At 45.2% G+C, this 57,671-nt stretch carries 55 protein-coding genes and 1 riboswitch (2 of these 56 cut by a window edge); of the genes, 9 read left to right on the top strand and 46 right to left on the bottom strand.

What is annotated here, in order from left to right:
* The 6 genes from ppsA to ACFVRY_RS04375 all read right to left on the bottom strand — a co-directional run.
* Window positions 1-2,449, bottom strand: partial view of a phosphoenolpyruvate synthase gene (gene ppsA / locus ACFVRY_RS04400; protein WP_387497659.1) — the 5' portion only. It extends 152 nt beyond the left edge of the window; 2,449 of the gene's 2,601 nt are visible here — the first part of the coding sequence; the start codon lies at window positions 2,447-2,449; its stop codon lies off the left edge, out of view.
* Window positions 2,450-2,663: 214 nt separating this feature from the next.
* Window positions 2,664-3,758, bottom strand: coding sequence for a phosphotransferase enzyme family protein (locus ACFVRY_RS04395; RefSeq protein ID WP_387497657.1), 1,095 nt, complete (start codon window positions 3,756-3,758; stop codon window positions 2,664-2,666).
* A gap of 310 nt (window positions 3,759-4,068) precedes the next feature.
* Window positions 4,069-4,857: an energy-coupling factor transporter transmembrane component T family protein gene (locus ACFVRY_RS04390; protein WP_387497655.1), complete on the bottom strand. Its 789-nt coding sequence runs from the start codon at window positions 4,855-4,857 to the stop codon at window positions 4,069-4,071.
* Window positions 4,847-5,674 (bottom strand): ATP-binding cassette domain-containing protein, encoded by an 828-nt coding sequence (locus ACFVRY_RS04385; RefSeq protein ID WP_387497653.1) that lies wholly within the window; start codon window positions 5,672-5,674, stop codon window positions 4,847-4,849. The genes ACFVRY_RS04390 and ACFVRY_RS04385 overlap by 11 nt, the downstream gene beginning before the upstream one ends.
* Window positions 5,675-5,691: 17 nt before the next feature.
* Complete coding sequence (locus ACFVRY_RS04380; protein ID WP_387497651.1) at window positions 5,692-6,576, bottom strand: energy-coupling factor transporter ATPase; 885 nt, start codon at window positions 6,574-6,576, stop codon at window positions 5,692-5,694.
* A gap of 38 nt (window positions 6,577-6,614) precedes the next feature.
* Window positions 6,615-7,166, bottom strand: coding sequence for a biotin transporter BioY (locus ACFVRY_RS04375; RefSeq protein WP_387497649.1), 552 nt, complete (start codon window positions 7,164-7,166; stop codon window positions 6,615-6,617).
* Window positions 7,167-7,403: 237 nt separating this feature from the next.
* Here ACFVRY_RS04375 and ACFVRY_RS04370 point away from each other — a divergent pair, with 237 nt between their 5' ends.
* Window positions 7,404-8,387: a biotin--[acetyl-CoA-carboxylase] ligase gene (locus ACFVRY_RS04370; protein WP_387497647.1), complete on the top strand. Its 984-nt coding sequence runs from the start codon at window positions 7,404-7,406 to the stop codon at window positions 8,385-8,387.
* A gap of 95 nt (window positions 8,388-8,482) precedes the next feature.
* Here the strand turns inward: ACFVRY_RS04370 and ACFVRY_RS04365 are convergent, their stop codons facing one another.
* From ACFVRY_RS04365 to ACFVRY_RS04290, 16 genes are all read right to left on the bottom strand, one after another.
* Entirely contained in the window at window positions 8,483-8,749 is a 267-nt protein-coding gene (locus ACFVRY_RS04365) for a GNAT family N-acetyltransferase (protein ID WP_387497771.1), read from the bottom strand.
* A 522-nt stretch (window positions 8,750-9,271) separates the two neighbouring features.
* Window positions 9,272-9,409, bottom strand: coding sequence for a hypothetical protein (locus ACFVRY_RS04360; protein WP_387497645.1), 138 nt, complete (start codon window positions 9,407-9,409; stop codon window positions 9,272-9,274).
* 175 nt (window positions 9,410-9,584) lie between these two features.
* Window positions 9,585-10,508, bottom strand: coding sequence for an aminoglycoside phosphotransferase family protein (locus ACFVRY_RS04355; protein ID WP_387497643.1), 924 nt, complete (start codon window positions 10,506-10,508; stop codon window positions 9,585-9,587).
* A gap of 342 nt (window positions 10,509-10,850) precedes the next feature.
* Window positions 10,851-12,575 carry a bifunctional metallophosphatase/5'-nucleotidase gene (locus ACFVRY_RS04350; protein ID WP_387497641.1) on the bottom strand — a complete coding sequence of 575 codons (1,725 nt, stop codon included), beginning with the start codon at window positions 12,573-12,575 and terminating at the stop codon, window positions 10,851-10,853.
* Window positions 12,576-12,603: 28 nt separating this feature from the next.
* The gene (locus ACFVRY_RS04345; RefSeq protein WP_387497639.1) at window positions 12,604-13,434 is read right to left on the bottom strand and encodes a carbohydrate ABC transporter permease; all 831 of its coding nucleotides are present in this window, start codon (window positions 13,432-13,434) and stop codon (window positions 12,604-12,606) included.
* 10 nt (window positions 13,435-13,444) lie between these two features.
* On the bottom strand, window positions 13,445-14,329 hold the full coding sequence (locus tag ACFVRY_RS04340) for a carbohydrate ABC transporter permease (protein ID WP_387497637.1): 885 nt from the start codon (window positions 14,327-14,329) through the stop codon (window positions 13,445-13,447).
* Window positions 14,330-14,450: 121 nt separating this feature from the next.
* A complete protein-coding gene (locus ACFVRY_RS04335) occupies window positions 14,451-15,752 on the bottom strand; it encodes an ABC transporter substrate-binding protein (protein WP_387497635.1) in 1,302 nt (433 codons plus the stop codon).
* Window positions 15,753-16,053: 301 nt separating this feature from the next.
* The gene (locus ACFVRY_RS04330; protein WP_387497633.1) at window positions 16,054-16,866 is read right to left on the bottom strand and encodes a response regulator; all 813 of its coding nucleotides are present in this window, start codon (window positions 16,864-16,866) and stop codon (window positions 16,054-16,056) included.
* A gap of 9 nt (window positions 16,867-16,875) precedes the next feature.
* Window positions 16,876-18,684: a cache domain-containing sensor histidine kinase gene (locus ACFVRY_RS04325; protein ID WP_387497631.1), complete on the bottom strand. Its 1,809-nt coding sequence runs from the start codon at window positions 18,682-18,684 to the stop codon at window positions 16,876-16,878.
* Window positions 18,685-18,815: 131 nt separating this feature from the next.
* Window positions 18,816-20,162, bottom strand: coding sequence for a metal-dependent hydrolase family protein (locus ACFVRY_RS04320; protein ID WP_387497629.1), 1,347 nt, complete (start codon window positions 20,160-20,162; stop codon window positions 18,816-18,818).
* Between the two features lie 137 nt (window positions 20,163-20,299).
* On the bottom strand, window positions 20,300-20,908 hold the full coding sequence (locus ACFVRY_RS04315) for a TetR/AcrR family transcriptional regulator (protein ID WP_387497627.1): 609 nt from the start codon (window positions 20,906-20,908) through the stop codon (window positions 20,300-20,302).
* Between the two features lie 262 nt (window positions 20,909-21,170).
* On the bottom strand, window positions 21,171-21,623 hold the full coding sequence (locus tag ACFVRY_RS04310) for an SRPBCC family protein (RefSeq protein ID WP_387497625.1): 453 nt from the start codon (window positions 21,621-21,623) through the stop codon (window positions 21,171-21,173).
* A gap of 14 nt (window positions 21,624-21,637) precedes the next feature.
* On the bottom strand, window positions 21,638-21,976 hold the full coding sequence (locus tag ACFVRY_RS04305) for an ArsR/SmtB family transcription factor (RefSeq protein ID WP_066366735.1): 339 nt from the start codon (window positions 21,974-21,976) through the stop codon (window positions 21,638-21,640).
* A gap of 148 nt (window positions 21,977-22,124) precedes the next feature.
* Complete coding sequence (locus ACFVRY_RS04300) at window positions 22,125-22,763, bottom strand: FMN-dependent NADH-azoreductase (protein WP_387497623.1); 639 nt, start codon at window positions 22,761-22,763, stop codon at window positions 22,125-22,127.
* A gap of 239 nt (window positions 22,764-23,002) precedes the next feature.
* Window positions 23,003-23,374, bottom strand: a complete 372-nt coding sequence (locus ACFVRY_RS04295; RefSeq protein ID WP_387497621.1) for an iron chaperone — start codon at window positions 23,372-23,374, stop codon at window positions 23,003-23,005.
* A 429-nt stretch (window positions 23,375-23,803) separates the two neighbouring features.
* On the bottom strand, window positions 23,804-24,598 hold the full coding sequence (locus ACFVRY_RS04290) for a hypothetical protein (protein ID WP_387497619.1): 795 nt from the start codon (window positions 24,596-24,598) through the stop codon (window positions 23,804-23,806).
* A 236-nt stretch (window positions 24,599-24,834) separates the two neighbouring features.
* Here ACFVRY_RS04290 and ACFVRY_RS04285 point away from each other — a divergent pair, with 236 nt between their 5' ends.
* Window positions 24,835-25,506: a stalk domain-containing protein gene (locus tag ACFVRY_RS04285; RefSeq protein WP_387497617.1), complete on the top strand. Its 672-nt coding sequence runs from the start codon at window positions 24,835-24,837 to the stop codon at window positions 25,504-25,506.
* A 152-nt stretch (window positions 25,507-25,658) separates the two neighbouring features.
* Here the strand turns inward: ACFVRY_RS04285 and ACFVRY_RS04280 are convergent, their stop codons facing one another.
* From ACFVRY_RS04280 to ACFVRY_RS04265, 4 genes are all read right to left on the bottom strand, one after another.
* Window positions 25,659-26,195, bottom strand: a complete 537-nt coding sequence (locus ACFVRY_RS04280; RefSeq protein WP_387497769.1) for a GNAT family N-acetyltransferase — start codon at window positions 26,193-26,195, stop codon at window positions 25,659-25,661.
* A 27-nt stretch (window positions 26,196-26,222) separates the two neighbouring features.
* Complete coding sequence (locus ACFVRY_RS04275; RefSeq protein WP_387497615.1) at window positions 26,223-26,666, bottom strand: hypothetical protein; 444 nt, start codon at window positions 26,664-26,666, stop codon at window positions 26,223-26,225.
* A gap of 16 nt (window positions 26,667-26,682) precedes the next feature.
* Complete coding sequence (locus ACFVRY_RS04270; protein WP_387497613.1) at window positions 26,683-26,991, bottom strand: hypothetical protein; 309 nt, start codon at window positions 26,989-26,991, stop codon at window positions 26,683-26,685.
* A gap of 590 nt (window positions 26,992-27,581) precedes the next feature.
* Window positions 27,582-28,349: an S-layer homology domain-containing protein gene (locus ACFVRY_RS04265; protein ID WP_175371027.1), complete on the bottom strand. Its 768-nt coding sequence runs from the start codon at window positions 28,347-28,349 to the stop codon at window positions 27,582-27,584.
* Window positions 28,350-28,762: 413 nt separating this feature from the next.
* Here ACFVRY_RS04265 and ACFVRY_RS04260 point away from each other — a divergent pair, with 413 nt between their 5' ends.
* A complete protein-coding gene (locus tag ACFVRY_RS04260) occupies window positions 28,763-29,344 on the top strand; it encodes a TetR/AcrR family transcriptional regulator (protein WP_387497611.1) in 582 nt (193 codons plus the stop codon).
* A gap of 24 nt (window positions 29,345-29,368) precedes the next feature.
* Window positions 29,369-29,995 (top strand): HXXEE domain-containing protein, encoded by a 627-nt coding sequence (locus tag ACFVRY_RS04255; protein ID WP_387497609.1) that lies wholly within the window; start codon window positions 29,369-29,371, stop codon window positions 29,993-29,995.
* 86 nt (window positions 29,996-30,081) lie between these two features.
* On the opposite strand, the gene ACFVRY_RS04250 is transcribed toward ACFVRY_RS04255, so the two are convergent.
* The 8 genes from ACFVRY_RS04250 to ACFVRY_RS04215 form a co-directional block, all read right to left on the bottom strand.
* Complete coding sequence (locus ACFVRY_RS04250) at window positions 30,082-31,014, bottom strand: sugar phosphate isomerase/epimerase family protein (RefSeq protein WP_387497607.1); 933 nt, start codon at window positions 31,012-31,014, stop codon at window positions 30,082-30,084.
* A 27-nt stretch (window positions 31,015-31,041) separates the two neighbouring features.
* Entirely contained in the window at window positions 31,042-32,412 is a 1,371-nt protein-coding gene (locus ACFVRY_RS04245; protein ID WP_387497605.1) for a family 4 glycosyl hydrolase, read from the bottom strand.
* 56 nt (window positions 32,413-32,468) lie between these two features.
* A complete protein-coding gene (locus ACFVRY_RS04240) occupies window positions 32,469-33,398 on the bottom strand; it encodes a carbohydrate kinase family protein (protein WP_387497603.1) in 930 nt (309 codons plus the stop codon).
* A gap of 134 nt (window positions 33,399-33,532) precedes the next feature.
* Entirely contained in the window at window positions 33,533-34,531 is a 999-nt protein-coding gene (locus ACFVRY_RS04235) for a LacI family DNA-binding transcriptional regulator (RefSeq protein ID WP_387497767.1), read from the bottom strand.
* Between the two features lie 313 nt (window positions 34,532-34,844).
* Window positions 34,845-36,578, bottom strand: a complete 1,734-nt coding sequence (locus tag ACFVRY_RS04230) for an allophanate hydrolase (RefSeq protein ID WP_387497601.1) — start codon at window positions 36,576-36,578, stop codon at window positions 34,845-34,847.
* A complete protein-coding gene (gene uca / locus ACFVRY_RS04225) occupies window positions 36,575-40,195 on the bottom strand; it encodes an urea carboxylase (protein WP_387497599.1) in 3,621 nt (1,206 codons plus the stop codon). The genes ACFVRY_RS04230 and uca overlap by 4 nt, the downstream gene beginning before the upstream one ends.
* The gene (locus tag ACFVRY_RS04220) at window positions 40,188-40,862 is read right to left on the bottom strand and encodes an urea amidolyase associated protein UAAP2 (RefSeq protein WP_387497597.1); all 675 of its coding nucleotides are present in this window, start codon (window positions 40,860-40,862) and stop codon (window positions 40,188-40,190) included. The genes uca and ACFVRY_RS04220 overlap by 8 nt, the downstream gene beginning before the upstream one ends.
* Window position 40,863: 1 nt before the next feature.
* On the bottom strand, window positions 40,864-41,577 hold the full coding sequence (locus ACFVRY_RS04215) for an urea amidolyase associated protein UAAP1 (protein ID WP_387497595.1): 714 nt from the start codon (window positions 41,575-41,577) through the stop codon (window positions 40,864-40,866).
* A 69-nt stretch (window positions 41,578-41,646) separates the two neighbouring features.
* Window positions 41,647-41,756, bottom strand: a riboswitch (guanidine-I (ykkC/yxkD leader).
* A 234-nt stretch (window positions 41,757-41,990) separates the two neighbouring features.
* Between ACFVRY_RS04215 and ACFVRY_RS04210 the strand changes: the two genes are divergently transcribed.
* Window positions 41,991-43,316: an APC family permease gene (locus ACFVRY_RS04210; RefSeq protein WP_387497593.1), complete on the top strand. Its 1,326-nt coding sequence runs from the start codon at window positions 41,991-41,993 to the stop codon at window positions 43,314-43,316.
* 91 nt (window positions 43,317-43,407) lie between these two features.
* Here ACFVRY_RS04210 and ACFVRY_RS04205 read toward each other — a convergent pair whose 3' ends face one another.
* From ACFVRY_RS04205 to ACFVRY_RS04195, 3 genes are all read right to left on the bottom strand, one after another.
* Window positions 43,408-43,650 carry a hypothetical protein gene (locus ACFVRY_RS04205; protein ID WP_387497591.1) on the bottom strand — a complete coding sequence of 81 codons (243 nt, stop codon included), beginning with the start codon at window positions 43,648-43,650 and terminating at the stop codon, window positions 43,408-43,410.
* 70 nt (window positions 43,651-43,720) lie between these two features.
* A complete protein-coding gene (locus tag ACFVRY_RS04200) occupies window positions 43,721-44,395 on the bottom strand; it encodes an MBL fold metallo-hydrolase (protein ID WP_387497589.1) in 675 nt (224 codons plus the stop codon).
* A gap of 2 nt (window positions 44,396-44,397) precedes the next feature.
* Complete coding sequence (locus ACFVRY_RS04195) at window positions 44,398-44,940, bottom strand: DUF5071 domain-containing protein (protein ID WP_387497587.1); 543 nt, start codon at window positions 44,938-44,940, stop codon at window positions 44,398-44,400.
* A 568-nt stretch (window positions 44,941-45,508) separates the two neighbouring features.
* Here ACFVRY_RS04195 and ACFVRY_RS04190 point away from each other — a divergent pair.
* Window positions 45,509-45,718, top strand: coding sequence for a helix-turn-helix transcriptional regulator (locus tag ACFVRY_RS04190; protein WP_387497585.1), 210 nt, complete (start codon window positions 45,509-45,511; stop codon window positions 45,716-45,718).
* A 148-nt stretch (window positions 45,719-45,866) separates the two neighbouring features.
* Here the strand turns inward: ACFVRY_RS04190 and ACFVRY_RS04185 are convergent, their stop codons facing one another.
* Entirely contained in the window at window positions 45,867-46,709 is an 843-nt protein-coding gene (locus ACFVRY_RS04185) for an alpha/beta fold hydrolase (RefSeq protein ID WP_387497583.1), read from the bottom strand.
* A gap of 141 nt (window positions 46,710-46,850) precedes the next feature.
* On the bottom strand, window positions 46,851-48,383 hold the full coding sequence (locus tag ACFVRY_RS04180; protein ID WP_387497581.1) for an FAD-dependent oxidoreductase: 1,533 nt from the start codon (window positions 48,381-48,383) through the stop codon (window positions 46,851-46,853).
* Window positions 48,384-48,519: 136 nt separating this feature from the next.
* On the opposite strand from ACFVRY_RS04180, the gene ACFVRY_RS04175 reads away from it, so the two are divergent.
* The gene (locus ACFVRY_RS04175) at window positions 48,520-49,131 is read left to right on the top strand and encodes a TetR/AcrR family transcriptional regulator (RefSeq protein WP_387497579.1); all 612 of its coding nucleotides are present in this window, start codon (window positions 48,520-48,522) and stop codon (window positions 49,129-49,131) included.
* Between the two features lie 229 nt (window positions 49,132-49,360).
* Here ACFVRY_RS04175 and ACFVRY_RS04170 read toward each other — a convergent pair whose 3' ends face one another.
* Both ACFVRY_RS04170 and yfmT read right to left on the bottom strand, forming a co-directional pair.
* Window positions 49,361-50,227, bottom strand: a complete 867-nt coding sequence (locus tag ACFVRY_RS04170; RefSeq protein WP_387497577.1) for a methyl-accepting chemotaxis protein — start codon at window positions 50,225-50,227, stop codon at window positions 49,361-49,363.
* A gap of 17 nt (window positions 50,228-50,244) precedes the next feature.
* A complete protein-coding gene (gene yfmT / locus ACFVRY_RS04165; protein ID WP_387497765.1) occupies window positions 50,245-51,759 on the bottom strand; it encodes a benzaldehyde dehydrogenase in 1,515 nt (504 codons plus the stop codon).
* Between the two features lie 164 nt (window positions 51,760-51,923).
* Between yfmT and ACFVRY_RS04160 the strand changes: the two genes are divergently transcribed.
* A complete protein-coding gene (locus ACFVRY_RS04160; protein ID WP_387497575.1) occupies window positions 51,924-52,355 on the top strand; it encodes an alpha/beta hydrolase in 432 nt (143 codons plus the stop codon).
* 228 nt (window positions 52,356-52,583) lie between these two features.
* Here the strand turns inward: ACFVRY_RS04160 and ACFVRY_RS04155 are convergent, their stop codons facing one another.
* Window positions 52,584-53,486, bottom strand: coding sequence for an NAD(P)/FAD-dependent oxidoreductase (locus ACFVRY_RS04155; RefSeq protein ID WP_387497573.1), 903 nt, complete (start codon window positions 53,484-53,486; stop codon window positions 52,584-52,586).
* A 299-nt stretch (window positions 53,487-53,785) separates the two neighbouring features.
* On the opposite strand from ACFVRY_RS04155, the gene ACFVRY_RS04150 reads away from it, so the two are divergent.
* Complete coding sequence (locus ACFVRY_RS04150) at window positions 53,786-54,214, top strand: MarR family winged helix-turn-helix transcriptional regulator (RefSeq protein ID WP_387497571.1); 429 nt, start codon at window positions 53,786-53,788, stop codon at window positions 54,212-54,214.
* Here ACFVRY_RS04150 and ACFVRY_RS04145 read toward each other — a convergent pair.
* The 4 genes in view from ACFVRY_RS04145 to ACFVRY_RS04130 are tightly spaced (at most 30 nt apart) and all read right to left on the bottom strand, a layout consistent with a single transcriptional unit that may run on beyond the window.
* Window positions 54,209-54,442, bottom strand: a complete 234-nt coding sequence (locus tag ACFVRY_RS04145) for a GNAT family N-acetyltransferase (RefSeq protein ID WP_387497569.1) — start codon at window positions 54,440-54,442, stop codon at window positions 54,209-54,211. The two genes, ACFVRY_RS04150 and ACFVRY_RS04145, sit on opposite strands and share 6 nt — an antisense overlap.
* Window positions 54,443-54,471: 29 nt before the next feature.
* A complete protein-coding gene (locus ACFVRY_RS04140) occupies window positions 54,472-55,641 on the bottom strand; it encodes a Ger(x)C family spore germination protein (protein ID WP_387497567.1) in 1,170 nt (389 codons plus the stop codon).
* Window positions 55,638-57,179 (bottom strand): spore germination protein, encoded by a 1,542-nt coding sequence (locus ACFVRY_RS04135; protein WP_387497565.1) that lies wholly within the window; start codon window positions 57,177-57,179, stop codon window positions 55,638-55,640. The genes ACFVRY_RS04140 and ACFVRY_RS04135 overlap by 4 nt, the downstream gene beginning before the upstream one ends.
* Window positions 57,180-57,209: 30 nt before the next feature.
* On the bottom strand, window positions 57,210-57,671 hold the 3' end of the coding sequence (locus tag ACFVRY_RS04130) for a GerAB/ArcD/ProY family transporter (protein ID WP_387497563.1). It continues 744 nt past the right edge of the window; the window shows 462 of its 1,206 coding nt (coding positions 745-1,206); the start codon falls outside the window, past its right edge; the stop codon is at window positions 57,210-57,212.

The raw sequence follows: 57,671 nt of genomic DNA, 5'->3' as shown, positions 1-57,671 counted from the left end.
TGACCAAACCTTTGATGGATACGAACAATGGAGTCCAGCTAGGGTCAGTAAAAGCAGTAACTAAGATATCTCCAGCTTCTAGATCAGCATCATCCATGTTTAAAATAACACGTGCTCGTCCCTCAATCACCCCGGAAGAAACAGGTAAACCTACAATCGCTTCGGCAGGGAGATTCTCGCGTTTGTACACCCCCGTAATGATTTCTCCATCAGACGTGAGTACACGCGGCGGAGTTAGTTTTTCATATCGTTTGTACTCGTCTTTACGTGTGTCTATGATCTGGCAATCTAATTTTTGTGTACGTACGACCTCGTGAAGTTCATCAAAAGTAAGATAGTAGATATCTTCTTTGTTATGAATAATCCCTGTCTGGACGAGTGCCTCAGCTTCCTGTAATATAGCTTGCTTATAAACGAAGTAGCGATTAACCATGTCGTATTTGGGATACTCCCGATAGCCGCTGAAGTTTCGGATCAAGTCAATCCGGTGTTTGGTTTCGGTTGCTTTCTGCTCTCCGTCTGGCAATGCCTTTAGGCGTTCTAATAGATCTTGCTCTTTACTCAGGGCTTCGAATCGCCCTTGTTCAAATTTCCGCTGACTGGCCTTTGGCTCAAAGTTTTTGATATTACCAAGTAGGATCGGGACAAGGGCTGCAGGTTTTTCGCTCCAGCGGGTTCTCGTGATATCAATTTCGCCGGCACACCGCATTCCGTATTTGTCCAGAAAAGCAGAGATCGCCTCATACGCTTCCTGTCCTCCACGAACTTTAAGCAGTTCATCCCCCAAGATATCTTCTTTTAGTTGCTGTAAATAATCAATGGCTTCCGGGTAAGGACGAATGACATCCGCGATATCCAGGAGCGCCAGCCCCATCTCTGAAGTAATATTATTCTGTACAGATTGGGACAGGATGTCAGCTGCACTTTTTTCACCTAACCATTCTTGCATTTTTTCATTAATCCATGCGGACGCATTCATGCCAGCCATAATGACTTTCGTACTTTGCGGGTCAAAGAGAAGCTTCTTTAATTCCTGTAAATCTTCCAGGATAAAATCAAATAAGTCTGCGCCTGATTTTCCTTTGATATTTTGTTTTAATGCCGCTAATGATGTTTCACTATTCTTAATCAATTCCAAAACAATGGAGTGATCGGTTTCGATTGGTGCTGGCATACCTGCGTAATTTTTGGCTTTGTTCGGTGCTACGGTATCATTAGGTAATAATTTTATAAAATCCTCTCGCGCTAAAATGGTCTTGAGTGCATCTTTGACGAGCGGTTCGGACTGCCCCATCATATTTAATATGATATCTCTGCTAGCAGGTGAAGCCAGCTGAGGTGTGACATCAACAAAGAGCCTTCCGCCAGCAGTACGCATAGGTGCGCGAGTTACTAGCAGATAGAACGATAATCCCAGTGGCTTCATGGCATCCGTCATCATTTGCTGGTGGCCTACGGAGATATAGACACGATTCTGTTGATCGTTCGCTTCAGGGATCGGATATAACGTTGTGATCGGCCGGCTCTGAACAATATAAAAGACATCGTCTGCTAAACACCATTCAATATCTTGCGGACTACCAAAATAAGCTTCAATCTGCCTTCCGATGCTTGCTAAATGTAAAATTTGTTGATCAGTCAGTGTCTGAGACTTTTGCCGATCATGATCGATCTGCCGAGTCTCTGTTCCACCTTCTTGACGACCATAGATAGCCAACTTCTTGGTTGCTATTCTCTTCTCGACGATTGTATCTTCCCGTACTTTATAACCATCGGCAGAAACCAAACCAGAGACCAGTGCTTCTCCAAGTCCATAACTGGCATTGATCGATAGCAGCTTCCGGTTTGAAGTCATCGGATCAGCGGTAAATAAAATCCCGGAGGCCTGCGGGAACACCATCCTTTGCACGATAACGGATAAATAAACTTGACTGTGATCAAATCCATTTTGCATACGGTAGATGACCGCGCGATCTGTAAATAGGGATGCCCAACATTTGCTGATATGCTGCAAAATTGCTTCTTGGCCAATGATATTCAAATAAGTGTCTTGTTGGCCGGCAAAAGAGGCATGAGGCAAATCTTCAGCCGTCGCACTAGAACGCACAGCATAAGCATGTTCATCTCCAAACTTGGAGAGATAATGGGTGACTGCTTGTACAACCTTGGATGGAATTTCCGCCTCCAAAATGATCTGTCGAAGCGTCCCGCTGACTTTAGCAATTTGATCCCGATCTTCCACAGTTAGCATGGTTAGTTGATCCAACAGAGCATGATACGCTGCGTTTTGTTCGATAGCTTTTTGATATCCTTCAGTTGTAACACAAAACCCCTCTGGTACTTGTATTCCTTCAATTTTGGATAATTCCCCTAAGTTTAAACCTTTTCCGCCGACGAGCATAAGCTGTGTGTTGTCCATTTCCTGAAAACCGAGAACCAAAGAACGCATTCCGCATCTCTCCTAACCATTCATTTGAGAAAAAACATTTGACAATAATTTCGCCGCCATGATAAGATAGAAATATAAGATGCATTATCTATGTAATTGAATAATTAATGAGTCGCGATATGATTATATCATCGTGTCTGTTCATATGCAATAAGAAAGAACCTGAATGCAATATTCAGGTTCTTTCTTTGTTTTCCCGCTATCTATAGTGTATTTAAGAATCATGGACCTCGCCCGTAGCTCTTTCCGAAGCACACTCGAAGGGCTCTTCACACGAATAAATTTCGTGAAAAAAACCCATATACGGAATATCATCCTCCATGCATTTTATGAGATACGACAGTTCCTCATCACACTCTGGCTCTTCACCGGCGTGCCGCATACACTCGAATGCATCTACTATACTTTCCAACAGATCTATTTGGATGAATAAAGGTAGTTGATCCAGCATTGCATCTCCGATATTGGTCTCGGATCGGTATCCCTCGAGGCAGACTCTGAAATAATCCTCCATAAACTTCTTACGTTTATTGGCGTCTGGTTCAAATTGTATCCAGCCCACCCCGTTTCTCCAGATCGACGCCAGGTCACACATATACCAACAGAAACACGAATTATCAAAGTCATATACAGTGATTTGCCCGGTAGCAAAATCAATATGATAATTCCCGTCCCCGTAATCAAAATGAATCATACCATAGGACTCATTGCCTCGGTCCAAACCATCCAATGTCGTAAGAAGCGCTATTAGCTTTTCCTTCAACTGAGATAAGGAATCGGGGATTAATTCATTAATAAATTGGGCATTGTATTTATCAAAAAAGCTATACCGGCGCTGGACAGGCGTATATCCTTTCGACAACTGGTGCAGCTTACCCAGGGTTTTACCGCAGTTATAATAATATTCGGTAATCGGAACGCCTTCCAGGTACTGATAATTATTTTCCACCAGCTGTTTACCTTTGGCCTTTTCAAATAAGCAGATAAAAAAAGTGTGATTATGATGAGAGATCTCTTCCAGCAGGTTCCCCTTCCGGGAACTGACTACATTCGATACGCTGCCGCCATGCTCGAATAGATATCTGATGTACTGGACTTCGGCCAGAAAATCTTCCCGGCTCCTGTCATTCAAAAAGGCGATTCGGAGTATTTTGGCATCAGCGCCGTCTTTTTCATAGTTATAAGCGATATTCCGCCCTCCGTCGTGTGCGTTAATCCGGCTGACCTCATAGCCCTCCAAGCCATATAGCTCTGATACTAATGGGAGTAAAGAGGCATCCCCGATTTGAACAACTTCGTCATAAGTCATAACATTTCCCCTTTAACTAATTATTTGTTTAAAACCCAATCATTTTGAACTATATGTATACTTTACTAATAACTTCCGGTAAATGGGATAGTAGAAAACAATTAAAATTGATTGATCCTGTTTAGTGTGTATAAGCAGTCTACTTTTACTGAGTTCTCCCCGCAGCGAATGTCCCAGAACTGGGCTCCGTTCTAGTGTACACACTGACACCAAATAATGAGCCGTTACTAATCTGTATACAAAAAAGTCACATCAGATATTATTCTAATGTGACTCTATAATACGCTTAGCTTAATTGTTCTTTTGCAACTCACAGGCAAAGGATTAGCACTACAAAAGCAAACGTTAATCCGCCTGCGGCATAATCCGCCTGCGCGAAATTCAGCTCCTTATAGGAAGTTCGGCCCCTTCCATCTCCGTAGGCTCTCGCATCGATTGCTAAAGACAGTTGCTCCGCTCGCTGAATCGTTGTAACGAATAGCGGAATCAGTATTGAAGTATAAGCAACGATCTTCTTATAGCCTTTGGTAGACGTAGTGTCATACCCTCTAGCCTTTCGAGCCAGCATAATGCGATCAAGCTCTTGGATGATCGTTGGTATAAACCGGATGGCGAGTACGATCATCAGTGCAAAAGCTTCGACCGGAACGCCTAAGCGAGACAGCGGTTTAAGCAGCTTTTCAAGACCCTTCGCCAGATCCAGCGGTTTGGTTGTTAACGTGAGCACCGAAGCAAGTAAGATCAGCAATATCATTCTCCAAACAATAAAGCTGCCGTTCTTTATCCCTTCTAGTGTTACTTTTAGAAAGAAGCCTGGCCAGAGCGGCGTTCCATCGGTCAGCACGACATGATACAAAAAGGTGAAGGACAGAATGAAGAGAATAGGCTTTAATCCTCTGAAGACCATTACAACCGGCAATTTAGCGGTCAGGATTAACCCTGCCACCAGGACAGTTGTCGCTACATATCCGGCAAATGTTTTAAGCAGAAGAAAACTAATCATGATGACAAGAATGCTCAATAGTTTGGTTCGGGGATCCAGCCGGTGAATGACTGAGCCAGTATCCGCATATTGACCCAGTATGATTTTATCCATCATGTTGAATACCCCTTGCCTGCCAGACTGATCTAACCTGCTGCATAATGTCCGCTTCTCTGCAACTGACTGGTTCTATAATACGGCCGGACAATTCCTCGATCAGCTTAAGGAGTTGTACAGGCTCCGGTAAAGGCAGCCCTGCTTGCTCCATGAACTCTGTATGTTGTAAAAAAAGCTCATTCGTATTCATCTGTACCAATAAACGTCCACTATTAAAGATCATAACCTCATCCGAATATTCAGCAACATCTTCCATCTGATGAGAAATGAAGATTACCGTTCGATTCTTTGTCTGCTGCCATGCTTTGATCTGGTCAAGGAGCGCGATCCTGCTTAAGGGATCAAGTCCAACAGTGGGTTCATCCAGAATTAGCAACTCGGGATCTGCAATAAGCACCGAAGCAATGGCGACACGCCGCTTTTGTCCCCCGCTGAGCTGGTATGGAGACGCGTCCAGAAGGTCTGACGAGAGCCCCATTTGCTGCATAATAGATTCTATTGCCGCCTGCGTATCCCCAGTGGGGCCATTTCTTATTTTCTGAGCAAAGGCGAGTTCTTTATAAACAGTTGTTTCAAAAATTTGCTGCTCCGGATTCTGAAACACATAGCCTATCTGTGGAACGACCTTCATATTCCCTTTACTGTCCCGCGGAAGCGGCTGTTGGTTAAAAGTATATTCCCCCCTGAATGAAGGGATCAGACCTTTTATAAGTTTGGCAAAAGTGGACTTACCGGCCCCGTTGTGACCTATGACAGAGATCCACTTCCCTTCCTGAAGCGTACAACTCAAAGATTGCAGGACCTCTCTGCCGTTCATACTTACATTTACATCCTTTAACGCATAGACCATAAGGTGGTGATCGTCTCCTTCCAATCCGAACCCAAGGGGACATTTAACCTGAGCTCACGATGCAGCCTAACAGCAAAGGGAGGAGCCAACTGGTCGGCCAGAGATTCGGTCTTGAACAAGTCTGACGGCGTACCGTCGAAACAGATGCTTCCGTTACTCAGAAGGAGAACCCGATCTGCCGAAAGGATCTCATCCATATGGTGAGTGATATGGATGATCGTCAACCCTGAACGATGAAGGGTGCGCATCACCTCAAGGATGTCCTTTCTCTCCTGCGGATCAAGCATGGAGGTTGCCTCATCGAACACCAGGAAAGAAGGACGCATGGCCAGAATAGCCGCAATCGCAACCCGTTGTTTCTGGCCTCCTGACAGCTGATGCGGCATCGCGTCCATGTATTCTTCCATACGGACTGCTTGTAATGCCTCTTGTACCCGTGGCATCATTTCTTCTCTTGCGATGCGAAGATTTTCCAATCCGAATACGACTTCATCTAAAACGGTTGTCGTAATAAATTGATCTTCAGGATTCTGAAAGACCAGTCCGATCTGCTCACGAATCTTTTTCAAATCCACATTCTGAAGGGTATTCAAATGATTAAATCTTACTTGTCCTTTCCTGGGCAGTAGCAATCCGTTCATCAACTTGGCAAGTGTGGATTTCCCGCTTCCGTTCCCTCCGACGATGGCGACAAATTCTCCTTCTTGAACTTCGAAGCTCACATCTTGAATGATAGGATGCTCTCGGCGGTAATGATAATTAACTTGATCAAAAACAAGCATTTGTGTTACTCCCTTCGTTACTTCGAAGCCGAGAAAAAGCCCTCCAGCTCGGTAGTAACCAGTCTGGAAGGCTTTGGCTTTCGCCAAAGTGTAATCATTCGCTCAGGTCTATTGAAGCAATGGTTCTAAGCCTGTACTTTTTCTTCAATAGGGCTAATCGCTTTAAGCTGCATCGTAATGATGGCTGCAATGACGGCTTTAATAATATCACCTGGAACAAAGGCTATCGAACCTATTAAGGCAGCCCAAATGGACGTATTTGTAATCAGAGCCATGACAGGGGCACCAATGAGATACACCACTATTACACCAAAAATCAGATTCACGACAACCAGCTTCCACGTTTTGACCTGCAACCAGATTTTCTCGGAAGCCCATCCGATGAGAAAGGCCGAAATCGGCCAGCTGAATATGTAACCTGCAGACGGTCCAACCAACGCCACCAGACCACCGTGTCCGCCTGTCAGCACAGGTAATCCAATGGCCACGAGAATGATGAAAAGAACAAGACTTAGGCCGCCGGTTTTTCTGCCCAGAAAACATCCAGCTAACATGACACCCAATGTCTGAGCAGTGATTGGAACGGGAATGAATCCGAGTGGTATAGGTGGGATCAGACCCAGCACCGCGATTAGAGCGGCGAATAATGCCGCATAGACAAGTTCTTTTGTTTTCAAGAAATAGACCTCCATTGGGAATGTAAAATGTATTTGATTAAGCTAACGAGCTGTTCCATACGCTGAATTATAATAGAGTGAATTTCAATTGTAAACCCAAAATTATTGTAGGTTCACAATCAAACACTTAAATAGATCATTCATGTACTTAACTTTTATAGCTGGTTATTGACTAGATAAGCATGTTAAAATATAGGGATAAGGTTGTTAGGCATCTATTAGTGGGGGTTTATTGCCATGACGGTAAAAGAACGTATTCTAGCTTTACTCGACGGCAACAGGGGCGAATATATCTCCGGCGAGGAGATAGCTGGAAAGCTATCCGTTACCCGCAGCGCTGTTTGGAAGTCGATCAAATCGCTGCAGAACGAAGGCTACTCCATAACCGCTGTAACAAATAAAGGATATTCACTATCACCTAATACGGATATTCTATCTGCTGTTGCAATTTCGAATTACTTAAATATCGAGTCTAAGAATCTGCAAATTGAAGTTCTCAAGACAGTACCATCAACAAATGAAGCCGTTAAAAAACTCGCCTTGAACGGAGCAACTGAGGGCATAGTGGTCCTTTCGGAAGAACAGACAGCAGGACGCGGTAGAAAAAGCCGGCAGTTCTTTTCTCCCTCGGGAACGGGGATCTATATGAGTATCCTTCTACGTCCGAAGATCTCAGCGCAAGATTCTTTTCTTCTCACGACATCCGCTGCTGTCGCTGTTTCGATGGCCATCGAGAGTATAGCCCATAAGGACACGCAGATAAAATGGGTTAACGACGTATTCATGGACGGTAAAAAGGTCTGCGGAATCCTTACTGAAGCCGCCCTTTCACTGGAAAGTGGTTGGCTTGATTATGCTGTTCTCGGCATTGGTATTAATGTATCACTACCCTCTCATGGATTTCCTGAAGAGATTACAGATATCGCTACATCTGTATTTTCAGATGATAAGAACAGCGGAGATCTTCGTAACCGACTAGCGGCTGAGATCCTCAATAATTTCATGGTTTTCTATGCACGTTTGACGGACAGGTTATTTCTGCCTGAGTATAAAAAGCGTATATTTTTCCTTGGCAAAGTCGTAACTGTGCTGAAGGAGAACAAACAATGCCAGGCAACGGCTATTGATATTGATGACAATTGTCGCCTGAAAGTCAGGTATGAGAATGGCGATGAGGAGTATCTTTCAAGCGGAGAAGTTAGTATTAAAGTTAATGGATAGCTGTGATTCATTGCTGATGGCATGAGTGCGCTCTATCCCTATCCCGCAGCATAAACCAAACCCCAGCCGATTGGCTGGGGTTTGGTTTAGAGCTCTCAAAGATAACGAACTTCTTCCGATACTCCATTGAAGCCAGCGGAGTGATATAAAGATAGTGCGGAACTATTGGCTGTTTCGACTTGAAGTTCTGCGGATGTACAACCGTGGTCTTTGAGATATGTTAATGCCTGAGATAGCAAATACTTTGCAATCCCATGTTTTCGATAAGGATTTCTCACAAATAGATCTTCAATAATTCCATCCCCATCTTCATCAATCCAAGCCATGACACTCCCTACAAAGGTTTCCTCTTCCCTGACAATAACAATAGTTTACGAAGAATTCTTCTGTTTATCAATCAACTGCTTATGTCCAATCGGGGCATCCGGCCAAATTTCCAAATCAACTGCTAAGTATTCCTCCATACGTTCCTCTGAGTCCAATGTCTCTTCTAAACATCGATAGGGGGCAGTGAGAACGGTCTCTTCAATCACCTCGGATAAGTCTCGCCGCATTGTATATAGGCTCTTCGCATAAATATAACCCTTTGAGATGAAATAGTTATTGTTATACTCTTCAGCGGATTGATTCCCAATTCCAACAATAGTCCGATTCGAACTAGGAAGTGTTTCCTTCAACTCGTACGCCCTATTTAACAAACATTCAAGTGGATAATCGTCTTCTCTGAGTGAAAGTACCTTCAAATTGAAATAAATATAGTGCGACCGCTCCTCCGGGCTGCCCGGTGGAACCGTGGAAATAACACTAACTTAAATCGCTTCTAAAACACGGCGAAGTATATGGTCGGGATAATATAAAACATATCCAGCTGACCAGCTGATTCTCTAACAATTGAGTAATTCTGCTACAATCACACCGCTGCCACCTGATATTATTTTTGATAGCTTAGTCTCTTCCTCACTGACCCCTAATTTGTTAAAACATTTGGCGATAACCTGTTCATCATGTGGTTGAGTTCTCATACGGAACAACCCTTCTATTATATGATAAACTTAAGATTCTAACGTAAGGCTCGGTCGTCACTATCTAGCGGTTGAAATCTGGAGATAGCCTGCGCTCCTACAGTTCCAAACTCCCCCCCCTACGTTCCTCCTCGCTTTTTGTTACTTTCTTTTGTTCATCTTGAATGTTGCTCTATCATTTCGACAAAGACAACAGGCTGTCTCGCAGTTCAATATATGCATGATCCCAGCCCATTTTTGCAAAGAATCGTAATCCGTCCAAGCCTTTAAAATATCGAGCACCGATCAATCGGTTAGTAAAATCAGGAATCGATACTCCCATTTCCTCATAATAACTCCCAAAATCAACGGCTAAATCCCTGTTAGGAACGATATGCTCAATTGTAGCAATATCAATCAGAAAATCTCCATACATAAAGTTGCCGTCAATAATCCCCGTGATCTTGCAGCCATCGGAAAGGATATTCCATTCATGACAATCGCCGTGTACGAAGTAGCGATGAGGAGCGTTATATTTGCTGTAATCAAGTAGTCGGGCATAGCATTCGGTAAAAACATCACGTTCAAGGCAAGTGGTATCAAATAACGCATGCCAATTTTCCCAAAAGGTTCCTGGTTGATCCTCTGCATAAACTGCTCTAATAACATCCTCCCAGTTCTCATGGCTTCCAGATCCATCTGGTCTCAGATCCCCGAATCCTTGTTTACTTGTCAAAGACACCTGGTTCATCCTTGTAATTTGATGAATTAGATCCGGGAGTAGCTGGGTTCTCTGATTTACGTCATACTCAGCTAGTGGCTTGCCTTTTATCTTCTCTGAAATACAAAATTTCAATGTGCCCACTTTCCCTGATCCTAATGTCTGTGGAAATAGCACATGATTAGAAGCAAGTAAATTCGCTACATAATCTTCTGTTACAAAGGCTTCTTGGTCGACGTTAAAGCGAATAACGTATTCACTTTGCTCAATCGCAAATGAGAAAACGCTGCTAAAATTGCCACCTTCGATTGTCTGTATGCTCTCAGCAGATTTCCCAAAGTGAGCTTTAACCAACTTCTGCACTTCTTCCATCGAGACTTCCGGTTTACTGTGACCCATTTTTAACCTCTCCTTTTGAGATCCTTTTGAGAAAACACAAAAAGCCGCAGAATGAACTAACGTTCATCCCACGGCTTTTTAATCATACGAATGCCAAATAGAACATACCTGTCCATAGCATTGAGTACGAAAGCGATGATAATGATGAGAATTCATAACAGAGTGTATGAACAAAGACATCGGAAAACGAACCCTTCATAATAATAAAGAGTGCTTCAGTCTTGCTCATACGTTATTAGGTTGAAATCACCCTTTTACTTCTGTCAGGAACACCGTCATCATCACTGTATTTATCCCACCGATCATATATTTTATTCCATTATAAACCATTTTCTATAAAAATCAAGAAAGCCATCCCGCTTCCAGCAACTCATTAACATTAAGTGACTTATCGTACGGAGAATCAAGCTTGCCTTCGTTGACGAGTCTAATGACTTCGTCCCGGTAGGGGCTGCTTAAATCGATCCCTACAATTGACCAATTATTGTCGACTTCGGGAGATAGCGTTTGATGTTCCCGTACATAGTCCACAAGGCAATCACGGATGCTGCAAGATGACTCCCAATGCTTCTTAGCACTCACTAATTTAGATGCTTTCAGTAGACTACTGTACCGATAATTGTTGACCGCGAGCTGTAGCTCATCCGTATCCGCAAGTGGACGGCCTTGGAACATGACATTAACGATGCGCTCTCCAGCGGGCTTCGACAGGTCGATACCGTAATTGATACCGGCAAATAGGTCATAGAGGTAGCTTGGCACTTCCGGGTCGAAGCTGATCGAAAGATCTCCTTCTTTCCATTGATTATAATGTGCCGCAGAGATTTCCATGTAAGCCTTCAATTCTTTGCCGGTCACAGTAACGATGTAGAGTAGATTATCGAAGGGATAGACGCTAAATAGATTCGCGTAGCTAATGTTTCCTTGCTTTAAATCTGCCTTATCCGAAAAAAGAGTCGTCGAGATTACGTCAGCACCGCTGCACTGAAGCATCGCCTTCTGGATCAGCTTGATGACAGCCGTATCTCTTAGCTTCCATTCCGGAACTCCCCTAATCTCTTCTTGCGGCTGGAAGTTAGCTGTTGCTTGACCCAGAATGCCTCCGCTCGGCAAGGAAGATGAAGCGCCTCCTCCATTTTCAATGAAACGAATCGTCTCTTCATGTGCCTCCCGGAAGAGTTCCCGGAAATCGGGGTCTGGCGGGTAAGCTCCCATATCTACAATTGAGACTTCGCGTGTGACGATTCTCGGCTGTTCGCCGTCCAGCTCTATGGTAAGATCGAAGCGGACGACTTCACGGCCTAGGTTACGCGGACCTCCGATGATCGTATCGCCGATTCTATCCTTGACAGGAATGTGCATATGCCCGACCACCAGCACATCCGTATTCGGGACGAGCGTGGCAATACGTTCAGCGGAATCGGAGCCTCCTTCTACATCGAACTCCGCGACCATTCCAGCATGGGCGCTAACAATGATGATGTCTGCTAATCCCTCAGCTTTGAGCGATGCCACCAGATCGAGCGCTGTTTCGGCCATAGGGCCAAAACACAGATCACTTACCTTCTCTCCGTCCCATCTCGGGATATTCGGATTCGTCAGCCCGATGATCGCCACCTTAATACCGTGTATCTCCACGATGGTATAAGGTTCCGCGAACGGTTCTCCATTGTTGTACCATGCGTTGGCTGCCAGGACGGGGAAATTCAGCTCCTTGATGCTTTTCCGAACTAAACCAAGTCCGAAGTTGAAGTCGTGATTACCTAAAGTCATAGCAGCATATCCCATCGCATTGAGCGCTTCTGACACCGGATGCTTTACATCCGGCCGCTTGTTGTACACATCGTCGGTCAGGATATTCCCCTGGTACAAATCGCCATTATCGATCAAAATGACCTCTGCACCGCTCCCCCTCACCTCCCGAACATAAGTTGCAACTCTCGTCATCCCATCATTGGATGTCTCCGCACCGTCTTCGTAGCGATATCCCCAAATATTGCCGTGGAGATCGGAGGTGGCAAGAATAGCGATGTTGACGGTGTTTCCTTTTCCACTTGACTTAGCCATAACGTTCTCGTTCTCCATTCCTCTACATTTACTTTAGAATTGAACCTGCTGTAAAACTCTTCTCCATCTGTTCACTGAATAACACGTAGGCCAGGATGATCGGGATCGTGGAAATAACCATGGCAGCCGCCAGTGGACCCCAACTGATGCTGTACTGTCCGCTGAAATTCATCAGACCCAGCGGCAGCGTCCGCAGCGTATCCTTTTGAATAAAGGTAGCCGCCATCAGCAGCTCGTTCCATACGGCCAGAAATACGAAGATGGCGACCGAAGCGAGCGGCGGCTTCAGAAGCGGCAGCACTACTTTGAAGAATGATTTCAAGACACCGCAACCATCCATAAAAGCGGCTTCCTCAAGCTCCTTGGGCATACTCCGTAAAAAAGCTGACAGGATATATACGCCGATTGGCAGATTGACTGCGATGTACGGCATAATGATAGACAATCTCGAGCTGAGAATGCCCAGATTTTTCAGAATCATAAAGAGCGGGATCAGGGTCGCGTGAATTGGCACCATAACGCCCATCAACAGGATAAACAGAATCAGGTTATTCCATCTGAATCTCATGCGAGTCACCGCATATGCCATCATAGATGACAACAATAACACGCAACAAAGCGTAACGATCGTAACGAGTACACTGTTGAAAAAGTATTGATTGACTTTGGCGCTTATCCACGCCTCGACGAAATTGTCAAAACGCCATACCTTGGGCAGCGCCCACACGGCTTCGCCGATAATCTCTGAATTGTCTTTAAACGCACTTACAATAAGCCAGTAGAGCGGGAACAACTGGAGGACAGCTATGATGGACATTACGAAATAGAGACTGACTTTTTGAGTGGTCTTGAGCATCATCGGTCCTCCTTTAGTATTCGATTTTTTCTCGGGTCATGACCTTGTTGAGCACCCAGGCAATGACGAGGCATTCCAGTACCATAAAGACAGCCAGCGCGCTTCCGTATCCGAAATTTTGCTTCAGGAATGCTTCCTGAAACATCTTCAGTGCAATCATTGTCGTGGAATGAAGCGGCCCTCCATTCGTCATCACATACACACTTTCGAACGTTTTGAGTGCATAGATCACATTCAGGACGACGCATATCCGAATAACATCAGCAATTAGCGGCAGTGTAATGTGACGTACGGCGATCCAGCCTGTAGCGCCATCCAGCTTAGCTGCTTCGTAATACTGCTCCGGTATTCCCTGAATACCAGCGAACAGCATTAGCATATTGTAGCCAACATAATGCCAAGTGGTTACGATGAGGACAGACAGCAGTGCGGTACTGGTATCTCCAAGCCACGCCTGAGCCAGGCTCCCCAGCCCGATAGCTTCTAATAAATCGTTCAGCATGCCGACGTTTGGATCGTAAATTTTGACCCATAGCAAACTAACCATTGTCGTTGACATCACCACAGGGAAGAAATAAATGTTGCGGAACCATTTGCTCCCTTTTACTTTCCGGGATACCAGGAGGGCAAGGGCAAAGGAGATGGGCAACTGAATGAACACACCAACAGCAATAAAGGCGAGACTGTTCCAGACCGCTTTCCAGAAGCTCGTGTCTTTCGTGAACATTTGTACGAAGTTATCCAGTCCAATGAATGTCATCTCGTTGATGCCATCCCATTTTTGCAGACTGTAATAAGCCGTAATCAAAATAGGTACAAAATAAAAGGTCAAGAATATAATAAGGCCGGGCAATATAAACAAAGCGAGCATCTTTTTGCTTGATAGCGCCTTTTCCATGAGTGATCCACCTATCAGGTTATATAAAAAGCGATGCGGCCTGAAGCGACTGCACCGCTTTTTCCAGAATTTTTAACTCTTTGTAATGCAGAAGTGTCTTAGAGCTTGTCCAATACCGAACCTACTCCGTCTTGCGTAGTGTAGTTTCTAATTGAGTCGTAAATTGCTCTGCAGTCAACGCGGAACCATACAATTGTTGCGTCAAATCGCGATATTCCTGGCCGACAGCCGCTGGAACAAGACCGAACCAGATCGCTTGCGTTTTCTTGGTTTTACCGATATCCGTTGTATAAGCGGAGAGCTGTTCGTTCTGAGTCTCCGATTTCACATCACTTTTTGCATAGCCGGGCAGCCCTTTTCTAACAAACTCGTCATTAAGCTTCAGGGACATACGAACCGCAAATTCCTTGGCTTCTTCCACATTCTTCGAACTGTTGTTAGCAAACAGGGAATAAGGTGCTTTTTCATTCTGGAAACCGATTGTTGCACTGTATGGATCTTCCGCACCCGTCTTAGGGAATACGATGTACCCGAGGTCATCCCCCATCGCACTCGACAGAGACGAGAAGTTAAAGCTGCCATCCACCCACATTACAGCTTTATTGGTCTTGAACAATTCTTGCGCATCCAGATAAGCCGAGCCGAGGAATCCCTTCTGGAAGGCATTCGTGTCCACCAGCGTGCGAATCTTGTTGGCTGCTTCAACGAACGGTGCATCAGTAAACTTCGCTTGGCCGCCCATGGCATGATCAAATGCGTCTGCATTCTCACGCAAGACTAACATGTTGTACAAAAGATCACCCTGCCATCTTTCCTTGCCACCAAGAGCGATCGGAATCAGCCCTTTATCGTTAGCGGCTTTAACGATCGACTGGAGGTCATCCCATGTTGTAGGAGCAGACACCCCAAGCTTGTTAACCAGCTTTTTGTTATAGTAGAGAACCAGTGTCGTGCTGATGTTAGATGGAACGGAGTAAATGTTGCCATCCTCTTCTTTTACCAACCGATTGTCCAAAAATTTCGAACCGAGCCCCGTCGATTCCAACACATCGTTCAGCGGAGCGGCCGTCTTTAATTGCAACACCGGGGTCCGGAATGATAGTCCCGCATGCTGTTCGAATACATCCGGCAGTTCGTTCGCCGCAAGGGCTACGCTGATCTTTGTTTTGTACGTTTCATCCTGTATATACTCGTAATTCAGCTTAACACCCATTTCTGATGCAGCAGCTTCTGCAGAAGCCTGGAAGATAGGGTCTGTATCGAATGCCCAAAACGTTATCGTTTTGCTGCTGTCCGCTACCGCCGCATCTTTTGGCTGATTGTTTCCTGCTTTCTCCTCAGTTCCTGTTCCTCCGCAAGCCGTAAGCGCCATACTAACCAAAGAGACCGATACTGCCACCATGCCAAGCTTTTTACCAAACATCTGTCTTGGACCACCTTTCAAGGTTTAACGGATTTAAATTACAGGGATAATCTTAACAACACTTCAACGGGCGACGAATGGATAAATATTTGTTCCACCAGTAATTTTTTTAGGTATGTTACCATAGTTAACATAGGGTTTACATACTAGAAATATAAAGGCGAAAGTTTACCTGAAATTAATTCGTGGGTAACAAAGCTCTTTCATGAAACGCAGATATTTGGTTGGAAGCCATTAAATATTCCATATAAAAAACCCGGCAGAAATGCCGGGCTTTGGCAGCACATCATCCAGGCTCTCACTAGATAGGAACTGCGTTCACTTTATTCGGAGTGATTCCGAATTTCTTCTTAAAGCATTTGCTGAAGTAGAAAGGGTCGTTATAACCGACTTGATACGCTACGGTCGCAACCTTTGGCGGCTCGTCAGAAGGCCCTTGCCGCAATATTTCCATCGCTTTGCTCAGCCTAACATTCGTCACATACTCGACAAAGGACTCCCCGGCTTCCTTCTTGAAGGCATGACTTAAATAGCTGGGATTAACAAACAGAGCGTTGGCCGTGTGCTGAAGCGAGAGCTTCTCGTCGGCATATTGTTCTTTCACAAAAGCCATTGCATTCCTAATCAGTTGTTTTCCTCCGGCAGGCTGCTGTCCCTCTTCCGGCGCGGGTGTATAGCCAGCCTCTTTTTTTAAACGGTCAATATAACGAAGCTCCTCCCACTTCTCAGTCAGCTGCGCACGGATCTTCAAAAGCGCTGTTTCAAGCACTTCCTCGTCGATCGGCTTCAATAAGTAGTAGTCTGCTCCGAGCGAAATCGCCGTTTGCGCATACCCAAACACATCGTAGCTTGTGATAAACATCAGCTTCGCGGACGACTGCATGCCACGGATCGCCTTCACGAAATCGAGACCGTTCATTTGTGGCATCTCAATATCCGTAATAATGAGGTCAATCCCTTGCTCCTCAATCATCTTCAGGGCCATTACGCCATCTTCTGCCTCAGCAGCCACCTCGAAGCCGAGACGACCCCAGTCGATGAGATTAATCAATAACTGCCTAAAATAATATTCATCATCCACGATCAGGACGCGTCCTATCGGTGGTGTATTCATATCTATTCGTCAACCTCCTTTTGCTTCAATGGCCTTCAGGATCAGCGGCAGCCGGACCAGCACCTTCACTCCCTGGCCGGGTTCAGAGAAGATCGTAATGCCGTAAGGCTCGCCGAAACGCAGTCTGATCCGGTCCTGGATATTTTTCAGTCCGAAGCTATACAGTTCCTCGTCCCCGCTGTTCGACCAGATCTGCCGCTCTTGCTCCGCGCTCATCCCCTTGCCATTATCACGTACGACGAAGCAAAGATGTTTCTGTTCTCCGTCCTGCTCCATAAACCCGAGAATTTCACATAAACCTCCACCCGGCATCATTCTGATGCCATGTTGAATGGCATTCTCGACGAGCGGCTGCAGCAACATTGTCGGCACCATGCAAGTGCTGATGGTGGGGTCAAACTGAATGCGGTACTGCAGCCGGCTGAAGCGGATTTGCTGAATGTACAAATAACTCTTCAGATGCTTCTCTTCTTGCGCTACGCTAATAAGCTCCTGTCCGTTACTAAGAGAGATACGGAAGAAGTCGCCGAGCGCCTTCAGCATGTTACTTATTTCCTTGGCATTGGCCATGACCGCCATAGAACGTATCGTTTCCAGCGTGTTATACAAAAAATGAGGTTTGATCTGCGAGTACAAGAGCCTTAGCTCCAGAAGCCGCTGTTTCTTCGCTTCATCTTCAACTCGATATACCAAATCCTGGATGCGATCAACCATTTCATTGAACGTTGTGCCAAGCTGGCTGAATTCATCCTGTGTTTCAACTGGGGCACGCGTATTGAGATTCCCGGCCCCCACTTCGACAATGGCCTTGCTCAATCGGATCAGGGGCCGAGTTAGAAGACGGGAAAAGACGGTGGAAAGTCCGATGGCCGTTAAAATACTGATGAGGGCAAAGACGATCATTAACAGTGTGATTTTCCAATAGCCCTGCGTCAACGTCGAGGTCGGAACCAGATGGATAACCTTCCAGCCATAAGGCTCAAGCTTTTGGAATGACACCAGATACTCTTGCCCTTCTACATCAAAGATTTGGCTGCCTTCATTGGTTCCATTCACCCATTCAGCATAAGAGTACCCTGTAATAGATTTACTCACCAATGCCTCTGCCGTAGAGGACAAAATGATTCCATCCGGATTGACTATTAATGTAGAATTCAGCTCATTCTGATCGTTATGGTACAACTGTGCGAGCATCCGCTCATCCATATTTACATATAGATAGCCAAGCGGCGTTCCTTTTTCCATGCTCTTGATCACTCGGCTCACGCTAATCATCTTCTTGTTCTTCGTACCCGATAGAAACGATGGGCGAAACGTATCCACCCAGACCGCCCCACCCCTTGCCGCGTCGATGGCTTCCTTCGGATAGACCGAGAGACTTTGCAGCGAAACATTCGTTAGGTTCGACGTATAATAAAGCTCACCTTTGTTGGATTCGATAATGACCGAGTCAATATTCGGTTCCGACTCCAGCATGGCAGCCAGCGTATTATATATCGATTTCAAACCAGCCCCGTCTGAGCTTGTCCCCTCTTTCTGGCTAAGTACGTTTTGAGTGGCTTGATTGATAAGCGCAAGCTTGGAAAAATTCTGCACAGAAAGAAGCGCGGTGCCCAGCGATTTCGCCATCAAGTTGACTTCTTGCTGCGAATTAGCAGCTGTTCTCTCTAGCGTCTGATTAAATACAACGCGGTAGATGTTGACCGTGAAGAAGACCAACGCTAGAGAGACAATAAGTATGTTGGTGATATTCATTTTTTGACGAAGCGACAAACTTCGCCGGGTACGGATCGGAGCGATGGCTGTAACCTCCTTCAAGCCAGGGAAGGAATTGATGATGCTGTCTTCCGTATGTAAATATAAAGGTGAAACATTATCTCAGTATTAAAAATAAAAAGAAGCCCGCCGTTATAACCGTGGGCTTCTCCAGTTCAATTCCAAAGTAGCGTTTATTGTTCTGAATATGAAGTACTGTCCCAAACCGTATCAAGCAATTCGTCCACTTCTTGAATTCTGGTCACTGATGGTGTTTGTATAAGATTGCCGTTGATCATAACCATAGCTACATTCGACAAAGCTTTTATGTTGTCCAATGGGTTGTGCTTCATTACGATTAAATCCGCCTGTTTGCCAATATCTATAGTTCCCGTTAGGTGATCGATTCCTAAAATTTCTGCATTTGATTTGGTTACTCGTTCAATGACCTGAGCTGTGTTCAGCTTCGTTTGACGTATAAGATGGTCCAACTCACGCCAAATATCATAGTGAGTGACAAAGGACATCGCGGCATCCGTGCCAACTCCAATTTTGATATCATGTTCTATAGCTTGTTGCAACCCCTTCAGCATAGAGTCATACACTAGCCGGGAATTTTCCTTAATGGTCGCGTTCAACTTCGTCAGGCTCGTGTCCAATTTCGCACTGGGATACCCTGCTTGTAATGTAGGGATCACGGCGGTGTAGCCCTTTAAGGCTTTGGGATTATTTTTGTACAGCTGTATAATCTCTTCATCCATCTCCGCACCGTGCTCAATCGTATCCACCCCACCCTTTAGCGCAATTCTCACGCCTTCAGTGCTTTCCACATGGGCAGCCACTCGAATGCCGATTTTATGGGCTTCTTCACAAATGGCAGCAACCTCTTCCTCCGTCATTTGCAAGCGGCCGGCTTCGCCGACCGTTTTAGCATCCGTAACCCCGCCTGTCACGCAGATTTTGATGAGGTCTACACCATTTTTAACATTAATTCGTACATTCCTTCTGGCTTCCCACGGAGAATCGCCAACCAAAGCCAAATAAGGTGCACCATGCCCGCCAGTTACACTCAGGAAATAACCGGACACCTGAAGGTTAGGTCCAACAAACTGGTTTGCTTTAATCTCGTCTCTCAACTTAACGTCGGTATAAAAAAACTCACCCACACTGCGCATCGTTGTTACACCAGAATGCAGTGCGGTCAGAGCATTTCGCTTCATCCTTTTCTTCAGTACGTTTCTGCCCAGTTTCGTATCCAAAATATGATGAAATGCAAACTTCAGCAGCCCTTCGTTAACAGATAGCGTAAATGGCTTGCCGTCGGCAAAAAGATGGACGTGTGCGTTGATCAGACCGGGCATGACATATTTCCCTGCTAAATCTATCGTTTCATAATCTTCTGGAATAACCACATCACTTGCCTTCCCGATCTTCTCTATAAGTCCCTTTTCATGGATTAGAATCGTCATATTTCTATCTATGCTTCTTCCTGCATCTCCATAAATAACATTGCAACTCTTAAATGCATAACCTCTCTTCATCCTTTGTTCCTCCTTTTTATAGTTACATCTCTCAATAGTGAATAATAAATTCATTTTTAGATTAAAAAAATAAGAGCTTCTTCGCTTCAAAATGTGCAAATCGGCCCTCAATTACAGTGCTGCTCCCTGCCTCAGCTTTATTCATTTATGCTTTTTATTCCTTGCAACCAGTATAGGCTCAGGGCCTCAAAGATCCGTTTCCTGCTATCATCACTCATTTCCCGCTTTAATAAATCCAAAACCATGTTGATGACATTTCTCGCGATGATGTTTAGTAAAATCAGGTTTTCTTCGGTTTCGATTTGATATCTTTTATAACTATTTTTCAAATAGGGCTTTTTAGTTTCGATCATCAGATCGATAAGCTCATTTCTAGCATTACTATATACAGTCCCTTTGTTCCTTTCAAAAATAATGACGATCTGCATACGGTATTGGGTTAATATGTTTACCTGCTCCTGGACGAGGGCCGATTTTTCCTCATTATTGACATCATCAAAAGAAATCTGATTATCAATCCGAATATTCTCCACTAGCACATGCTTCAAATAATCGACTAAAGACACAGGAACAACTGAATAGAACAACTCTTTTTTAGTTTTAAAATAAGTATAAATATTTCCGACAGAAATTTGGATTTCATCGGCAATATCATTCATTTTGGCGTCCGAGAAGCCTTTTCGGAAAAACACCTTTAAAGCAGCAGCTTCGATTTGCTGTTTCACTTCTTCTTTTTTTGACTGCATAGTGCCTCCCGTCATTAATAATGAATTTATCATTCGCTAATAATATAATTCAATTCGTTCGATATTTCAATCATTTGAGATTATCCCAGCAAGTCTTTTACTGCCCTCCCTCAATTTCATTCAGGAGTTCTGTGCTCTCCTGGGCATTGGTTGTTATTATAAAAAAAAAGCCCCACTGTTAAAAACGAGGGCTTCTCTCGAAACTGAATCGGCATTTTACCAGGATTCTTGGTGCAATACGAACTTGTCGTCCAACCTGGCTTTAGTTTACATAATTCAGCAAACCGTTTTCTAAATTGTTGTTCCAGTTATTATTATGCCTTTTCACAACATTCATCTTGGCGAATGCAGAATGTGTAATCACAAGCTCCGTTTGATTATCCTTTTCAACAAAATCAATGGTAACAAGCGTTTCCTCTGCATCGTCTCCTTCGTTCATCCACTTCCAAGTAAATGATAGCTTCTCATTCTGAACGATCTCGACGTACTGACCTTCTAAAGTGAAAACCATACCACCATTCGGAGCTTGCATATGAAAAAGGTATTTCCCGCCGACTGCAACGTTCATTATTTCAACGGTCGTCGTAAAACCTACCAGCCCCCACCACTGCTCTAACTGTTCTTTCTTCGTCCAAGCCAGGAACACTCTTTCCTTGCTGGCATTATAAACATGTTGAAGCGTAAGCACGTATTTTCCATTCAGCATTGTTATCATTAAGAGTGCCTCCGTCAGTCTTCTTTTGATTGATTGTCCAAAAAAAGCTCCAGGTTAGATAATTGGGGAGTCCAGAAGTTCCTGAGTTCCATTAACCACTCGTGCGCTTTATCCACAGTCTTTGGATTCAAATAATAATATCGGTATGTTCCTTCCTTCCGAATCGAAACTAAACCAGCCTTTTCTAACACCCTTAGATGTTTAGAGATCGCTGGCAATGACATTTCAAAAGGTTTCGCCAAATTCATAACGGTCATCTCTCCGACACCCAGACGTCTTAGAATTTCTCTTCTCGTCGGATCAGAGAGCACGTGGAAAACATTATCTAAAAGTTCATCATCATATTTAACCATATGTTTAACTCTATTCGGATTTCTAGCTATTGTCAAGAAGTTACATCTACAAAACTCTAATCAGGCAAACAGAGTGGTAGCACGAAAAAAAGCCGAGCGGTTCAGGAAACTAATCCTGAACCGCTCGGCTACGGTGTACAAAGGTTGATTAGAAGCTAGTGGCAACTTCGCGCGCTTGTTGGATCGCCTTTTCTTTAATCGCTGGCGCTTGATCGGGAGACTTAGCCATGCCTTCAACAAAGATGGCTTCAAAGCTAGGGATGCCAATGAACTTCATAATGGAGTCCAAGTAACGGTGGCCCATTTCAGAATCCGCATATATTGAGCCTGGGGACAATACGCTGCCGCTAGCTTGAATGTGAACAGCTTTTTTATCAGTCAGCAGGCCAATCGGACCTTTATCGGTATATCGGAACGTCTTGCCGGCAACACAGATCGCATCAATATATGCTTTCAACACAGGTGGAATAGAAAAGTTCCAGATCGGATTTACAAAAACATATTTATCGGCAGCCACAAATTGATCAACCAATTGCCCAAGACGACCTACTTTCGCTTGCTCAGCATCAGTCAATTCTGCAAAGGCAGTTCCTGCTCCCAGCTTGCCCCAGCCACTAAAAACATCAGCATCCAGTTGCGGAATATCCGATTTAAATAGATCCAGACGAATAACCTCATCAGTCGGATTGGCGGAGCGATATGCCTCTACGAATTCTTCTCCTACAGTCAAGCTATAAGATGCTTCCTGATTGTTCGGGTTTGCTGTGATATACAATACTGTCGCCATAATTAAATAACCTGCCTTCAATTAAATTTTGTTTGATTCTGAGAAAATAGTAACAACAATCATTATTAAACCATGTAGTTAATTAACCACATGATTAAATATAAAACAGCTTTTATCCACTGTCAAGTAGAAATACTCGAATTACACATCTTCCTATGGGGGGTTCCTGTTGCTTCTTATAAGTATAAAAATAAAAAAACTGCGATTTACGCAGCCTTTAAGAAATGACCTTAATTTATCTATTTCCGCCAAAACGTTGAACATTTCGCCTTATCCAAAATATTGAAATGTATCATTCTCTCAAGTAATGAGTAGTCTATCGGATGTTCCCACTTGATACGTAGCAACTGCTTGGTATGATCATAGCCAGCCTGCACAATGTCAGCAGAAAAGTGAGTAATCCCAGCAATTTCAGGAGCCACAGCCAAATGCTGTTTGGATACGCTAAAGCCTATAATATACGTGTCGTGATCGGTAAACATCGGTTGCTTCCACGCCACTTTTGGCACTAAATTCGGAAAAGTTTGAGTCACCCAATTCAACACTTCTTCCGTTCGTTCCCGATGCTCTGGGTTATCAATACTCGTTAAATATTCTGCAAAAACTTCCATGTATTTCCTCCTCCTAAATGTCGTTAGAGGTGTCCTCAAGCCCATTCCCTATCGACTATAATCTGTCCACTAGTGTAATACTTAACCCTTATTCTATCACATGGCCCTCTCCCATGCTTTGCAATTGCAATTGATAGCTAACTAAGCGTACTGTGCGCTGTCCGTTAGCAATAAGAGAAGAAGCAGTTGCCATTGGCAAGCTGCTCCTTCTTTTATTGCATGATCATATCCGATTACATCTAATATTTTCATGTGATCAACTGCTCTGCATAGATAATCTGCGTTGTTCACTAAATACTCTGGCATCCGCTAGGCCAAGAGCTTGTGTCAGTACAAATACGGTTTACTCAATCTAATAAAGTGTGCGTTTTCTTTCGATAACAATGCTCATCAGTTCCTTAGTTTATTTCGGCAGCTAAAAACGAGTGTTCACCCTTGATTACGATCGAATTTGCCGTGACCGCCTCGATTCACAAAAGTGCGATTTACAATCTCGCCCGCTTTTGTAGCCAAATTCGATTTTTGCTTATCATATTCGGCTTGTGTAATTTTACCGTCCGTTAGTTGCTTGTCCAGATTCGTTGTCAATTGCTTGCTCACGAGGTCAACCACTGTTTGCACTGCTACGCCCTTCTCGCCAGCAATTACTGCAAGTGATTTCCCTGCCTGTTCTGCCGTCTTCAGATCATTTTCTGTTATCCCGAGAAGTGTGGCAATCGCTGCATTGTCCAGCTTCGCGCGATTCCCGTGTTCTCCTTTGCCGGTAAATGTTCGATTAACAATCTCGCCCGCTTTTGTAGCCAATTTGTCTTTTTGCTTATCATATTCTGCTTGTGTAATTTTACCATCCGTTAGTTGCTTGTCCAGATTCGTTGTTAGTTGCTTGGTCACGAGGTCAACCACTGTTTGCACTGCTATGCCCTTCTCGCCAGCAATTACTGCAAGTGATTTCCCTGCCTGTTCTGCCGTCTTCAGATCCTTTTCTGTTATCCCGAGAAGTGTGGCAATCGCTGCATTGTCCAATCTAGCATGTGCGACACGTTCGCCGCCCCATCCAAAGCCTTTACCTTTCAACGTTCCATTAACCGGACTTTTCGTTGCTGATGTTGGATTCGGCGTAGTTTGAACGGTACTGGCTGCCAGAACATTTCCGGCTAGAAGTGTGCCACCACCTAACGTTACTGATAGTGCCAATACACTTGCTGCGATCAGTCTCTTCTTCATGTTCAGATCCTCCTGCGGTTGTTTTTTTGTGAGGTTACATCCGTATCATAAGGCTCTAATATGAAGACACCCTTAATCCCAACTGAAAGTTCGCTGAAGGTTTTAACCTATTTATTCACCACTACAACAATCCTACTAATCCTTCAAAAGAATAATATACTACGGTTACACTAGATGAAATTTTTCCCAGTAATAAACGTCTATTTCTGTATATATCAAGAAGAGGTGAAGCGCTAATGAAATCCCTGTCGAAAATTGTGCTGTGTACTGGCATCGGAGTATTGATTGCTATAGGCTCCGCTTATGCAGGATCAAAATTGAGTCTGTTTATTAATGGCCAGGAATATGTAACGAGCACACTGGACCTTCAAGTCAAAGATGGCAAGGTGCTTATTCCTATCGATCGTCTTGCAGAAGCCTTTAAAGGAAAAGCGGTCTATGATGCCGATAAGAATGAAGTTCAAGTGACGCTACCGGACTCCGCTCAACAAGCGGTTCAGATCAGACGTTTGGAAGCGGGGCTGGTTCCCACTACGGCCAAAGAAGCTTTAAATACATGGGTCAAAGGCATTCAGACTCGCAATGGCGCATTGCAATATGCTGTTTTCTCCCATGAACTACGTACCAAAACGAAGCAAGAATTCGAGTATTATTACTGGACAACAGGCGGTTCGAGCCCACACATGACTGAGATTGATAAGCTTAAAACAAAATCTCTGAATAAGACAACGACTCAGTTCTCATTCGACTATGGTCTCCGCTCTTCCAATTGGAAAGGCACTGGATCTGCGATTGTCACTGTACAGAAAAAGACATCCCAGGGCTATGAAGGTTGGTATATTACGAATATTAAAATGAAGGACCCCGGTGATACCGGTACTACGATTGGTGTCGAACCGTTTAAATAATGATCCCTGGCCTCCCTGCTATCAGCGGCAACTTGCTCTGGTCACAGGCACTTTACTTATAAATAGGTGTACACGGCAAAAAAAGGCCGATGTTTCTGTTGTCAGAAATATCGACCCTTTTACGTTATATTGATTTAAATGTTAGACTAGATTCAATCTGCAGGATTGATGATGGCCAAAACCTGATGATCTTCCCACAGTCCGTTGATCTTCACATTGCTTCGGGAGATGCCTTCTTTATGAAACCCGGCATTCTCAAGTACACGTATAGACCCAGGATTCCGGGGAGAGGCTTCCCCTGTGATCCGGTGGAACTTCAGCTCTTCGAATGCATAGCGTACCACCTGCTTCACAGCCTCGGTCATATAGCCTTTGCCGTTATAATCCCGGTCCAGGTTGTATCCGATCATGCAGCTTTGAAGCGAGCTACGCAACACAAAGGTCAGCCCTGCGCTACCAATAATGCGATCATCCTCCCTGTGGCATACCAAGAAGTCATATCGCTGATCCTCGTCTCTATCGGCCTTAGTCTTAATAATCTTCTCAAGCTGATATTCCTCTGTATAGAACTCCTCTGGAATGCTTGGCGAAAACTCCTCAAAAAACTCCCGATTACGCTTGTACAATGCTGCCAATTCTGCGGCATCCGCTTCTTCCGGGAAACGGACGTATACTTGCGGCTCTACCATCTGCATCATCCCCACAATTAATTGATATTATTTTAGCGGATAGATAAGTTGAACATTCTCTTGTGCAATCAATCCCTCGTACAGCGCATGGTTATGGTCAGCATCTACAATACATAGGATTCGTGCGTCTGGATTATCGTTGATTGCGTTTTTAATGCGTTGAATCATAATATGGTGTCTGCATACCCAGCGAACAGCATGTGATTCGGGATTGATTGTCTCTAACCATTGATATTTCTGCTTCGTTACATGATCGAATTCCAACGAATTAAATGGTATAACACTCGTTTTGGCTGCTGCAAGCTGTTGTTGCCACCATTGCTCTGACTGATCTTCTAATATCTCTAGTTGGGACGACTCTAAGTCTTTAAAAGGATCAAAATCCAGCCACACATCCAGTTCTACCCAATCGATTGGAACGAACTTGAATTGCTTCTCCTCGCATCGCCCTTCTATTGAGATTCGATACACGGGGGACTCCCTTAGATCACCCTTCAACTATATCTGCACGCAGATCCGTTGCAATCTCAATCATTTTGGGAACAATTGCTTCGTGTGAAATAGCTACGTATAAATCGCCCATGTAAAGACGGAAGGGAATTTCCACGTCCATCAGCTTCCATTTGAAAAAATCACCATCTATAGACATGGTACTTTCTGGTCCTTTAACAATAAGAACCTGTGAGTATGTAAAGTCAGGTTGAGAGGAGAAGTAGTCCTTGCACTCTTCCAAGGAGATGGTTTGCTCCACATTATTTTCTTGCATCGATCTGGTTAACCGAAAACGCTGATTCATTGCTAAGCCTCCAAGATTATTTTGTAATTATGCATGGATAGAACGTTGCTAATACTTTTCCAAGTAGGTAGCTCTGCCTCTATAAACTATGTCCAAGTGGCCACTTCCAAAGAGACCTCCATACCGTTGCAATATTTCTTCAAGATAACACCACCTCTGCCTTTTCAAGTACCTACTATACTTTAAAGTGCGTATTTCACGAGATGGTTCATAGCATCCATAATAGCATCTGTAACTGGTCATTGACTACTACTTCGAATCGTTATTCGTAGAAGCCGCCGGCAAATTGATATAACGGAAGGTTATTAACGAAAGGGAAAGCCGCCTTAAATTTTTAGCAAGCTAAACCATGCAATTATTATGAATGCTGACCAGTGCTCTTAATGGCTTCGTAATGCTGTCCTCCCCACTTGTCAGCTTTCGGTTATCGCGGAGAGGCTCCTTGATATGGCAAGAAGCGCAAAGCGCTGGATGAGATAGTCATCTGGGCATAAATCCTTCGCTTATAAAATAAGAGCCCGCGATTTCGCGGACTCAGAGCGCATAGAAAAGTAGGTTATTGAAGACCTGGTATCACATTCTCTTACAGGTCACTGAGTTGTGGCTTCGTACAAACGCTGTAGGATGGTAACCGCTTCAGCCCGTGTGACTAGCGATTTTGGGAAAAGGTATCCTTGATTAGCCGTAAGAACGCCCATTTGGGTCAGAGTGTAGAAAGCCTCAGCCTTTAGATCCTGAAAATCACCGTCATAGTAGAATTCTTCTCCGGTCTTGTCGATGTACAGTACCGGATAGTAGGCTGAGAAATTGTCATTGTAATTTGCCTGACGAACTTTAATATCCTTGAACTGCGAAGCTGCGGTGATCACTTCCTCAATCTCCGGATGGAGCGTCTGCTCGGTATAATCCGTCCGGATCGAAGAAATCATCATTACATCCCATCGGGTCAACGGTTTGTCCGGCTTGACATAGAATTGATAGTCAGGATATTTGCCCGCTAGACTTTCAGTGTACGGCCATATATAGTCCCCGTTGAATATTGCTGCAAAATCTTTATTGGCCCAGTGTTTACGCGCATCCACAAAATCTGAAGATTTGCCGGAGGAATAATTGATTTCTGGAAAAAGCTTGTGAAACATATGTACAAACTCTGCTTTCGTTATGGTTTTGCCTGGCTTGAAGGTTCCATCTGCATAACCGTTGACAACGCCCTTGTCGACCATCGAACGAATCGATTCGGCAGCCCATTCATATTTTGTCCCGTCCACATCGGGAAACGTATTTGCTGCGAATGCGGATGGACTGAACATCAGTGTAGCCGCAACCAGCGGGGTGATAAGCCACTTCTTTTTAAACACTTCATTGCCACTTCCTTTGAATAAAATCGAAATACAAAATAGTCCTTAAGACTCAAATCTATATCGGCATTCCTGTAGGAAAAGATTATACAAAAAAGAAAAATACTGTTTAACAGTGTTTTTGAAATCGGCAATCAACCATTAGAACTAATAAAGAATTAAACGGTATAACACTCGTTTTGGCTGCTGCAAGTTGCTGTTGCCACCTTTGCTCTGACTATTGTTTTGTAGTTCATAAAATAACATTTTCTCATTCCGGGAGCCCACTGTCAAAATCAAACTTGCAATCAGGAAAATAATTGCTATACTGAATTCAAACCTAAATTTAAATGACATTTAAAATATGATTTAAATTATCATTTGAATTGGTGTGAATCGTTTAATTTAAAGAAGCATACTTTGGAGGTTACACGATGGAAACAGACAAAAAACTGGAAACAAAAGAGAAGATTATGCGCGCCACACTGGAGTTAACCAAACAAGAAGGCTTTGAAAGTATCACCATCAAAAAAATTGCAGATGCCTCAAGCACGAATGTCGCCTTAGTGAACTATTACTTTGGGTCCAAAGAAAACTTGATTAACGAGTCTGTGAAGTTGATATTAAACAGCTTTCAGCATACCTTTGCGATCCTTGACGATTCCTCCCTGCCCGCACGGGCTAGATTGAGGCAATTCTTACTTGATTATTTGCAAGTTATCCGTCAATATCCAGAACTACTCTCTAGAATCATCCTTATGGGCAAGACTGTTTTCTCATCCCAGCATGAGTATGGATCATTTCTCAACTTATTGGGATTCCCCAAGGTCCAAAGGACTCTACAAGAGTTAACTAACGAACAGCAACCAGAACGCCTAATGACAATGACGACACAGATCTTCGGAGCACTTTTTCTTCCGGCACTCATGAGTCCTATTCTGGAAACAGGCGCTTCCGTGAAGGTTGCACCGATAGTGGAACAAATTGATGTGCTCTTTGACAGATACTTTCACTAAAAACCTTGGATTGGGGTGATTCAAATGAATTTCTTGAAAAAGTATTGGCAGGATTTAGGACTTATCATTGGAATTGTCGTATGCATTTATGTTGCAATGAATTGGGGCACGATTCCGCGGATTAACAGCATTTTGTGGTTGAGTTTCGTAGCGATCCTTCTACATCAATTTGAGGAATATCGCTGGCCAGGTTACTTTCCAGGCGTATTTAACACGGTTTTGTTTAAAAGTGAAGCCCCTGAGCGATATCCGTTAAATCAACAGTCGGCAATGATCATTAATGTGGTCATCGCCTATGTGTTTTACTTGCTCCCTCTATTCTTCCCATCGGTCATATGGCTGGGGATGGCGCCTGTTTTGATGGGTTTTTTCCAGATCATTTTCCATGGAATCGTCGCAAATATAAAAGCAAAAAAGATATACCATCCAGGCGTATTCACCGCGATCTTTGTACATTTACCAATTGGGATTTGGTATATCAATTACGTGTATGCGCAGCATTTAATAACCTTCACAGACTGGATTTGGAGCGCGATTTATTTTGCTGTAGCTGTCTATATTTTAATAGTGAAAGGAAATACGTGGCTAGAAAACAAAAACTCCATTCATCTATTTTCACAACAACAATTAGGGCCTTATCACAAAAAATAAATTCTACCTGTCCAAAAAAAACAAAGGTCCGCGAAATCGCGAACCTTTTGTTCTATGGATAATCAATGTATCTGGCACATAAACACTTACTTGGCCAAAAGCCTCCTCATGTCTTTCACAGCTTCCTGAAAATGAGGATATAGCCGGAATTCAATCTCCATATTTACGATACCTTGATACGGTTCTATCCACTGGAAAACTTCCTCATAAGGGATATCGCCCCAGCCTACAGGCAAATGCAAATCACCGTAACCATAAGGCAGATTGCTCATGTATGCTTTGGCATCGTATAGCTCCCCGAAGTTATCGTGTACATGCAGATGCTTCACATAAGGCAGCGCGGCTTCAATGGCTTTTTTGAAATCATAGTCGTAAGCCATGGAAGTCAGATAACAATGACCAACATCTAGCGTAATCCCTACATTGTCCAGTCCGACGTAGCGAACATGCTCCACCAACGTCTGCGGATTCATGCCGTAGGTGTAATCATTCTTAATATCGTACCAGATGTTGTTCTCTACTCCAATTGTAATGCCAGCGTCCTTGGCGATGCTCCCCAATCTACGCAGCTTCGTAGCATCCTCTTCAAGCAAGATCTGAAATAGCTCTTCCCTTGGCAATCGGCCATACGTCGGAAAATAATGCTGCATAAGATTATGATCCGTCAACTCCGCATAGGAGCTATGATACACGATGGTGTCCGCGCCAATCGCAGCTGACAACTCAATCCCTGCTTCGAAGACCCGTTCGTAATCATCGCCTTTGCTGCACGACAGTAAATTCAATTCATAGGGTAAATGCATCGTATATCCGAGCTCGTATTTATCCAGCACCTGACGCACTCTCTCCAGCCGTTTCTGGTGAACTCGGCCCCCGATTACTACATCAAGTCCATGCAAGATCAGCTCGGCATAATCGCACCCGGCGTCTGCAATATACCCCAGATGGCGTTCCAGCACCTCCAAATCTCCATTCACCATGTCTGCATTCAGACTGATCCCAATCCCTCTTGTGTTCATGCAGGTGCCTCCTATGATCTGCTCCCCTTATTCCCATTCTCCAAGAATATCTGCATAAGCCTCGAGATAATCGTTCACCAAGCTTTTCGCCATGGAATAGGAATTGACAAGCGGATGCACCATCAGTGCTTTGATTGCGGAATCCTTGGATTTATTCAGTACGGCCTCTACCGTATATCTTTCAAATAACTTCACATTCTTCATCAGTTGATACGCATGCTCAGGTAGTTTCTTCGGTGTAACCGGAACCGCGCCTTCGGCTGTCATGCGGCAGGTGATTTCCAGAACATCATTTTTCTCAAAACCTTCGACATAGTCGCCGGCTGGAATGTTCAGCACAATATGCTTCTCAATGCCTTGATTCATGGCTCTCGCAAAGTCCAGCATGACACCGGCATAGCCGAGTGTATTCGGCATTTCCAGCTTCTCATCCTCTGCGGGCTGCTCAATCGGTCCTTTGCTTGTTTCGATAGCCATATATGAAGACTCACGCTTGTGCATAAACCGCAGGTAGGTTTGCAGTGCTGCTTCCGGATCACCGTCGATGTCCATGTCCCCCAGCACCTTTAGCATTTCTGCATTATTCGCTTCAACAAACTTGGCGCGGGTATCGCCACTCTTCATGATGTTCTCAACCGCTTGCTCCCGGTTATAGTAGTAATACAGGTACTCATTAGGGAGTAATTTAAGTGTGTCGATCAAATCGGGATCGAACATTTTGAACTCGCCAACCTTGGCAATAAAGGCTTTATCCGATACGAGGTCCTGCAGTAGTTCTTCGCCATCCTGTACGACGCTCGTAATCCAGGAAAGATGATTCAGTCCAACAAACTCCACGTAAAGCTTGTCTGGGTTAGCGTTAATCGCTTCGGCAATGCGGATCTTGGTCGAACTTGGTGTATCACAAATACCGATCACACGGTCATAACCGGCGGTATGCATGGCTTGCGTGACAAGCCCGGATGGATTGGTAAAGTTGAACACCCAAGCGTTTGGAGCAAGACGTTTGATTTTCTCACAATAATCCAGCAGTACAGGAATCGTACGAATTGCCATGGAAAAGCCCCCAGGACCCGTTGTTTCTTGTCCGATTACGCCATACTTCAGGGCGATTTGCTCGTCGATAACACGGGAGCGGTCATTCCCTACCCGAATGGTCGTGATAACGTAATCCGCATCGGTGAGAGCATATTCGATATCATCGCTAAATTCCAGCTCCATCGGAATGCCGCTTTCCGCAACGACATGCTTGCACAACTTGCCGATGATTTCTAACTTCTCGCGATTAATGTCATACATGACGAATTTCGTGATTCCAATCTCTTGGGCCAACATTGTTAAGCTCTTAGTGAAAAATACCGCGCGGACACCCGCGCCCCCGATTAATGCCAATTTCATTGTAAATCCTCCTCAAATGTAATATGGAATTAAGAATGAAGCTATAGAAACTGTGACTAGTTTTTGGCCAAAAACGCGGTCAACTCAGGTAACGTAGGGAACCCTGCGTTGCCTCCGCGATTCGTAACTGAGAACGAGCCACAGGCGGTACCAAAGTTCAAACAGCTTTTCAAATCATGACCATTCAGATAACCGTAGAGATAACCGGCATTAAATGAATCTCCAGCTCCAGTTGTATCCACAACGGTTACTCGGTACGAAGGTTGATGCAGCATCGTCCCTCCACTGGCAGCAATAGCTCCTTGCTCTCCAAGCTTGATGACAGCAACAGGTACATGAACGGCGATAACAGAAAGTGCCTTTCTGACATCAGATTTGCGTGTATAATGGAGAGCTTCTAGCTCGTTGCAAAAAAACACATCAACAAATGGAATGACCTCAAAGATACCGTCGTACCACTCGCCAGATTCATCCCACCCAACATCCATAGACACCGTCAGTTTGGCTTGCTTGGCCTTCTTGACGAAAGTCAAATATTCCTCATGGTTGGAGCGTCCGTTATATCCAGTAATATGAACATGTCGGACTTCGGACAGCAGCTTCCCCTTGACGTCATTCAGCGTAAATGCTGTGACGGTGCCATCGTGAGTGATAAAACTCCTGTCCGTTTCCGGATTAAATGCGATGCTGATCCCTGTACTTTGCGTTCGGCTAAAAGCAATGTCTGTAGCTACCCCATAACGCTGAAGTTCATCGATGATGAACCTTCCGCAATAGTCGTCACCCACAAGTCCAGTAATCATTGGACGCATTCCAAGCTTGGCCATGCCTAATCCACTTAGTGCAGTTCCGCCCCCGATGTGAAAAGAGATATTCGGCACCCGAATCTCTTGTCCGGCATCCGGAATGGCGTTGCAGCCACTTACGACGATATCAATGTTCCCTGCTCCTACGAGCAGCACATCGTATGATTTTTCAGCTTCCACAAGACTTCCCTCCTAACAATCTTTAATAATTATTCTGATAACGTTACCAGTTATAAATAAAAGAGTTGTAAGTGTTTTATCGTAATATTTTCTGGTAACGTTATCAGATTTGAGTAAAAAGACGCCTGAGGCTTTTACAGCAAGCTTCTCAGACTGTTTCTTTCCACCAGCTTGTGGCTAAGTACAACTTCCTTCACTCCTGGCGATTGCCCTTCGATCATTTTGATCAGGATATCGACGCTCATTTGCCCAATCTGCTGAATCGGTTGATGCAATGAAGTCAGCTTCGGACGGACCGTTTCTGTAATGCTGGAATCATCGAACCCAACTAGCGAAATGTCATCAGGCACCTTAAGATCATGGTCTACAATACAATTAAGCGCTCCTACAGCCATATCGTCACTGACTGCGAAGACAACCGTCGGCAGTTGTTCGCTTTGAAGGAAGGTCTGCATAATGTCATACCCATCCTGCTGCTTGAAATTACCGAAACGGACCCAATCCGGATTCACCGAGATTCCCACTTCCACGAGTGCTTTCAAGTAGCCATCATAACGATAGCGCCCTGTCGAGAGCTCCTTCGTATCTCCCCCGATAAAAGCGATGCGCCGATGCCCCAGCGAGATCAGATGTTTCACAGTGTCGTACGACGCCTGCATATCATCTATGTTCACCGAAGGGCAATTCACAGATGCGTTCGGTTTGGCGCTGCAAAACACGGTGGGTGTCGTCAACGATTGGAGAAACCGCTCAATATGCTTATCCATCATCTCATGCATAATGATAATGCCGTCCACCTGCATCTCCTTAAAGACCTGCAGATACTTCAATTCCTTGTCTAGATTGTCTTTGATGTTACCCACAAGAATGTTGTAACGATTCTGGCTTGCAGCTTCTTCAATATAACTAAGTGTGGAAGAGAAAAAACTGGTTGAGATATCCGAAGCGATTACACCAATCAGATTCGTCTTCTTGCTTACCAAACTGCGGGCAATGCTGTTAGGAACGAAGTTGAGGTCTTCTATCGCTTGTTGCACAATAAGTCTAACCTCTGGCTTCACATACTTCCCATTATTCAGCACCCTGGATACGGTCGAGATGGAAACGCCGGCCTTTTTCGCGACATCTTTAATGTTGACAGACAGAACGTTTCCCTCCTCTTCTTAGCGAACATTATGTTTTTCAATGATGCTCTAGTTGATAATCAAAATATATCAAAACGTTTTCAGATTCGTCAACAGTTTTTATTATTTTATACTTTATGCTTTTTTATTCTGCCACATTTCCATTGTTAGATGAAACATATGAAGCAGACAGCCAGGTTCTCGTCTGACTGTCTGTTTCTTATTATCTATGTTTTTGTCCGTTAGCTCTCAGGCGTGAGTTTAACATCAGAACAGGCTGCGTGGATGACGTTGTGTAACTACTTTTATTCCATACAAAACATCATCTGACCAAAACCGCTTCTCTCCATCCTCCAAATGAGCTAATATTCTCTGCATTCAGAGCAGCATAGGACTCACATAGAAAGCCGCTAACATGCCGGCCATCGCTTAACTCCACTTGCCCTATACCTAGTGGAGCAGGAATGGAGGCCGTAAATACACCAAAGGAAGCACGTGGCATTTCCCACAACTCTACAAGGATAGCCGATCCTCCTTGGTCTGCACGGATGAGGCCCGGTTTAGGTGGCTCCGTCTGAAGTTTATACAATTCATATTTAGGTGCGGTTATGGTTTCTTCCAGAAAAACAGCTCCCAGTCCCGTCATTTGATGCGCAAGCGGCATATCCCGCATATGCAATCCACACACCACAACCGTAATCCTGTCTTCCTGCTGAAGCAGGATTCTGGAGGCAACCACTAGGTTAGCTTCTTCTTCTGGCAGTGCGAACAGGGTTATCCCAAAGGGAAGCCCTGCTTCAGCCCACCCCGCAGGAAGCGCAAGGGCACTAAGATCGAGCAAATTGCAATGATTGGTGTAGAGTCCCATTTTACTATTCGTCTCGATCGGATTCGCCTTTACTTGTTCCCTTGTCCAGGTTCCACCGCAAGTGGGCAACACGAGCACGTTACCTTCAAGCATTGCAGCAATACTCGGTCGAATCTTAGCTAATCTATGCTGTGCCTTGAACAGAGCGGCAGACGTGAACTCCGGCTTGCTGCCCGAGCGTAGAACCATTTCAGTCACCGGGAAGACGGAGCCTTGATGCTTCTCCACAAAATCCGCAAGATCCGCCCAACGTTCTGCAACCAAAGGACCTTCATATAAGAGTGCCGCGGCTTCCTCCAACAAGGAAATGTCAACTTCCTTCACACGCACGCCCATCTCTGCTATTGCTTTTTTCTTGCGATTCCAAGCCTCTTCGTATTGCTCCGCATAAGGCCCGTAGAACTGAAGCGACCCTTGAGGAAGCAAAAAGGTGCTGGGCATAGCTCCCCGCCGCAGGGGACGATCAATCGAATAAGGATCTTCGCGGTCTATTCCGCGAACTGCCAGGTCCACCCGCTCCGCATCGTCCAGCACATGTGTAAATACAGTCACACAGTCAATAGAACGGCAAGCAGGGAGTACACCCTTGGTAGGCCATGCGCCCACGGCTGGTTTATAACCGATCAGATGATTTAAGGCTGCGGGGACGCGCCCAGATCCTGCAGTATCAGTACCCAGCGCAAAAGCAGCCTGACCGCAGGCTACAGACACTGCCGAACCTGAACTCGAACCTCCGCTAATCAACTCCGCACGAAGTGCGTTATGCGTATCGCCATAGGGACTTCTGGTGCCGACCAGTCCGGTTGCGAACTGATCCAGATTGCTTTTACCAACAGGGATCGCACCTGCCGAGATTAGGCGTTCTACTACAGTCGCGTGATGCTCCGGGATATAAGTAAAGTCAGGACAGGCCGCACTCAGCGGCCAGCCAGCCACCTCGATATTGTCTTTGACCGCAAACGGAATGCCCCAAAGTGGGCAGTCTTTCGGATTCTTTTGCACCAGTTGATCCAAGTAAGGTTGAATTCGCTCTAAGGATGGCGGGAGAATCCAGATGTTCTTCTCCAGAGTCTGCTCGGCCCGGTGTATAATTGCTGCAATGACATCCTGAGGCGTAAACTGACGGTTACGGTATCCCTTTTGCAGAACTTCAATGGACAACAGTGCAGGTACAGATTTCATTGTCATGAAGCATTCACCTCCTCGGTTGGATACAAGGCTGCGATACAGTCGCCCGCTCGCACCTGGTCACCGGATGACACATAGAGCGAAGCGATAATTCCGTCATAAGGCGCCTTTTGCGGGAACTCCATCTTCATACTCTCTTCTATTATAAGGTCTTCGCCTTTTCGAACACTCTGACCCACTTCCACCAGCACCCGCCATACACTTCCGGACATAGAGCTGCTGAGGCCCATACTTCCTTCTGGCAGATCTTGCTCTTCCAAGGCTTCCACACTTTCCGGTTCAGACACATGCTCTGCAATGCCAAGCTCCTTCCAATAGGCTCTCTCCTGCTGGAATGCAGCTTGTTGTGATTGACGGAAAGCGAATGACTGCTCCTGAATCTGCTCGAGCCAACGGAGATAATTCCCCAGGTTAAATGTAGTCTCTTCTACCTCCACAACGAATTCCCCACGTGGAAACTCCTCTCTCATCCACAGCAATTCTTCCTGGGACACGGGGTAAAATTGAATTTGGTCAAAAAAGCGCAGCAGCCAAGGTTTTCCCTGCTCAAAATTCGCTGTAGACCTAAACTTGTTCCACATTTGCACCGTCCGCCCAACAAACTGATATCCCCCCGGTCCTTCCATTCCGTAGATACAGAGATAAGCTCCACCAATACCTACGGCATTCTCCGGTGTCCAGGTACGTGCAGGATTATATTTGGTTGTCACGAGCCGATGACGCGGATCAAGCGGTACAGCTACAGGTGCCCCGAGATATACATCTCCAAGCCCCATCACGAGATAAGAAGCGTTGAATACCACCTCTGCAACTTCTTCCAATGAGCCCAGTCCGTTCATGCGACGAATAAACTCCAGATTACTCGGGCACCAAGGGGCATCAGGACGTACATTTTGCTGATAACGTTCAATGGCAAGCTGTGTTGCGGGATCATCCCATGACAATGGCAGCTTCACAATCCGGGAAGGGACTTCGATCGATTCCAGAGACGGCAGTTGCAGGTCCAGATCCAGAATGATCGCAGCTGCTTCCTTCACTGTAATCCGGGCCGTATCCAGATGAATCTGGAGCGAACGGATTCCCGGCGTCATTTCAATAAAAGGAATGCTGCCGCTATCCTTCACAGCCTGCATTAAGACATACACCTGAAAGCGGTAGAGCAGATCCAGCTCACGGTCACCATACTCAATCAGAATGTTCTCGTCGCCAGAACAACGAATCCCGATTTTGAACCGGCGTCCATCCTCTTCATAAGCAAGCAGTGGCATATAATCACCCGTAGAAATATCCTGCAATTGCGGCAGAGACAGGGTGTTTTGACCGTTCACCAAGGCGTCCAGGAAGGCATTTTGCTCTTCTCTTAGCTGCTCTGCTTCTTCCACCGTAATCAGTTTAAAAGAGATTTTGTCGCCCGGACGCAGCTGGCCCACCTTCCAGAATTCGGCGGAAGCCGTTGTAACTGGACATACGAACCCTCCCAGGCTCGGTCCATCCGGACCAAGCAGTATGGGCATGTCTCCGGTCAAATCCAGCGCACCGACAGCATAAGCATTATCGTGTATATTCGAGGGGTGAAGTCCTGCATCCCCACCGTCTTCCCTTGCCCATAATGGCGCAGGACCGTTCAGCCGCACTCCTGTCCGTGAGCTGTTAAAATGCACTTCCCACTCCGTCTCCGTTAATTGCGTCAAATATTCAGTTAGCAAATACTCCTCCGTACAATGAGGCCCCGGAATCACACCAATGGTCCACTTCTGTGTAAATTCAGGAATCGCTTGCAGCGAGAGCGGTTGCTGGATTGTACCCTGATGGCGATGCACCCTCAAGACCGCACCGGGACGAAGTGCACTGCCCATGTGGCCCCCGAATCCGCCCAGTGTAAATGTAGAGGCGCTGCCAAGAGTTAGGGGCATATCCAATCCGCCGCCTACGAGCAAGTAGCTGCGCATGCCGCTAACAGATTCATTCAAAATCAGCGTCGATCCTGTAGCTGCCAGCGTTGGTGTATATAAAGGAACAGACTTGCCATCCAGCGTAGCCGCCATATCTGATCCGGTGAGGCAAAATACCATCTCATTTCTGAAGCGGTAGGACCCGCCACGCAAGGTCATTTCCAGCCCTGCTGCATGATCGGCATTTCCGAGCAAGATATTCCCGATTCTAAAGGACAGAGCATCCATCGGTCCGGAAGGCGGAACCCCGATATCCCAATAGCCTTTTCGCCCCGGATAGTCTTGTACAGTCGTCTGAACGCCCCCGTCAAGCACTTCAAGTGCATGTTGAGCAGGATGGAATCCATTCAGCATATTTGTATACACCAATCCTTCTTGAAACAGGTCCGTGGCCAGAAAAGCATGAATGTAAGTCTGATTCGTCGTTATGCCATACACGCGCAATTGATCGAGCGCCATCTTCATTTTCTCAATAGCCGCAAGTCTTGAATCCGCATGAACAATGATTTTGGCAAGCATTGGATCATATAGTGTAGTCACTTCTAGACCGTTTTGAATCCACGATTCGATCCTCGTCCCTTCTGGCCATACAATATTATCAATGCGCCCATCACTAGGGCGGAAATCATGAAAGCAATCCTCGGCGTACAATCGGACTTGAAGACTATGACCTTGCGGAGGCCGGATGCTTTCGTCGAGATTCGTAAGATCTCCGGCAGCCTCTAAGATCATCCACTCCACCAGATCTACTCCCAGTACCTCCTCTGTTACACCATGCTCCACCTGAAGACGAGTATTCACCTCCAGGAAATAAAATTCCGTCGATTCAGGATCGTATAAAAACTCCACGGTCCCCGCACTGCGGTAACCGGCTGCAGCCGCCAGGCGCTGGGCGCTTTCATGCATCTCATGCCGCGTGCTATCCGGCAGATTCGGAGCAGGGGTCTCCTCTATGATCTTCTGGTTCCGCCGTTGCACTGAGCAGTCCCGCTCACCAAGAGCAACAGCTTCGCCAAAGGCATTCCCGAAGATTTGAACCTCCACATGACGTGCCCGTGCAATGTATTTCTCCAGAAAAACACCGCCATCATTAAAGTTCGCCGTTGCCAGACGTGTCACGGAATCATAGGCTTCCCGCAGCGCGGATTCATCGGCGCATATTCTCATCCCAATCCCACCGCCACCAGCTGTGCTTTTGAGCATGACCGGATAGCCGATCGCAGCAGCCTGTTCGGCAGCCAGCTCCAGGGACGGAACCAGACCCGTACCGGGCAGCATGGGAACACCAGCCTGCTCAGCAATGGAACGTGCGGTATGTTTTAACCCAAACATCTCAATATGCTCAGGGGAGGGGCCAATAAAAGTAATGCCCTGTTCTCCGCAGGCCCTGGCAAAAGAAGCATTCTCACTCAGGAACCCGTAACCCGGATGGATGGCATCTGCTCCGGCTGCTACTGCTGTCTGCAAAATAAGCTCTGCGTTCACATAGCTTTCTTTAGCCGGACCTTCTCCGATCAGGATAGATTCGTCCGCTAGTTCAACATGAAGGCTGTCCCGGTCTGCTTTGGTATACACTGCAACGGAGGCAATCCCCATGCTGCGCAGTGTACGAATAATTCTGACTGCGATGGCACCGCGATTGGCAATGAGTACTTTTTTAAACATGAGTCTCACTCCCTTCTGCATCCCAGATCAGCACTTGTGCAGGTGTTGGGTTGTATGCATTGCATGGGTTATTGAGCTGCGGACAGTTACTGATCAGCACGGTTACGCGAACAAGCGCGACCAGCTCCACATAACGTCCCGGCCCGGACACGCCATCTGCGAAGGTTAGCTCGCCTTCCGGCGTTACAGGGACATTCATAAAAAAGTTCACATTGGGCACGAGATCCCTTTTGGAAAATTCACTCCGGCCCGAGAGCATCAACATAAACGTATCCCGGCAATTATGCATGGGAAGCGTATCGTGAGAATAACGGACGGTATTGCTCTGGGCCGAGCAGGCCCCTCCAATCGTATCGTGCCGTCCGCAAGTATCTGCGGTGATACGCAGCAGCTCCCTTCCGGATTCAGCCACCAGCACTGAGCCTGTCGTCAAATACAGATTCTGCTGTCTGGTGATCGTCTGAATAGCACTATAGTGATCTGCAGGATCTTCAGCCGCGTAAAACAACGTATCCACCGCTTGATTACCTTCCAGATCAAGGATTCGGAGCACCTGCCCGGCAGAGAGGTCATGAATCCATCCTTCACCTGCCGGAATGATTGAGTCATAAACTGCTTTGGCCGGGTCGAGCGTGCTGTGGATGGGTTCAAATGTATAAGTACTCATGTTAGTTCGCTCCCTTCAATAACGAATAGGCGTTCCATGTATTTTCAAAAGCTCTCCGGTTCTCATTACAGTGGACCACGCAGCGGTCATCAGCTCTTACGGTCTCAGCATCACTGAACAGGAGTTCAATGGCAGCATCGGGGTAGCTTGCATTCGGATTCAGCGGATTAGGGGTGTTAGACAACACGAGAAGGACATCCATTTCTGTGCGAAGCGTAACAGACTTACCTGCCGTTGGCTGCTGCTCATATCGCATGGTACCGTCCAGCTCACATACCACTTTGGAAAAAAAGTTCACTGGAATACTGAGATCGCGGGGGGCAAGCCCATGCCGGTACATTTCAACGATCAAATTCTCATAACCGCTGCGGAGCCAGGCATTACGTACATCCTGATACCGGCTGTAACCATATTTCCGATCCGTCATGACTCGGGTCGTATAGCCTGCTAAAGTGTCGTGCCAGCCCACCGTATCATCGGTGATCGAGGCTAGCACCCGGCCCTGATCACTCATGAGCACATGGCCCGCTGTCAAATAAGCGGTATGTTGAGCCTTTAGGGTGTCAGGCATGTTATAACGCTCGGAAGGATCAGATGCATGAAATAGCAGAGCTGTCAGATTGACGCGTTCACCAGCTGCTGTTATTACAATGTTTTTCCCTCTGCGAATATAACCGGACCATTTGCCGCCTGCTTGAATACGGATTGAACTCATGTCATTCCCTCCTGTTAGTGAAAAAAATAAAAAAGCCCGGGAGAAATACCAAAGATAAGACTTGGTAAATTCTCCCGGGCTTTTTTCCCGCCGTGTACACAGTTGCAAAGTGGCAACTATGCGTTTTCTCTCGGACCAGCCAACCGTCAAAGTAGTTCGGAACCCTAGAAAACATTTGTTATTCGGTTTGTGTAAACAATCCTAACATAAAATAAAAATCACGACAACAAAATATTTCGTTTTTTTAATTTTTTCAATAATATCGACGATTTTAATGTTAGGTTATTGCTTATTTTTTTGAAAACAGAAGAAAAAACTCTTGTATTTTATGAAAAACCTTGATTTAATGTGAGGTGTCATGACATTGGTTAAAAACAGCAACGAGTTCATCGCAAACTGAAGGAGGAGATTTTATGTCAGATAATCTGACCTTGAAAAGAAATTTATCTCTAGTGCATGTCGTGACCATGGGATTGTCCTGGATGTCGCCCATGATTTTTTTCACCAGCTTCGGTGTGTTGTATGCAGGATCTGGCGGTATGCTACTGGCTGCATATCTCCTGGCTTTTGTAGCGATCTTGTTCACGGCTTTAAGTTATGGTCAAATGGCTCGTGCCTTCCCTGTGTCAGGTTCCGCGTATACGTATGTTACCAAGTCCATGAATCCTTTCATTGGCTTCCTGGTGGGCTGGGCCATTCTGCTGGATTATCTATTCTCTTGTATCATTGCAGTGCTCATGTTCGGGATTAATCTGCATGCGCAGTTCACTTCCATTCCTTCCTCCGTCTGGATTGTTGGATGTACCCTTGTAGTCATGATCATTAATATCATCGGGATTAAGACTTCAGCCAACGTTAGCAAAATCTTTGTGCTGATGCAGATCATCTTCATTGCCGGGTTCTGCGCCTTGCTTGTGTACAGAGCTCTGCAAGGCGGTATAACTGCCGGATTGAACCCTTTTGCAGCTAAAGAAGGTGTATCTTTCTCATCCATCCTTGCCGGTGCTTCGCTTGTCTGCTTCTCTTTCCTTGGGTTTGATTCCATTACTACGATGGCCGAAGAAACCAAAAATCCGAAGAAAACCATTCCCCGTGCCATTTTAGTGATCGTTTTGTTGGCAGGTTTAATGTATTTCGGCACGGCTTACCTCATTCAGCAAATGTACCCTTCCTTCACCTCCACCAATGTGGATTCCGCAGGATTTGAACTGATGCAATCCATCGGAGGCAGTCTGCTTGCTTCCATCTTCACCTTTGTCATTATTTTCTCCGTATTGTCCCAAGGAATGTCTTCCATGACGACCGTAACCCGGCTATTGTTCGTAATGGGCAGAACCTCTCTATTGCCGCGAAAATTCGCATCTGTCCACCCTACATTACGAACCCCTGTATTCAACATTATTCTAGCAAGCATAATCTCGTTGTCTGCGATCTTCATCAGCCTCGAAACCGCGATCAAATTTGTTAATTTTGGCGCATTAACCGCATTCCTGTTCGTGAATCTCTCCGTCATTTTTCATTACATCATTCGTCAAAAGCGACGTTCTCTGCAAGATCTTCTCTTACGTTTTCTCTGCCCGCTTATCGGCGCAGGATTTGTATTTTATCTCATCACGCTGCTGGATCTCTCATCATTGCTGCTGGGCTCTGGGTGGCTTGTTGTGGGATTTATGTATTACACTTTAAGAGGAATGAAATCAGCTCCATTGCCAATGATAGAGGTGGATAAAGCGGTTTAGGACTACTGGGATGTCATAAAGTGATGAACATACCCATTTCCAAATAAAGAGGTGGTTATTACTACAAAGTCAGCACAAAAAGACGGGCTTCTCAGCTCGTCTTTTGTTTTGCATGAATTGCTATTGATGCTTTCCTATAATCAGCTTGCTGTAGGGCAGAGAGAACGAAGTGATTTTTGTAAAACGTCTTATTCACCGGAACCCTTGTCCCTCCGCTTTTTATAACAAATCCACTAGCTTGAATCTGCTCCTTCCCCCCTAGCCAAAGATCATAAAAATCATCAAATTCCGCCTTGGAAATTCCAGCAACCTCTTCTTGTAATTTAAACTCCACGAGCGTTTTAGTGTATCTATAGAGAAATACATTGGCCAGCTCTTTATCAATGCTTTAGTCATAAACACCCTTATTTGAATTGGAATATCGCCTTATTCTTCCGATTTCTAAAATTGACGAATTGATTGATATCGTCGAGCTGAAAATATATATTCCATTGGTATAGATAACTCATATCCTTACCAGGAGCTTCCCCGAAGGAATGACCCGGATATACCTTGGTGTGCGATGGGATAAGAGCAATCATTCTACGAATACTATAGTACATCTCTTCGGCGGACCCGCCTACGCTGTCACATATGCCACACCCTTCGATAAAAATCGTATCCCCCGAAAACAGACTATTTCCACTCCAGTAACACACACTGCCTTGAGTATGTCCGGGTGTTATTAGAGCAGTAATTGGAGTATCACCTATCCAAATCTGTTCGTTATCTTCAAAGGTGACTAGTCGTTCGCAGTGGTACTGATAGAACTCCGCTTCTTTTTTAGACATGTAGACAGAAGGAGCATAGAGCTTTTCTAGTGTCTCTACCATATTTGTATGATCGGAATGAGAGTGAGTAAGAAGAATAGCTTCCAGCGAGGCTCCATGTTGATTGAGCAGATTGAGGAGCTCCGACACATCCCATGACGGGTCAACCACAAAGGCATTTCGGGAGACTTTATCGATGCCTAAATAAGAGTAATTAATAAAAGAATTATGTTGCGTCCTAATGGTAAATAATTCATAGGTATCTTTCATTTTCAACCTCCTAGCACTAGATCATCAATTTTTTGATAACGGCGAAGCAAGTTTTCGTGCGGATCTTTTTCATTCAAAGACTTGCGATTAAGCTTTATGTAATTTAAGATTCCCTTGGCGTCCGTGTTTAGAATATGTAACCTTTTAAGCTCTAACTCCGTGAATATGACTTTTTGTTTTTTCGTGAAACTATTAAGACCTACTTCTATATCACGCAATTTTCCTGCGAATAATTCAGTTATTTCATCCGTTTCTATCAAACGATGATTATTCAAAATTTCAATGGACAGTAGATCTGTATCTTCATAGTGATCCATCGTTTGTGCCAGTACTCGTAGACTTGAAGACAATTCTGAAACAAGCTCCGTGTTCCATTCCTTGATTAAATAGGTGCGGATGTTGTATGTCCAAATGCTGTCGGATTGAGAAAAAATGGTTTTGAGATGCGGGATGTTTTCAACCTTATACTTAAGTAACGCGTCGACCCTTACTGAAGAGATAGGCCAGTTCATATCCTGTATCCATTCCAAAAGTTCTGGTGTCAACGGGTAGATAGTTGTGATTCATATTCGGGACTCCCCTTTATTAAAAAACTTTCGTGAGTGAAAATCCTCTGCAGCTAAGGGTAAGTGGAGATTAAGTGCAATATTGTATCTTAAATCTACCAAAATACCCCTTTCAGCGTGTTTTCTTGAAAATAAGATACAATAATGACCTTATTTCACTCATTTATCTAAATAGAAGAAAAATAAGGTACGAAAATGCTTTTAATTGGGGAGGTGTCCCCTCTTTTTCACTGTTACGACGTATGGTGAAGGGGGATATACCCTTCTAGAGGTTGAAATCTGTTGACAGACTACAATTCGGTGCTAGTTTTCCTATAGAAAGTTAGGCGAGCGTTTTGCGCCTACAGTTTCAAACCTCCCCGTTCGCTCATCTTCGCTTTTTATTAATTTCTTTTGTTCGCCTTATGTAATTCTTTAATTATAACAATCTCACCTGTTCTGGTGAACCAATTTCTAAGTATTGTGTTCCTTATATTGACAAAATGTAATGAGGTGATTACAACCTAAGTGTAACCACCTCATTACATTTAGAAAGGAACCCGTTACATTGATCAAGAATCGTCTTAAAGTTTTGCGAGCTGAACGTAACTGGACACAAACTGATTTGGCAGAAAGTGTTGGGATCTCACGACAAGCAGTCATTTCCATTGAGAAGTATAAGTACACACCATCGTTAGAGTTGGCTTTCAACATTGCGAAGGCATTTGATGTATCCATTAATAAAGTATTTGTACCTGAGGAGGATGAAGAACAATGAGTTATCAATTTGTACTGTTAGCAGTGGCGGTTGTATTAGGAATATGTTTAATCTTTCTTCAATGTTTTAAAGCTATAAAAGCAACTAAATACAAAAATGATGAACGCTGGCAACTCGTTCAGAATAAGGCGAGCCATGTGGCAATACACTACAATAGTTTACTTGGTTTCCTAATTTGCGTTAGATCTTCAAGAAATGCATTCATCACCTGATAAAATCCGTTTAAGTCATCGGAATGGACGCCGTGTCCGCAATCTTCGAAAACAGCAAGTTTTGTGTTTGGTCTTCTAGCCGCCATCTGTTCCGCTTGGGGTAAGTCGAAAAAGATGCTTTTTCTGCCATGAATCAGTAGAATAGGACAACTGGACGATAACCAGTCTTCCCACCAATCCCCATTTACTTGCGATATAGTAGTTTGCAGCCCCTTCAAGTCGGTGCGGAACCCCCAGCCCTGTTCATCCTCCAGCACACTTTCTGCGAAATAATCGATCGCCCGAAGGCCAACGCTGATAAGCGAATCTCTCAATTCTTTTAAGGAGGTTGATCGGTAGGGAAGTTTGTTGGCAAAGGAAAAGTCAGAACGAATCTCTGCACCAATATCTTCCACAATCACAGCCTGTACCCATTCAGGGTAACGGGCGGCGAACTGATAAGCATTTACCCCACCTAAGGAATGCCCCAGGATCGTTACAGGTTGTCCTCTAAGCTCCGTTTGAATTAGATTTAGAACATCCGTTACATAATGATCTATGGAATATTCGTCTTGCGGTGCATGCTCACTCCAACCATGACCACGTTGATCTAAACAAATTACCCGCCAATTACTAAATTTAGCACCTAATTCCGAGAATGTTCTGGCATTGGCCATAGCTCCATGTAGCATCACCAGTATTTGTTGACTTTCCCCACCAAAGTCTAAGTAAGATAGCTGAAGATTTCCGGATTTAAAATATTTCCGCACTGCTGTAATTTCATGATGAGCATTCGACACCTGTAATCTTTCCCCTTCCAAAATAGGATTCTAGTTGAACTTACAGGCTAAAGTATACACATTAATAGTGACAAACCTTGTCATAGTCAAAAAAGAACGATCGCCATCCAGCGCGATCGTTCTCGAAGTTAAATATAGTACTTATTCCGCTGCCGCGTGCTGGTAATTCGCGGCCAGCATCTCCTTCAGACGGTCATCATATGCGGCCTCAAAGGAAGGAATGAGTTCATCTATCCGGGCTTGGAACTTCTGCGGATCTTCTTCTCCCAATTCTGCTCTTAATTGCTGCTCTTCCACGGATCCATTATCATTCAACAGCAGGGTCAATAAATGAGCATTAAAGAACTCACGCGGCGGAAGAACTAATCCATTCATCATGAACAGGGTGAAAAAGAGTGCTCGATTCCCCTCTTCAAGAGCCAAGGCAGTAGCCTTTTTCGTATACAAATCAATATATTTCTGGGCAAAGGTAATGCCTTTCAAAGGCTGTGAATAGACATACTCGACACCTTTCCAACGTAAATCTGACACCGAGCTGAGCCACCATGCGGGTTCAAGGGCTTGCTGCATTCTGTTTAGCACAGAGAGTTCGAAATCCGGCTGGGGATTGCGAAGCTGCTCTTCCAAGCATGTAGCCAGGGTCTCCGCTTCAATCGAAGCTACGGTCATGCCTTGCCCATAAATCGGGTCGAAGCTACATAAAGCATCTCCGAGCACTAACAATCCTGAAGGCCAGCTCTCCAGCTTCTCAAAATGCTGACGAACCGATTCCGCCAAACGATAACCCCGTGGTCCTTGATATGGCTCTAATTGTTCGAGAGCCTCTGCGATCTCCGAAGGCACTAACTGCTTGAGCTCTTCCTCAAATTCGGTCACGTTGGTTGAAGGATAATGCTCTCCTCCTGTGCTGGCGATGGTTGCCCCTGCAATGTGATCTTCAATCCGGTGCACCATGACGGCACTTACGCCCTCACCTGCCTGAGTATCATAGAAGAACGACTTCCAATTTTGATCAACATGTGGAGGGATTTTATAATAACGGGTGCTGTAGCCTAGTGGAACCTTCAGAATTTCTGGTTCAGGAACTTGTTGTCCAAGGGTTTCAAGCCATTTGATCACTTTAGAAGAACGACCCGCTGTATCTACCACCATATCTGCGGTCAAAGAAGATTCTGTTTTCAGCTCATCACGAGATTTCGTATAGATCCCCGTAACTGTTTGCTGGTCCTCTGAAGTGATTAACCCCTTTACCTCTGTGTTCGGTAGAAAGCTTACATTAGAAATCTGCTTCACACGCTGATAAAGGACCCACTCTAGCAGCACTCTGCTACTCGAAGCATCTTTATCTGCGGGTTGGTTGACCAAACTCCCAAACTTATTAACCGTTACGGTAGATTCCCCCTGGGTAGGTTGAGCGCCCAACTCAATTAAAGTATCTACATAGCCCGGGAAATAGCGTTCTAGAATGATTCTGCCCCGGGGGAGCACACGGTGGGGATGGAACGACTGGGGTACACCTGAACGACTCTCAGGTTCTGTGGGAAATTCGTCTCGTTCGACAATCAGGACTTCCTCATAATAATCAGACAGAACACGTGCAGTCATTAAGCCAGCAATGCCTGCTCCGATGACCAGAGCTTTACCACATTCTAATTTTTGTCCCATAATGTTCATTCCTTTCGCACCTGTAGGTTGGTAGTAAGGGCAACATTTGTTACGACTAATGCGAGTATATTATAATTTGAATAATAGTGGAGTTCAAACGTAATCCCCGCCTGATGGGCGAAAATGGACAAAAGAGGTGAAAGTGTTGCATGCACAACGCGAGATCAATATACAAGTTCAACGCACCAGAGAATGGATATTGGAAGCCTTGCTGATCCTCTTAGAGACCATCCCTTATGAGAAGATTAAGATTGCCGCCATTACGAACAAAGCGGGTGTTGCAAGACAGACCTTTTACAGGAATTATAAGAGTAAGGATGACATCATTGAGACGTATCTCGAGACGTTCTTCAATGAATTCATTATGGACATCAAGAAGATAGACTGTGAGAATAATGAGGATGCTATCCCGCGGCTCTTGTTCGAGCGTTTGGAGCGAGAGAGCCAAATCACGACGAGACTGATGAAGGCCAATATTGAACATTTATGGATGAAGCATTTCGAACGTTTGGAACGTGCCTATAGCGATGAGCTGTGCGGAGATGAGAAGGAGTTAAGTAAACAGCTCTATTATCGATATTCGGTGAAGTACCAATTGAGCGGGACATTTGGCATCATGGTTGATTGGCTGATGAGCGGCATGCCGCTTACTGCTGTAGAGATGGGAACGATCATCACTGAGCTTTCCAAATCTTTTAGACAGACGGATCAATATGCTCCTGATTTACTACAACGAATTGAGACGCTTGAGTACTGAGATTGGGTGGAATTACTTCCGCATACTAGAACTCCTGCAACCTTCTAGAAATTGACTCACTATCAGAGCATATCGCGGCAGCACAAGTCAGAATGCGCAGAGCGTTCTCTTCTTGCCATTCCACTTGATTTAGTCGAAAGAGATTGATATTCTCCTCAATAGAGTAACAAAAAAATCCCAATCTCTCATATTAATAATGAGAAATTGGGATTCTTATAATTATGCCTTATTACCCGTTATCTTTGGAGAAAAGCGATTCTTCCGCTACCTGCGCTAATTCCTCTGCTTTCGCACTGATCTCCTGGATCGTTGCAGTGAATTCCTGAATCGCCCCAGATTGACCATCGGCTAGCTTGTGAATATCAGTGAACGTATTATTTAAGCGTAGCAGAAGTTCCTGAATATTGTTCGTAATACCATTGATCTGGTCCACATTTTCCTTGGAGCTTGTCGCAAGCTTCCGGATTTCATCGGCAACAACGGAAAACCCTCTTCCCACTTCCCCTGCTCGTGCCGCTTCAATGGCCGCATTAAGACCTAGCATGTTACTCTGATCCGAAATCTCCTTCACAACCGTGGAAATTTTACCGATCTGCTGCGCACTTATGCTAACGTCTTTCACTTGAGTGGTAACGTCAGTCACTCGGTCGGTCAGATGAGTTACAGCTTCGCTGATCTCTTCAATAGAGGCAGTGGTCTGTTCGACAATTGCCGAGAAGCTCTCGGCCATCTCAAACAGCTTATTTGCTTTCTCAAGACTTGTCCCCATACCTACACCACCGATAACTCTGCCCTGTTCATCATGCAGCGGGATCGCGTGCGCAGCAAGCGGAAATCCGAACAACTCTTTGGGAACGACAGCGGACAAAGGCTTGTTAGCCTTGATTGCATTCGTTACAATATCCCCTTCGCGAAGCGGATCACCAGGGCTGACATTCAAAGAGAAAGTTTTACCTGGAATGTTGATGATCAGCTTCTCGGTGTCATAAATACCAATCGTGATGTCGTCATTAGTAAGACTATTCAGTAGCGGAGCTACCTTTACAAAAGATCTGATCAACTCATGCTGTGTTTGCTCTTCAGTTACTGTGCTCATACGTTATCCTCCAGTTCTTAATACGGGAATGTCCTTTGTCCATAATTAACCGAAATCCATTTCAGCGTAGTAAATTCATCCAAGCTCCATTCTCCGTTCAAGCGGCCCAACCCGGACTGCTTCTCCCCGCCAAAAGCTACAATAGGCTCGTCGTTAATTGTGACATCGTTAACATGGATCATACCTGTATGAACCTTCTTCGCCATCTCTACACCACGCTCAAGATTGGAGGTGTGAATTGCCCCGCTAAGCCCAAAACGTGTATCGTTGGCAATATTAATAGCTTCTTCTTCCGTTTCGAATGGAATGATGCATACAACCGGGCCGAACAGCTCCTCTTGAGCTACATCCATATCTGGCGTGACATTGGCGAGGACTGTAGGTTCCACCAATCTGCCGGTAATTTTGCCATGCACTAGCGGAACTGCTCCCTGCTCAATCCCTCTCGCAATCAGCTTCTGCAGTGTATCTGCTTGTCGGTTGTTGATAACAGGTCCAATGATAATCCCCGGCTCACTCGGATCACCTGTTGTAAGCGTAGAGACTTTCGCGCTGAATTTATCCACAAAATCTTGATAGATGTTCTTATGTACTAAAATCCGGTTAGCCGACATGCAGATCTGTCCTTGGTGCGTGAATCTGCTGAAAGTCGCCGCTTGTACCGCATAGTCGATATCCGCATCCTCCAGGACTATGAATGCGCTATTTCCCCCGAGCTCCAGCAGCGGCTTTTTGAAATTCTTGACGGCTAGTTGGCCAATATAGCTTCCGACCTTCGTCGAGCCCGTGAAAGAAATAATTCTTGGAATGGGGTGCTCGACGAACGCATCGCCAATCTCGTTAATGTCTGTGACTACAACATTCAATAGGCCTTTGGGTATACCCGCCTCTTCGAAAATCTTACCAATCAGTGTTCCACCTGTAATAGGCGAATCCTCATGCGGCTTCAGCACTACGCCATTGCCGGCACCCAGCGCTGGAGCAACTGACTTCATCGACAAGAAGAACGGGAAGTTAAATGGACTGATCACTCCAACTACGCCAGCCGGGATGCGGTACAGGCGATTCTCTTTACCGTCTTCTGTAGAAGGCAAGATCTTACCTTCCATTCGAAGTGGGAACGTCGCTGCTTCCTTCACCATATTTTTCACAAGTCCGATCTCAAAAGCAGCTTTCAGGCGTGTTCCGCCCAGCTCCTGAACGATAATGGACGAAATTTCTTCCTCATTCGCTTCAATGTATTTAACCGCATTTTCAAGGATATCACGTTTATGATACGGGTTAATCTTGTCCCATTCGAGCTTAGCTTTATAGGCAGCTTGATAAGCATCATCAATGTCTGCCACGCTCGCGATTTGAAAATCGGTAATTACCTCATCATTATATGGATTAATATCGGTCAGCGTTTTACCGCTCTTGCCATCTCTCCATTCCCCAGCAATAAATTGTTTTCCTAAAGTTGCGTAGTTCAATAGTATCCCTCCAGAGTTGATAATTTGATAATTACTAACTTCATATTTATTTATCGACATAATCCCGATAATTTGTTTGGGTTTACTCAATTAGGAATTTCATCGACTATATTTATGTTTTTATGGATAACAATTCCTTATGCACTAGAAAGATCGTGTCTTGCACATCGATCCAATGCAGGACGAAAGTAATAGACTATTCGAACCTCACGAATGATCTATTAGTGAAAGATTTGTTGGCTTTGACAGATTACATAAGTAATCGTTTTGATAAAAAGAAGATTATTCTGATGGGTCATTCTTTTGGTACCTATATTGCTACGCAGGCAGCACATCAAGCCCCTGAAAAATATGAGGCCTATATAGGAATTGGTCAGACGGCGGATACCGTAGAGAGTGTACTGGAGGCTTTGAACTACTTAATCGATCAAGCCAAATCAAGCGGCAATACAACTGACGCCAAATATTTGCAAGGATTAACCGATAAAATCCAGAGTGGCGAGCAGTTTGCTCCTCGAAAGTATCTCCAGAAATATGGAGGTGCAGCAAGACTGATCGATTTTGAGGAATGGTTTTTTGTTCGGACCGGAGTACAACTTACTAAATATCATCCGTTTTTATCGCGGTTTATTTTACTCAGTGGATATTTTATATAAGCCAGCTATGGATAAACCTCTACCGACCCTAGTCACCAAACTAGATTTACCTGTGTACTTTATTCTCGCAATGGATGATTGATACATTTGTACAATGAATGTGCATAATGAAAATTGAAATACAAGAAGCTCCTCATGAGTTCATTCGAACCGTGAGGAGCTCTTTTTAACGTTCGGGAAGAGATGTTCGGGAAGAAATAATCAGCAAATACACCTGCTGTAATAGGCCTACTGCCATTCCTCTTCCATAAGATCCGCAACGACGCTCACTGCTGCTTTACTGCCGGAGGAGGCAGCGTAAATTAATTGAGAAGGCATCACATAGGACGAGTCCCCGGCGGCATATACTCCGGTTGCGGTGGTCCGGCCCATTTCGTCAGTAATAACCGTACCGTTCTCTGCTATTTGATAATCCAGTGCTTCATTAAATCGGGCATTAGGCAGCAGCTTGGGATCAATGAATCCTCCGCTGCGCTCTATAAAGGTACCATCTGTGAAATGTACCCGTTCCAGTAAGCCATTTTTCCCGGAAAAGGCCTCGACAGGTGTGTCTACGATAGATATACCTCTGGAAGCAAGCTTCTCCCGCTGCTGGGCATTCAGAATATCGAAGCCGTTCGTGCACACCACGATGTCCTGGCTGTAGCCCATGACTAGCTTAACCTTATGGAATACGGCAGGATTGTCTGAGACAACAACAAGCGGCTGATCCCGTAGCTCCCATCCATCGCAGAATGGACAGTTGAACAAACTTTTGCCGTAAAAGTCTTGAAGCCCCTTGATCTCGGGAAGCACCTCTTTTAGCCCGGCAGCCAGAATCAGCTTGCGAGCCAGCACTGGCTCACCCGCCGAGGTAGATAGAGAAAAACCAGAATCCGTCCTGCGAATATCAATCACCTCAGTCGGCAAATGCTGGACAGATGGGTAACGCAGCACTTCTTCATAGGCTATACGACGAAACTCGGCTGGCGTAACCCCATCCTGTGTAAGGTATCCATGAGAGGCATGTGTCACGCTGTTTCTAGGCTGACTGTTGTCAAGAAGTGCCACACTCTTTCTCGTTCTGCCTAGCACCAGCGCAGCATTTAATCCTGCCGGCCCACCGCCGACAATAGCACAATCGTAGATCATAAGTTGAATCCCTCCATTGGATATATTAAATACTATAAAGACATATTATATCTATAAATGATTGAAAGTTAGCACTGTCCTTCGCAGTCGTAAGGGCAATACATATTAAGCGAGAAGCTCAATCTTTCAATTAAAGATCTAATGTATCTATAATAGCTTTAATTTAAACAAACTGTCAATAACCTTTCTGATCGATGGTTATTGATGGCGTTTGTTGACAAACCCTAGAAAATCCTTATATAGTTCAATTACTGACAGTTAGAAGTATAATCGTTTAAGATCCTAAGGAGGATACCTTAATGGATATCAAGCAAGATACACTCTACCTAGATTTGCTACAGCTTATCGGACTTAAGATAAAGAAACGAGCCGACGAGAGCATCAAAGAACTGGGGTTAAATTCTCAGCAAGGAAAGATGATTGGCTATATTTATGAACATCAAGACAAGGGTTTGATTCAGAAGGATCTTTCCGATCGTTTCCATGTACGCGGCGCGAGCATCACCAGTATGCTTCAAGGTCTAGAAAAAAAGGGATACATCGAACGTAAAATCCCTGCCCATAACGAGCGGCAAAAGAATATTTATGTACTGCCCAAAGGCGTTGCACTAATCGAAGCCTTCGAGCAGTCTTTTCAACAGGTGGAGGCAGAAATCGTTCAATCCCTCTCCGACGATGAGCGGCAGACCTTCAAATCGTTGTTGAAGAAAGTCAATGAAAATCTATAACAAGATTCCCACTTTCGTTTTTTTGAAGAAAGCTTCTTTCTTGAAGTGCCCCTCTCGACGCATCGACAGACGCTCTAATAGCCTCCAAGACGGTGCGTTGTCAGGGTTGCATAAAGCCAAGATCCTGTGTGCCCCTAATTCTGCAAAAGCATAATTCAATACAGCCTGACAAGCCTCTGTGGCATAACCTTTACCGTAAAATTCAGGGTTGAAGATATATCCAATCATCAATGAACTTTCATACAACAGGCCCTGTTCTAGTCTGGGTCCTCCTCATTTTCGATAGAGGTTCCGGTGAGTCCGATCTGCCTTAGAGTCATATTCGCCTGGACTTTAATAGATACATGAGCAAAATCAGGGTCCCAGGTCGGCTCCATCTTGTGCCAGACACGAGGGTATTTGCGGTGAATATAACCGTTGAATCCAACGACATCCGTCTTCTCTTGCTGAATATGGTGAAGGAATGCTTCCATATCCGTTTTACATTTCAGATTAAGTGCTTCTTTGACCTTCCTGAAATCCTGCATTTGATCCAAGTGCAGCGCAGTTTCGTTCTCTACGATCATAACGTCACCTTTGAGTTTTATTTCAAATTGCGGTTTTCCGTCAACCAGTTTCACGGCAATTTTGCTTGTCAATCGGTGCATATCCACATTGATCACCCCTTTTTCTTTGATGGGGACCGTGATACTGAATTTATTGATTTTTTTCGTAAGCCAAAAAAAGGAATGCGACTCATCCACATTCAGTTTATATTTCATTTTCAGGTTGTTATCAAAGACCGCAATACCTGTCATTTGCATTTCCTGTTTCTGCGATTGCTCCTTGCTGGATAAGGACAGTTGCGGAAGTGTAGGACTTTTACCGGGATCATTAATGGCCTGCAGAAAATATACCATGGCTTTGTCCGCCAGCCCGCCTGTGTTTTGATGTATTTTCAAAGCTCCCGTCGCTGGAGAATCCTCGAGCGGATACACCATCTCCAGTAGACTTAAGGCTGTCCCCTTCTCTACAATAACCATATCGGTTCTAAGGCGAACATCTTTATTCCGGCTGTATTCGTCCAAAATATTGGACAGCCCGTCTCTGGCCATACTCTCGCCAATGACAATCATTCGGCGGTTACCGGCAAAGATGGTACGTGACAGCTTGGGCTGGATTTGATTCGCCGCTTCCATAATCGACCTGCCTTTTCCGGTAAATACCTCAAAGTGTTTGCTTAGGGAAGCTAAATCCCCACCGCTGTTGGTATTATTCGATTGTGGGATGAAAATCATTGCACTGGCCAAATATTGCCCATCCTTCTCTTTGTCCATCCCCCATCCAAGAATAACTGCACGGTCATTAAGCTCCACCCGGTCCCAGCAACTGGTGAGCAGACACGAAATGACAACCATGGGAAGCAGCCTAAGAAGTATCCATCTCATGAATTCCTCTCCTCATGCGGATTTGATGATGGTTTACCGGACATTGGAGGTGATTTCCGTACGGCCGGACGTGGTCTGCGATGCATCATCCATCGCGGAGCGCGAATGAAGGTATCACGCAGGGACTGGCCCTCCCTGTCGACGAGTGGACTCAGATATGGTGTACCATATGAAGAAAGGTTCGTCAGATGAACAATCAAGAGGATCGATCCCATAATAATCCCGAACAGGCCGAACAAGGCAGCAAGGATCAGCATCGGAAACCGCAGCATGCGCGCAGCTGTACCGACATTGTAGCGGGGAGCTGCAAACGAGGAAATCCCGGTGGCCGCTACAACGATTACCATGGGAGCCGAGACGATTCCTGCTTGAACAGCGGCCTGTCCAATAACCAGCGCACCTACAATGCTGACCGCGGAGCCAATCTGCTTCGGAAGTCTGAGACCCGCTTCTCTAAGTCCTTCGAACATAAACTCCATAATAAGAACCTCGAACACAACGGGCAGCGGAATCCCTTCACGTGCGGTCAATATGCTCAGCAGCAGGTTGGTCGGCAGCATTTGGGGATGATAGGAAGTGATCGAAATGTACAGGGACGGCAGATAGATGGAGATGAAAAACAAGATTAGCCGGACCACCCGAATCGCCGATGTATAGATGAACCGTTCATAATAATCATCAGCCGCCTGAAGACCGGACAAAAGCGTCATCGGCAGAATCAACACAAACGGATTGCCGTCGATAAGAATGGCCACCTTCCCCTCCAGCAGACTGGAGCTGACGATATCTGGCCGCTCTGTGTTCTGGATCTGTGGAAATAGGGTGAACGCGGATTCTTCAATGAACTCTTCCATATAATTCGATACTTGATCGGCCTTAATATTCTGAATCCGTTCTCTGACTTCATTCACGATATCGACGGGCGCTACATTCTTAAGGTAGGCGATGACAATCTTTCGCTTGGCGGTCTCCCCCACTCGATAAGCCTCGGTCTTCAGCGTTGGATTGGGCAGTGCTCTACGGAGCATCGTAATATTGGTGTTCAAATCCTCGATGAACCCCTCCCGGGGTCCCCGCACCACAACCTCATTACTGGGCTCCTCAATACTTCGTTTGGGAGGCTGGCTGATTTCCATACTGTACGCCGCGGCTTCCCCTTGACTGAAACATACAATGGCACCGCAGGCAATCTCGCCCGCCACCAGATTGATATCAGTGATGGGTTCAGAAATCGAGGATACAAAGGTTTTTAGAATGTCGGCAGTAACGGGCTCGTTACTATGAAGCTCACTCAAGGGCTTAATAATATCGAGATTCAATAAATGGGGATCGGTAAATCCCTGAAGATAGACGAAGAGCAGCCGGGAGGGTCCCTGGACTTCAAGGTGTCTGAATATAACATCCGTGCAGTCCTCAAAAATATCCCGTACGGCGCGTTCAGTTTGATCTAGGTCTTCCGTCAAATGGATAGAATGCGGCTCGCGGTATGAAGTCTGATCTGGCCGTGACGGGTTTCGTGGCAGGTTACTCACAACCATCCCTCGCTTTATCCTTATTTATTCATGTGACTAGACTTTGAAATAGCGAATGTACATATAGTAATACATGCTAAGCATAAGAATCAGGAGCGTAACCCCGGACCATTTCCATCCCATGCTAACCTTAGGGATTTGGGGGACTCTTCCAGTTTGCGCTTTCTGTTGTTTTCGTCTGTGAAGCAGAATCATAATCCAGAGGATTACCGGGAGGATCAAGTACAGCAGCGGGAGCATGACTGGATCAATGTACCTTAGGAGAAGCGCTCGGGTCGTCAGCAGACTGGTCGTAAGCCCCGCTGCCCATACGGCAAGGACCGAAATAGGGATGATGAGCAGCTTCCATTTCTTAATCCCAAGCCACTGTGCAGTCCCGTAACTGAGGCAAAATAAATAAAACCCTAGCTTGATGAATGCACTGCAGACCCATAACGCGATCATCACCACCTCAATCCGCTGCAGAAATTCACCAACTTCAATATAGCGGACCAGTTC

Origin of the sequence: Paenibacillus sp. NPDC057934 (assembly GCF_042887565.1) — a bacterium.
In the GTDB taxonomy this organism is placed as follows: domain Bacteria; phylum Bacillota; class Bacilli; order Paenibacillales; family Paenibacillaceae; genus Paenibacillus_AQ.
The sequence above is the reverse complement of the archived record's forward strand: the minus strand, read 5'-3'. Positions and strand labels throughout refer to the sequence as shown.

Excerpts from the sequence above, each read along its gene's own strand:
- ACFVRY_RS04395 (WP_387497657.1), bottom strand. The coding sequence starts at position 3,758 with ATGACTTATGACGAAGTTGTTCAAATCGGGGATGCCTCTTTACTCCCA.
- ACFVRY_RS04390 (WP_387497655.1), bottom strand. The coding sequence starts at position 4,857 with ATGATGGATAAAATCATACTGGGTCAATATGCGGATACTGGCTCAGTC.
- ACFVRY_RS04385 (WP_387497653.1), bottom strand. The coding sequence starts at position 5,674 with ATGAACGGCAGAGAGGTCCTGCAATCTTTGAGTTGTACGCTTCAGGAA.
- ACFVRY_RS04370 (WP_387497647.1), top strand. The coding sequence starts at position 7,404 with ATGACGGTAAAAGAACGTATTCTAGCTTTACTCGACGGCAACAGGGGC.
- ACFVRY_RS04360 (WP_387497645.1), bottom strand. The coding sequence starts at position 9,409 with ATGAGAACTCAACCACATGATGAACAGGTTATCGCCAAATGTTTTAAC.
- ACFVRY_RS04355 (WP_387497643.1), bottom strand. The coding sequence starts at position 10,508 with ATGGGTCACAGTAAACCGGAAGTCTCGATGGAAGAAGTGCAGAAGTTG.
- ACFVRY_RS04350 (WP_387497641.1), bottom strand. The coding sequence starts at position 12,575 with ATGGCTAAGTCAAGTGGAAAAGGAAACACCGTCAACATCGCTATTCTT.
- ACFVRY_RS04345 (WP_387497639.1), bottom strand. The coding sequence starts at position 13,434 with ATGATGCTCAAGACCACTCAAAAAGTCAGTCTCTATTTCGTAATGTCC.
- ACFVRY_RS04340 (WP_387497637.1), bottom strand. The coding sequence starts at position 14,329 with ATGGAAAAGGCGCTATCAAGCAAAAAGATGCTCGCTTTGTTTATATTG.
- ACFVRY_RS04335 (WP_387497635.1), bottom strand. The coding sequence starts at position 15,752 with ATGTTTGGTAAAAAGCTTGGCATGGTGGCAGTATCGGTCTCTTTGGTT.
- ACFVRY_RS04330 (WP_387497633.1), bottom strand. The coding sequence starts at position 16,866 with ATGAATACACCACCGATAGGACGCGTCCTGATCGTGGATGATGAATAT.
- ACFVRY_RS04320 (WP_387497629.1), bottom strand. The coding sequence starts at position 20,162 with ATGAAGAGAGGTTATGCATTTAAGAGTTGCAATGTTATTTATGGAGAT.
- ACFVRY_RS04315 (WP_387497627.1), bottom strand. The coding sequence starts at position 20,908 with ATGCAGTCAAAAAAAGAAGAAGTGAAACAGCAAATCGAAGCTGCTGCT.
- ACFVRY_RS04310 (WP_387497625.1), bottom strand. The coding sequence starts at position 21,623 with ATGATAACAATGCTGAATGGAAAATACGTGCTTACGCTTCAACATGTT.
- ACFVRY_RS04305 (WP_066366735.1), bottom strand. The coding sequence starts at position 21,976 with ATGGTTAAATATGATGATGAACTTTTAGATAATGTTTTCCACGTGCTC.
- ACFVRY_RS04300 (WP_387497623.1), bottom strand. The coding sequence starts at position 22,763 with ATGGCGACAGTATTGTATATCACAGCAAACCCGAACAATCAGGAAGCA.
- ACFVRY_RS04295 (WP_387497621.1), bottom strand. The coding sequence starts at position 23,374 with ATGGAAGTTTTTGCAGAATATTTAACGAGTATTGATAACCCAGAGCAT.
- ACFVRY_RS04290 (WP_387497619.1), bottom strand. The coding sequence starts at position 24,598 with ATGAAGAAGAGACTGATCGCAGCAAGTGTATTGGCACTATCAGTAACG.
- ACFVRY_RS04285 (WP_387497617.1), top strand. The coding sequence starts at position 24,835 with ATGAAATCCCTGTCGAAAATTGTGCTGTGTACTGGCATCGGAGTATTG.
- ACFVRY_RS04280 (WP_387497769.1), bottom strand. The coding sequence starts at position 26,195 with ATGGTAGAGCCGCAAGTATACGTCCGTTTCCCGGAAGAAGCGGATGCC.
- ACFVRY_RS04270 (WP_387497613.1), bottom strand. The coding sequence starts at position 26,991 with ATGAATCAGCGTTTTCGGTTAACCAGATCGATGCAAGAAAATAATGTG.
- ACFVRY_RS04260 (WP_387497611.1), top strand. The coding sequence starts at position 28,763 with ATGGAAACAGACAAAAAACTGGAAACAAAAGAGAAGATTATGCGCGCC.
- ACFVRY_RS04255 (WP_387497609.1), top strand. The coding sequence starts at position 29,369 with ATGAATTTCTTGAAAAAGTATTGGCAGGATTTAGGACTTATCATTGGA.
- ACFVRY_RS04250 (WP_387497607.1), bottom strand. The coding sequence starts at position 31,014 with ATGAACACAAGAGGGATTGGGATCAGTCTGAATGCAGACATGGTGAAT.
- ACFVRY_RS04245 (WP_387497605.1), bottom strand. The coding sequence starts at position 32,412 with ATGAAATTGGCATTAATCGGGGGCGCGGGTGTCCGCGCGGTATTTTTC.
- ACFVRY_RS04230 (WP_387497601.1), bottom strand. The coding sequence starts at position 36,578 with ATGACAATGAAATCTGTACCTGCACTGTTGTCCATTGAAGTTCTGCAA.
- uca (WP_387497599.1), bottom strand. The coding sequence starts at position 40,195 with ATGTTTAAAAAAGTACTCATTGCCAATCGCGGTGCCATCGCAGTCAGA.
- ACFVRY_RS04220 (WP_387497597.1), bottom strand. The coding sequence starts at position 40,862 with ATGAGTACTTATACATTTGAACCCATCCACAGCACGCTCGACCCGGCC.
- ACFVRY_RS04215 (WP_387497595.1), bottom strand. The coding sequence starts at position 41,577 with ATGAGTTCAATCCGTATTCAAGCAGGCGGCAAATGGTCCGGTTATATT.
- ACFVRY_RS04210 (WP_387497593.1), top strand. The coding sequence starts at position 41,991 with ATGTCAGATAATCTGACCTTGAAAAGAAATTTATCTCTAGTGCATGTC.
- ACFVRY_RS04200 (WP_387497589.1), bottom strand. The coding sequence starts at position 44,395 with ATGAAAGATACCTATGAATTATTTACCATTAGGACGCAACATAATTCT.
- ACFVRY_RS04180 (WP_387497581.1), bottom strand. The coding sequence starts at position 48,383 with ATGAACATTATGGGACAAAAATTAGAATGTGGTAAAGCTCTGGTCATC.
- ACFVRY_RS04170 (WP_387497577.1), bottom strand. The coding sequence starts at position 50,227 with ATGAGCACAGTAACTGAAGAGCAAACACAGCATGAGTTGATCAGATCT.
- yfmT (WP_387497765.1), bottom strand. The coding sequence starts at position 51,759 with ATGTCGATAAATAAATATGAAGTTAGTAATTATCAAATTATCAACTCT.
- ACFVRY_RS04155 (WP_387497573.1), bottom strand. The coding sequence starts at position 53,486 with ATGATCTACGATTGTGCTATTGTCGGCGGTGGGCCGGCAGGATTAAAT.
- ACFVRY_RS04150 (WP_387497571.1), top strand. The coding sequence starts at position 53,786 with ATGGATATCAAGCAAGATACACTCTACCTAGATTTGCTACAGCTTATC.
- ACFVRY_RS04145 (WP_387497569.1), bottom strand. The coding sequence starts at position 54,442 with ATGATTGGATATATCTTCAACCCTGAATTTTACGGTAAAGGTTATGCC.
- ACFVRY_RS04140 (WP_387497567.1), bottom strand. The coding sequence starts at position 55,641 with ATGAGATGGATACTTCTTAGGCTGCTTCCCATGGTTGTCATTTCGTGT.
- ACFVRY_RS04135 (WP_387497565.1), bottom strand. The coding sequence starts at position 57,179 with ATGGTTGTGAGTAACCTGCCACGAAACCCGTCACGGCCAGATCAGACT.